The following is a 49693-nucleotide window of genomic DNA, read 5'->3' as shown; positions in this document are numbered from 1 at the left end:
GCTCGTCCCGGTGCTCCAACACCAGCCGCACCGCGCGCTCCCGTACCTCTGGTGAAAACGTGCTCGGTCGTCCCATGTCTCCATCCTCTCAACAAATGGAGCCTCCAGGAAAGCCGGGGCGGTTCAACCTCTCGCAAGGAACGGCAGGCGGGCACCCGAGGTACACCGTTCGGGCAGGCGAGAGGCCGGCTGTGGGTAGAAGGGCCTACTCCACGATCAGCCACCGTTGGTGATTGCCAGTGTCGCAGGACCAGATGTCGATATTGGCGCCGTTGGCAGTACTGGCGCCGTTGACCTCGACGCACTTGTCGTGCAGCGGGACGTGCAGCGGCCGTAGTTCGTATGAGGATCCACCACCCACCGGAGTGAGTGAGAACCGCTGATTCTCATAGCTGTCGTAGCAGGTGTACTGGTCGACGTTCGTCCCATTCGACGTCCCCGAACCGGCGACATCGAGGCACTTGCTGCTATTCTTGTTCCGCACGCGATACTTGAACTCACCGGTCCCAACCACCTCGAACCGCCATTTCTGGTTGTCCCCCCCGTGACAGCTCCACTGCTGGACGTTCGCGCCGTTGTACGTGGCACTGCCCCATACCTCCATGCACTTGTTGCTGTGCACCGCCTTGAGCTGGACCCAGTTTGTCGTGAGAGCCTCTTCCACGCTGCGGATGTCTCCTTCGCCGCCGCAGGCTGCTCCGAACACCGCCACGACGGCCATGCCAATCCCCTCGACGATTCGACGACGCATGTACTTCCTCCTCGCTTGCTGTTGTTGTGGATATCGCTCGGTGCCCCCTTGTGGTCTTCGGGGACGCCCCTGGCCGAGCGATGATGGCAGTGTAGAGAGGACGCACATTCCCGCACGTCCACTATTTTCGGACGTGCCACCGTGGGCCTCGGACCGCGGCTCTCCGCATTCGCATGCCTTCCCGACGAGAACGCCCATGGCCTGTGGGTTGACGACGTGCCGCGCAGTCTGGTACCTAGCCGCGTCGACAGGGAGGCGCTCGTGGCATTCCATCTCGGCCCGACGGTGGCGCTCGTTTGCGCGGCCATTCTCGTTGCAGCGGGACAGATCCTGTTGAAGCAGGCGGTGCTTGGAAGGACCGTCGTGGGAGCCGGAGACCTGCTCGCCCTGCTCATCAATCCGTGGGCGCTGGCGGGCCTGGCGGTCTACGGGCTCGGCACCGTCGGTTGGCTCTATGGCCTAAGCCACCTCCCGTTCTACGTCGTTACGTTCTTCATGGCACTCCCGCTGGTCTTGGTCCTGCTAGCGGCGATTCTGCTCTTCGGTGAGCGTCCCGATCCAATCCATTGGGTGGGGATCGCCGCGGTAACGGCAGGAGTCATCCTCGTGACCTGGAAGAGGTAGCGAGGAGCCTTCAACGTGCGTGACATCGTACTTCGCTGCCCCGACTGCCACTATCTCCTGCATCCCGTCACCGACGCGGCATCGACATCCCGATCCGCCCGCTGCTCCGGTTGCACTCGGACGTTCACCAGCTCTGCCGGCGTGTGGGACCTCTGGCCCACACGGGTCCGCCTCACGCCCGAGGACTCGCAATGGGCGGCCCACTTCGATGCAACCGTGGGCGCGCTGGGCACCTCGGACCCTCTCGCGCTCGACTACGGCAGCCGACGCACCTTCGCCCTGCGGCAGCGCGCGATGGAGGAGCTCGTGGGGGACGTGTCCGGGCAGCTCCTCCTCGACGTGGGCTGCGGCAACGGCCTGATGGCCCGCCCGCTGCTCCTCAGTAACCAGGTGGCGGGCGTCGACGCCTCACTTCAGATGGCCCACGCCGCGGCACGGAACGGACTTCAGGCAGTGCACGCGCCGGCCTTCGAGCTCCCCTTCGTGGACGGCAGCTTCGACGGCGCGTTTCTCATCGAGGTGCTCCAGATCGTCTCCGATCCATACCGGGTGCTCTCCGAGCTCACCCGGGTCGTGCGGCCCGGCGGGTTCGTCGTGCTCCTGACGCACAACGCCGAGAGCCTCGTCCGACGCGTCCTCTACCGCTGGTTCCCCGACGAGGGTCCGGCCCATCGGATGTTCACGCTCCCGCAGCTCTCGGGCTGGCTGACCTCGCTCGGCTGCGGGCAGATCAAGGGGCGGCACCTCTTTCTGCCGGTCCCGTACAGCCGGCCGGCGAGCGGTCTACCCGCCTCGCTCCTCGCCACCACCCTCGCGCTTCGGGCCGAGAAGCTCGCTTGAGCGCTGCACGACCGGCGGCAGGGAGGCCGTCGGCTCGTTCAGCTCGGCGAGGGGAGCGGGCCGCGCCGTCAGGAGCGCGAGCTGCCGCACGAGCAGGGTAAAACGGTCCTCCATCGTCTTCTGCCGGAGGTAGAGGTTGAAGCAGATGAAGAGGAGCGCGAGCGTCGACAGGTAGAGGGCCAGGTCCACACCACGCCCCACGCCGAAGGCCGCCGCCACGCGGTCCGCGAGCTGCGGGCTCAGCGCGAACCCGATGATGAGCAGGAAGACCAGGCTCATGGCCAGCTTCTGCACCGGCCGGTTGCGCGCCGCGACCAGGAAGTAGAAGAGCAGCACGACGCCGCCGCCCACGAGGAGGATCTTGATCAGCATGCCGGGCCTCCGCCCGACCTCTACCACGCCCCGCCGGCTCGAGCGAGTCCCCGCCGCGGCGGCGGGTGGGGTTCTGCGACCGGGACGGTGCTCCGAGTAGACAGGCGCGCGCTCTTGGTGCAAAACCCGGGACGTGGCGACGGTGGACCCCCGCGAGCTCTATGTGATCGTGCCGGCCTACAACGAAGGCCCGGTGCTCGGGGAGGTGCTGCGCGAGCTCCTGTCCGTCTACCCGAACGTGGTGGTCGTGGACGACGGCTCCTCGGACACCTCGCACGCCATCGCGCTCCGCAGCGGCGCCCACGTGCTGCATCACACGACCAACCTGGGCCAGGGCGCGGCGCTCCAGACCGGGCTCACGTACGCGCTCGACCGCGGCGCGCGCTACCTCTGCACCTTCGACGCCGACGGGCAGCACCGCGTGGAGGACATCGCCACCCTGGCCGAGGCGCTCGTGCGCGAGAAGGCCGACGTGGCTCTCGGTTCACGCTTCCTCGGCACCGCGGAGCGCATGCCGACCGCGAAGCGCCTGACGCTCAAGGCGGCCGTGGTCTTCACGCGCGTGGTGGGCGGGATTCGCATCACCGACACGCACAACGGGCTGCGCGTCCTGACGGCCGAGGCCGCCCGGAGGCTGACCATCACCCAGACCAGCATGGCTCACGCCTCGGAGATCCTGCACAAGATCGTCAAGTACGGGCTCAAGCACGTCGAGGTGCCGATCACCGTGCGCTACACGGACTGGTCCCTCAAGAAGGGGCAGTCCCTCCTCAACGCGGTGAACATCGTCTTTGATCTGATGGTGCGGCGCCTGCTCGACTGAGGCGAGCGCGCTCGGCGCGCGTCTCAGAGCGCTTTCTTCGTGGGGGGAGTCGTCGGGGCCTCCGGCTTCTTCTCGCGCCGCCGCTTCTCGAGGCGGGCCTTCACCTCGTCGCGTTGCCGCTTCACCGCCGGCGTCGGGTCTCCCGCCGGACGCACGCGCCGGAGCTCGCTCCCCGGTACGGTGGTGAGCCCCCGGGAAACCCGTCGCCCGTCGGCCTTCACGCCGGGCGCTGCCGGAGGGGGAGGCGGCGCGGGGGGCGGCGGGGTGACCGTCTTCAGCTTGAAGTCCTTCCGGTAGTAGAAGTTGAAGGCCTGGGTCGGCACCCCCGGCACGGCCGCGTAGTCGCTCCAGACGAACTTCAAGAACAGGTCGTAGCCAAAGAGGCTCTCGTTGTTCGAGACGACGATGAAGGGCGGTCGCTTCGCCTTGAGCTGCTGCGCGATCTCGAGCCACGGCCCCATCTTCACGAAGCGGGTCATCTCCGTGGGCCGCTTCCAGGTGTTCGTGAGGTTCGTGGTGATCACACCGAGCACCTTGTAGTAGCGGATCGCCGAGAGCCGCTCGGCGTGGTAGTAGACCGGCCACGCCCACCGTCCCCAGACCCAGATCTCGTCGGTGGGGGCGCTGTTGTCCTTGATGAACTTGGCTATCCGCTGCGCCTCGATCTGGTAGTCGTTGTAGGTCGGGCGGTGACGCCGCACGGACTTCAGATCGGTCAGGTCCGCCATGAGCGGCGGGAGGCAGGCCAGGACCAGGCAGAAGATGAGCGCGAGGCGGCTCAGCTTCGGCCAGAGCCCGTCGGGCCAGGTCGCCCGCGGGGCGAAGCGCAGGAGCGGGCCGTTCGGGTGCGCGGCCAGCCAGGCGGCCGCGGGGAGAGCCTGGAGGTAGTAGCCCATGTAGAAGCGGAACCCGATCGCCACCGCCAGAAAGCTCATCAGCAGGTGCGCCCCGAGAAGGGTGCCGAGGAGCGACCACCCACGGCGACGCGCGATCGGGGCGCTCGCGAGGGTCATGCACGCGAGGAGCGTGGGGAGCGCCATGTACTCCCAGAAGCCGAGGAAGCCGTCCTCCATCCGTTCGAACTTGGCCTTCAGCTCCAGCTCGCCCCCGACGTAGCGCCAGCCCGCCTCGGAGAAGAAGAAGGTGCGCACGAACTCGCTGAGCCCGCCGTTCACCAGGTAGTAGAGGCCGATGGGCACGAAGCCGAGCGCGATGCCGCCGAAAAACGCCACGAGCGAACGAAGGCGCGGCAAGCGCGCCCAGCCGACGGGAGCCTCGAGGGCAGGCCCGAGAAAGAGCACGCCCGCGAAGAGCGGCACCAGCGCTGCCCCCTGGTGCTTGAAGAGCGCCGACCAGCTGAGCAGCGCCCCCGCGCCGGCGAGCCACCCGAGCGAACCACGCTTCAGCCCGAGGACGAACAGACCCGTAGCCCAGACATAGGGCGCGATCATCCAGCTGTTGTAGTTCACCGTCAGGCTGTCGGTGATCGGGGACCAGATGGTGTAGATGAGCCCCGCGACGAAGGCCGACCCCAGGCCGAACATCACGCGCGCGGTGAAGAAGACCCCGAGCCCGGCCAGGATGGCGAGCGCGATGCCGAAGCACTCGAGCACCACCATCGACCGACCCCAGATGGCCCAGACCGCCCAGGTGACGAAGAACGAGCCGGGAGCCTTTATCTCGAGGCTGTCCTTGAGCGGCACCTTGCCGTGGCGCAGGAGATCGGCGTTGTAGGTGATCCCGGCGACGTCCTCGTTCCGGAAACCGTCGGCGGTCTTGGTGACCGGCCAGCGCAGCCAGAGGGCCAGCCCGACCAGCAGGGCCACGCACGCGAGGTGCAGCCCCAACTGCAGGAGCGCCTCGCGGGTCAGCAGTCGGTGCAGCCCGGTGGCCGGCGCACCCGCACGGAGCCCTACCGCGTCCTTGTCCGTGGATTCAGCCATCGCGTCTTCGCTCGTGTGGTGATCGTGTGGTTCGGGGATGGGCTGCGGCGAGTCGTTTTTTCGGGCGGACGGTAGTTCAGGGCGTGCGGGAGCGCAATGCCTAGCGGCCGGGCCTGGCGCCCGCGCGAGTCCCACCTGGTGGAGCCCGTCTTCGTCGCCCCTCTTTGCGGAAAGGCGGCCTCTGGTTTATGAGAGGGGGCCCCCGCGCTCCGCCCGCTCGGCGCCGCCGGTGGCCCAAGGAGCCTCGCGTCGTGGAGCATAAGCCCGCATCCGAGCCGGCCGGAGAGTACGCCGAGAAGGGGGACTACCATCGCGCCCTGGACCCGAGCTGGCGCTACTACCCGGTCTACGTGGAGAAGATGGCGCTCGTACGCCGCCTGCTCGGCGAGCTGCCCCCGGGGACGCGCATCGCCGACCTGGGCTGCGGCGAGGGGCTGCTCGTCGAGGAATATCGCGCCAAGGGCTACGACATCGTCGGCGTGGACGCGGCGTACCGCTCGGAGCACGTGGTGCGAGCCGAGATCACGGACCTCCCCTTCCCCTCCGCGAGCTACGACCGCGCACTTTGCCTGGACGTGCTCGAGCACCTGGACCTCGCCGCGCAGCCTCGAGCCATCGCCGAGATGGCGCGCATCCTCCGCCCCGATGGCCGGGCTCTCGTGTCGCTCCCCAACCTGGCCCATCTCGCCTCGCGGCTGGCCTTCCTGCTGACCGGCAAGCTGGTACGCACCTCGACGGTCGATCGCCACCCCGGGGACCGTCCCATCGGCGAGTTCGTGGGGCTGCTCGACGAGGCCGGCTTCCGGGTCCTCCGCCGCTGGGGGCTCTTCCCGACCTATCCCGTCGTCTCGGCCCTCACCTTCGTCGCCCCGGCTGCGGCGCTCCCGCTGCACCGGCTGCACAACCGGCTGCACCCGCCGGCGAGCTGGTGCTTCCTGAACGTCCTCGAGCTCGAGAAGCGGCGCTGAGGCCCACGGCGGCTACCGAGGCGAACGCGGCGCGGGTCCGATCCGGCGCGTAATCTTCGCGAGCGACATGCCGGCGTGTCGCGGCTCGTAGATCTGTTCCATCCAGCCCAGGAACCGCTCCGGCACCGGCTGTCTCCGGTAGGCCAGCATCCCCCAGTACGCGCCCAGGACGACCACCACGACGGCGAGCGCCCCCGCCGTCAGAGCCAGGCGACGCGCGCGAGGTCCCGGCTCGGAGCGCCAGAGCAGGAGAAGAACCAGGCCGACGGCGCTCCCGAGGTAGGGGATCGCGGACCCGAGCCCCTCCAGGCCAAGGAGCCACCCGAGGCTGTAGGGCCAGTACCCGGCGCCTCCGAAGCGCCACGCCACGTCGAAGACCGGGTTCGAGAAGTTGTCGGGGAAGTGGGGAAAGACCGCCGAGACCGGCACGTAGATCGCGATCCCGAGCGCCATCAGCCCGTAGGGGATCGCGCGCAAGTACCAGGCGCGCCCCTCGAGAGCCGCGACGACCACGGCGACGGGAACGAGGTAGTAGGGGAGCGCGCAGGTGATGTAGCGCGGACCCACGTCCCAGCCGCTCACGAACATGACCGAGGAGATGAACAGCACGAAGATCAGGATCGCCACCGCGCAGAAGACGGCCTCGGCGCGCAGCTCTCGCCTGCGGAACATGAGCGCGAGCCCCGGAAAGGCGAGCAAGAGGAAGGGCGAGTAGTAGAAGAGGCCGTCGTCGGCCGAGAAGTAGCGGTTCACGAGCTCGGTCAGCCGAAAAGCCTTCAGGCCCAGAAAGCCCTGGCTGTGCCACTCCGCGAAGACCGGGTTGGTCGGGTAGTGGTAGCCCGTGCGCAGCGGATGCTCGAAGCAGCCCCAGTGATAGAGGAGCAGGCCCGCGAGCGGCACGGCGGCGCCCAGCGCGAAGCCCATCCCCTCGCGCAGCCACCGCGGGCGCGCCCGCCAGACGAGGTACAGGAAGAGCGGCGGCCCGAGAAAGGCCGTCTGATAGTCCACGAGGACGGCACTGCCCGCCGCAAGGCCCGCCCAGAGTGAGGTGAGGGACCGCCCCTTCCCCCGCCCGATCCAGAACGCCAGCACGAAGCCCGTCGCCATGAGCAGGCTCGAGAGCTGGTGCGCGATGAGCAGCGTTCCGTAGGTCATGGCCATCGTGCCGAGCGCGTACGCCGCCAGCACGAGGCGTCGCGGCCAAAGGGACGGCACGAGGTCCCGCAAGAACCGCGACAGGAGCCAGAGAAAGAGCAGCGACGGGACGGTGGCTCCGAAGAGCCGGAACCAGAAGAACATGCGCCGGAGCTCGGGCGTCTTCCCTCCGCTCGCCGCCTTCTGGGCCGCGTAGACCGGGATGGTGAGGAAGCTCATCCCGGGAGCCTTGTTCGAATAGAGCTTCCCCTTGTAGGTCGACGTGTCCGGCGTCGGCTGCAGCCGTGACATCTCCGGATCGATGTTGAAGGCCTGGCGATCCACCATGGCCATCGTGAGGTAGATCCGCGGCAGCTCGTTCGCGCTGTGGATCGCGTCGAAGTAGGGAAAGTTGTAGGCGTAGAGCAGCGCCAGGATCCCGCCGAACCAGGATCCTTGGATCCGCCGACGGAGACGCGAGCGTCCGGACGCGACGGCGGCTTGGTCGGGGCTCTGGGGATCCGTCGTCACGCGGCGAAGCGCTCTGGCCGGGGGCTCGGCTCGGCACCTCGTCTAGCGCAGCAGCGCCCGGCGGGTCAACCCGCGGCCCCGAGGAGGAGCCGGGAACATGTGGCGTGCGGACGCCGTTATCAGGTCGGCGTGCATGGCTCCGGCGGGCAGGGCGGCGCTGGCCAAGGGGGGGATCCACAGCTGCCAAGCGTGCGAGGTCAGGAAGTTTGCGCCGTAAAGCGCGGCCAGGGTATAGATCCGGCCCAGAGGGAGATGCGCATGCACACGAGACGATGGACGAGCCTGGCCGTCGCGGCGGCGGCGATGGCGGTGATCCTCCCCGCGACCTCTGCGCCGGCCGCCCCCGAGTCGCCCCCCGAGGAACAGGTCGCGACGACGGGCCCGGCGGAGGAGGCTCCGCGACCGGACCCGGCGGAGATCTCTCCGTCGATCAGCGGCCTCAGCGGCCTCTTCCGCGTCGTGAGCACCCAGATCGGGCGACCGCATACCTTCCGCGTCGGGCTCCACACGGAGATCTTCAGCGGCAAGAGCTTCCTCGTCTCGGGCGACTCCAACTCCCGCTTCATCGGGAGTCTCGCGCTCAACTACACCCCGTGGCGTCTGCTCGAGTTCTACATGGGCGTGCGGAGCACCGCGAACAGCAACGACCGCAGGGATCCGGCGCGACAGGATCAGCGGGTGATCCTTGCCCTCGGGGACTTCGGCTTCGGCGGCAAGTTCCAGTATCCCGTCTTCCCCGCCTGGGGGATCGGCCTCAACCTGGGCGTACAGCTCATGAACTCGGTGGGAGGCGTCTCCGTCGAGGGGGCGGCCACCGGCGTCACGATCGGCCTCATCTCCACCGTGGATCTCGGAGCCGTGACCCGCGTCCCCTGGCGCTTCCACGTCAACGTGGGCTACCAGCTCGACAACTCCGGCAGGCTCTCCGCGTTTCCCGGACATTCTCTGCAGAGCCTGCAAGTCGAGAAATTCGCGCTCGGCATCAACCCGAGCCGCATGCAGCTCCGCTTCGGCACCGACGTGTCGCTGCGCAAGTGGACCAAGATCGGCCTGACGCCCCTGGCCGAGCTTGGCGTGGACATCGCCACGACCACCGCCGACGCCGATTTCAACCAGACCCGTTTCATCAAGCCGAACGGTCCGCTCTCCACGACGGACATCGATGGACGCGCCTCCGCCTGGCTGACCCTCGGCCTGCGCGCGAGCCCTCTACGCGGCCTCGGGATCTCTCTGGCCACGGACCTCGGGCTGCTCAGCCCGGGCTACGGGTACGGTCCGCCCGTCGTCCCCTGGAATCTGATCCTCGGCCTCTCGTACAGCTACGAGCCCGGTGCGGCGACGCGGGTTGTGACGCGCGAGCGGGTGGTCGTGAAGTCCCAGCCGGCAGCCGACGGCAAGGTCCGGGGCCGCGTGGTGAATGCCAAGAGCCTCGAGCCCATCGAGGGCGCGGTCGTGACCTTCCCCGGCCGAGACCTCACGGGGCAGTCCACCGACCCGGACGGCACCTTCCTCTCCTACGGCTTCACGGCCGGCAAGGTGAACGTGATGGTGCGTCACCCGGACTACCAGCCGGCGAAGCTCGCGGCCACCGTGACCGGGGCGAACTCCGTAGCCAAGGTGGAGATCAAGCTCGAGCCGGCAGCACCGAAGCTCGGGAAGCTGTCCGGGAAGGTCACGGACCTGAAGGGCGCGGGCGTCGCCTCGAGCATCGTACTCACGGGGCCCGAGTCGCGTACCGTGACCAGCGACGCGAGCGGGGCCTTCGCCGTCGAGCTCAAGCCCGGGGCCTACACGGCGCAGGTCACCGCCGAGGGCTTCATTCGCAAGGACGCGGTGGCGAACGTCGCGCCCGCCGGCCCCGCCACGATGGACGTCACGCTGAGCGCCCGGCCGAAGCGTTCCCAGGTCAAGCTCACGAAGAGCGCGATCGTGATCACGAAGAACGTGCACTTCGCCACGGGGACCGCCAACCTGATGCCCGATTCGCAACAACTCCTCGATGAGGTCGCGGAGGTGATGCAGGGGAACCCAAAGATCCGGAAGGTCGAGGTCGGCGGGCACACCGACAACCGGGGAGCGCCCAAGGGCAACGAGCAGCTCAGCCAGGCCCGGGCCGACGCGGTTCGCGACTACCTTCTGAAGGCCGGAGTCGCAGCGGATCGTCTGACCGCGAAGGGCTATGGTCCGCACCAGCCGAAGGCGCCAAATATCACGCCGCGGAATCGCGCGACCAACCGCCGCGTTGAGTTCAAGATCCTCGAGCAGTAGCCGGCCCATCGCCGCCCGCGGCTCCTTCTTTTTTCCTTGCGCGGGGCGAGGAGCGCGGCGTAAGAAGGTCGGGATTTGTAGCGTGATGTATTCAAGCGGAGGACTAATCCAATGAACAAGAAGCTTTCCCTCACCTTGGGCCTGCTCGGCGCTCTCGCGCTCGCAACGGGCTGCGGCAAGAGCACCACCACCACCGACGGCGGCACCAAGAAGGGCGACGGCGGCGTCACGCTCTTCGACGGCACGAGCGGCACCGCCGACACGGGCGGCGGCGGGCACGACATGGGAGCCCCCATGGCCGACCAGGGCACCGGCCCGCAGAAGGGCTTCGGCGACACCTGCACCGCGGACAACACCAAGAAGTGCGAGACAGGCTTCTCCTGCGTCTTCATGGAGCAGGGCGCGGCGAAGGGCTTCTGCACGAAGACCTGCACGAACAGCGGACAGCAGTGCCCCGGCTCGCCGGCCAACACCTTCGCGGGCTGCGTGCTCCAGGTGCAGACGCAGGGCGGCGGCACGCAGAACGCGTGCGCCTTCATCTGCGAGCATCCGCAGGCCGGCAAGTACACCTGCCCCGGCGAGATGGTCTGCGCGGCCGAGGACAACCCGAAGGGCAGCGGCCAGAAGGCCTGTCTGCCGCCGAAGTAGCTGAACCCGCGCTACCGCCCGCCCAGAGCCGATGCACCGACGAGGACTCTTCGCGCTGATCGTCGCGCTGACTGTCGCCGCCTGCGGCGACAGCGGCGGTACCGCGTCCGACGCGCGGCTGGACGGCGGCAGCGTGGACCTCGCCCCCGACGAGCACTTCGGCCGCTCCTGCACCAACATCGGCAAGCCCTGCACCGAGAAGGACAAGGACGGCTACAAGCTCCACTGCGTCGCGCTGAAGGGCGGCACCGCCGGCAAAGGCTATTGCACGCGGATCTGCAACCCGACGAACATCGAGTGCCTCGGGGTCCCGAACGGGCTGTGGTCGAGCTGCCTCGTGAAGGGCGAAGCCACGGACGCGGGACCCGGCCTCTCCTACTGCGCCTTCATGTGCAGCACCGCCAAGAACTCGTGGGGTTGCCCACGAACCCTCTCCTGCGGACCGAAGGACAAGGAAGCCAACGCCCTCTGCTTACCCTGAGGCGCGCCGCGCAGGGCACCAGCACGTGCGGCGAGCCCCCCTCCCCGTAGCGAAGCGAATTTTGTCCCCCCAAGATCGTGCGTGATACCGTGGCTACCGTGCACGGTCTGAACGCCCTTCCCCGCGCCTCTGCTCCAGGGCGCCCTCCCGCTCGGGTCGGCCGCCTGTGGGTCGTGCTCGCCACGTGCGCCCTGCTCCTCTGCTTCGCCGGCGCTCTCTGGGCATACACGAGCTCCCTCGGTGTTCCGCGACTCATCCCCGGGCTGCGCCTGGGGTCCTTCCGGGTTGGCTCGGTGGCCCACGAGGATCTGGACCGCCTCATCCACGGGGTGTCGGAATCCTGGGCCCGCGAGCCGGTGCTGCTCACCATCGGGGCGCACGAGCTGCGGGTCACTCGTCGCGAGCTGGGCGTTCGCGTGGACGCGGCCGCGACCCGCGCGCAGCTCGAGCTGGCCGGCAAGTCGGGCAACTTCCTCCAGGACCTCTTCGACCGGCTCAAGGCGCGGCGGGGCGAGCTGGCCATGGCGCCGATCCCGGAGCTCGACCCGGAGGTCGCTCGCGCCTTCTTTCGTCGTCTCAAGGCGGCAGTGGATCGGCCTCCCGTGGATCCTCGGCTGGATCTGGAGCGCGGCCTCGTCCAGGAAGGGCAAGGAGGCTATCGCCTCAAGCTCTACGACGCACTCGCCACGACCGAGAACGCCCTCCGGCACGGCAGGTCCCGAATCCCGCTCCCCGTCGATGCGGTCGCCCCGAAAAGCGCCGCAGCGCTGCAAGGGATCGACATTCGGCACGTCCTGGCCGAGTTCGTCACGGTCTACAGCCTGGCCGACAAGGACGCCGATCGCGCCCACAACTTGAAGGTCGGAGCCAGCAAGCTGGACGGGCGGATCATTCCCGCGGGCGCGAGGTTCTCGTTCAACGAAGTCGTCGGCCCTCGCACCCACGCCGAGGGCTATCGCACGGCCAACGTGATCAGCGACGGAGAACTGGTAGACGGCATCGCCGGCGGTTCGTGCCAGCTCTCGAGCACGCTCTTCGCCGCGGCGTTCTTTGCCGGACTGGATCTCCTGAACTCGAGGCCGCACACCATTCCGAGCTCCTACATCAAGATGGGGCTCGACGCGGCCGTGGCGTATCCGGATACCGACCTCGTCCTGCGCAACCCGTATCCGTTCCCCGTGGTCATCCACTTCGTCGTGAACCAGGGAAAGGTCCGCGTGCAGCTTCGGGGCAAAGGCAGACCGTGGCGCAAGATCGCCTTTCGCCGAGAGGTGAAGGAATCGACCCCGCATCAGGAGATCCAGCGCCACGACCCAGAGGTGCCTCGGGGCGTACGCATCATCGACCAGGTCGGAGTGCCGGGCTTCGTGCTCGAACGTCAGCGGCTCTTTTTCGGAGCGTCGGAGGAGCCCGAAAAGATCGAGCGCCGCGCGCTGCGCTACCCGCCGACGAGCCTGGTGGTCCGCATCGGCACCGGCCCGGCCAACCCCCGTTTCGTGCCCCCTCCGCCGAAACGACCCTTCGGCGACGCCAAGCCCGAGCTCGAGATCATTCAGTAGCGGCCCTATGGGCACGCGAAGGGCCGAATCCCCCGCTCCTTGACAGCCTCGCCCGTCGCGCGAAGAATCAACGCACGACACCGGTGAACAGCGACGCATTTCTCATTCGGGAAGGTCTGGCCACTCCCGTCGAGCTCGAGCGAGCTCGCGCCGGGGGTGGAGCCGGTTCCGAGTGGAGTCTGACGGAGCAGCTCGTGCGCCGTGGCGTGGTCGAGGAGCGGGCCCTGGCGACCGCCTATGCGAGGTGCTTCTCCGTGCCGCTGGTGGAGCCGGAGCGCCTGCGGGACCTTTCCCCCGAACTGGTCGCACTGCTCTCTCCCGACCTGGCGCTCGAGCATCGGGCCATCCCGCTCCGCGTCGAGGACCAGGAGCTCACGGTGGCCATGGCCCATCCCGCCGACGAGCGGGCGCTCCAGGAGCTCGCCTTCTTCACCGGCCTGAATGTGACGCCCGCCGTGGCGCCCTGGTCCACCATCGAATGGGCGCTCGGGGTCTACTACGGCGCAGACGCGCCGACGCGGTGCGTGTCCCTCGACGAGCCGGAGGCGGCGGGGCGAGCCGAGGCCAGCCGCGGCGACGCGGGCGCGCCTCACGCGAGCTTCGCCCCGGCTCCCGCGTCCGGCGAGCTCGAGGAGCTCTTCCTTCCCGTCCGGCCGGACGCGAGGGTTCCGGCCGAACACGATGCCCTCGGCGGGGAACCGTTGCTCCTCCTCACGCGTCCGAAGGCCCCGCGCGCCGCGTTGGCCCCTGGATCCGGGACGCCGGCGACGCCTGGTTCGCGGACGCCCACCGGCGGTCGCTCGGCCAGCGTGGCAGCCGGCGGGTACCCGGACGGCCTCCCGACGCTGCCCCACGGCCTCATCGGAGGCGACCTTCTCCTCGGGGACGAGCCGCGCAGCGCCTCCGCAGGTGAGGCCCCACAAGCCGAAGCGCCGGGCGCTCGAACTCCGGAGGTGCTCCCCACGGAGTTCGACGGGTCCTCGCGTACGCCGCTCGGAGGGCTCTCCGCCGAGTGCATCCTCCGTCCGACGCCGATGCCTGGACGTCGCCGGCGCCGCACCTTGCGCGGCGTGCCCACTGCGTCCATCGCAGTTGCCCCCGCGGGCTCCGACGCGCCCGAGGACGCTCCGGAGGCGGACGAGCCGTCGAGCGGAAGCCCCGTCCCCGCCCGCCCCACGGACGCCGAGCGCTCCCCACGCCGTATGTGACAGGACTGCACACTCCACGGCATCCCTGTCCACCAGAAGCCGAGGGCGCCCCAGCGTGCGCCGCGCCGTGCGAAGTCTTTGGGTTTAAGCAATAATTCGACGCTCTGGATCACCGTCCGGCGTCGGCGCGCAAACGACTCGCGCCTCCGGTCCCGCAAGGCTGCCGTTAGAAAACTAACGGTCCGCCCCCCGGTCGGTCGCGGAGTGCCCCACGCTGAAGGAGAGACCGACCGCATTCTAGCCGGTTACCGCCGCACAGCGGATCCCGCCCGCGTGGCCAGTCTCTTGCAGTGTCCCATTCCCATGGATCGCCACGCCGCAGCGCCGTCCGTTCCACTCGCTTCTCCGACGTGCGTCGGCCGAGAGCAGGAGCTCGGCCAGGTGCACGCCGCGCTCGAAGAGGCCGCCTCCGGCATGGGTGCCCTCCTGTGGGTGACCGGCCCGACGGGGGTCGGGAAATCGACCTTCCTCCGCGAGGCCGAGCGTCGCCTTCGCGACCAGGGCGCGATCGTGCTCGTCGGGCACTGCCACCCCCTCGCCGCCGCGTTTGCCCCCGTCCTCGAGGCCCTTCGGGGGCTCGTCGCCCACCTCTGCGAAACCCGATCGGCGCCCGAGCTCGCAACCGCCGCGGATGAGCTCCTCACGAACGCAGCCGGGCAGGTCCCGCCACCCACGGCGGGACCCGAGGCCGTGGCCGATCGCTGGGCGCACTTCGACCGCATCGCCGAGCTGTTGCGCGCCGCCAGCCAGCTACGTCCCATCGCCCTCGTCCTGCACGACACCGAATCGGCCGATCCGTCCACGCGCCAGCTCTGCCGGTACCTCGCCCGGGTATTGACGAGCGGGATCCCCTCCTCCTCCGACGCGCCACGGGTCCTGCTCCTCCTCGGTTCCGCGTCGGAAGCCGACCTGCTCGACGCCACGGACCAGCTAGCCACCCCAAGACTCCGTCGCGTCACCCTGAGCGGCCTCGACGAGGGCGGGCTGCGCGAGCTCCTCGGTGCCGAACCCATCGCTCGGCGCCTGCACCAGGTCACCGCGGGGGTGCCGCAGCGACTCCTCGCGCTGCTCGACCGCGCGCTGACGGCTGACCCTTCCGCCCTGGCTCCGCCGGATCCCCCCGAAGAGCGCGCGATCCTGGCGGCCCTCGCCGTCATCGGCGGTCCCACGAGCGCCGAGCTGCTTCGCCAGCTCGCCGACCTGCCTGCTCCCGCGCTCGCCGCCGGTCTGGCAACGCCGATCGCCACCGGGCGCGTCGAGAAGACGGTGGTCGACGGCGAGCTCCGCCTCGCCTTCGCCCGGGCGGGCGACCGCGATCAGACCTACCAGTCCCTGCTGGAGTCCGAGCGGGAGGCCCTGCATCGAGCGGTCGGGCGTCTCGCGCTCACCCGAGGAGCCGCCCACCTCGAGGTAGCGGCGGAACATCTTCTGCGCGGTCGGTCAGTGGACGCCGTGGCCGCCGTGCTCGCCGTCGGCCCGCAGCTGATTCTGACCGGCGCCCCGGAGCGCGCCGCCGAGCTCTACGAGCGCGCCCTTCCCCTCGCCCACCCCGACGAGCAGCGGGACGAGCTCGCCACGCGCCTGCTCGCGCTGTTCGAGTCCATGGGGCTGCTCGACCAGGCGATCCGTCTGGCCGCGGCGTGCCGGTCCGAGCGTCCGAACGACCTCGAGTGCTCGCTGCGCCTGGCGCATCTTCAGGTCGCCAAGGGGGACTTCGCTCCTGCACGCGGCGCCCTCGAGTCGCTGCTCGCGCGCGAGGCACGGGAGCTCTCCCCGTCGCAGCGGGCTCGCGCCCTGGGCGACCTCGCGAACCTGTACGGCCTCGCGGGGGATCAGAGCGCCGCCCGAGCCGCCGCGACGAAGGCGCTCGCGCTTTGCAGCGCGGACGCCGCCGGCCTGCTCGACCCGACGCTGACGCTGCGCGTGCGCGATACGCTGGCGCGGATCGATCTCGACGAGGGAGATTTCTCGCGCGCAAGCGAGCTCCTGCACGAAAACCTCGCCTCGGCGCGAGCTGCCGGGCTCGTCGCGGAGGAGATGCGGGCCCTCATCGAGCTCGGGCAGCTGTCCCTTCGCAGCGGGGATCACGCGGGGGCCGAGCGGCTCTACGAGACCGCGCGCAGGCTGGGAGAGACGTCGGGCGCGTACCGTCTGCTCGGGCCGTGTCTGCAACACCTCGGCGTCCTGGCCGAGCGCAGGAGGGACTACGGCCGAGCGCTCTCGCACTACCAGGCCGCCGTCTCCGTCTGGAAGAAGGTGGGGCACCGGGCCTACCTCGCGTGGGTCGGTCTCGACCTATGCACGCTCTACCTCGACCTCGGTCAGCTCGAGCGGGGCGAGGCCATGCTGCAGCTCGTCCAGCGGCTCATGGACGACGCGCCGCCGCTGGTCACGCGCATCAACCTCGCCATCGCGCGGGGCCGTTTCGCGCAACTGACCTGCCGCTTCGCCGAGGCTCTCGACCGGTTTCGCGAGGCGGAAGAGCTCGCGTCCGCGCCCGGGCAGGAGGAGCGACTCCTTCGCGTCCGGCTACTCGTCGCTGAGCACCACGCGCAGCTGGGTGAGTGGGGGCTCGTGGAGCCCGCCCTCCAGCGACTGGGCACCCCGACCGCGTCGCAGCTCCAGATTCGCACCGTCCTCGTTCGTGCAGGGCTGCACGAGCAGCGCGCGGAGGGCGAGGCGGCCCGCAGGGCCTACGCCTCGGCGCTGGAGCTGGCCGAAGGTCGCGGGGATCCCGAGCTGAGCTGGCACGCGCACTACGGGCTCGCGCGCATCGCTCGCCGCGCCGGACGTCCGGGCGAGGCGGACCGCTGGCTCTCCTCCGCCGCCGCCCTCGCCGAGAAGGTGCGCGACGGCGTGCCGGACGAGCTGCGTCCGTCCTTCGACGAGCTGCCGCTGCGGCTCGCCCTGGCGTCAGAACGCACGGCTCCCAGCCGCCCCTCTCCGGCAGCGCTGGCCCTCCGGCCGGAGCTCGTGCGTCGCCCCCGCCGTGAAGCGCGGCACGCCGAGATCGTCGGCGAGCATCCACGACTGCTGCAGGTTCTGGATCAGATCGAGAAGGCGGGGCCCACCGACGCCATGGTGCTCATCCGCGGAGAGAGCGGCACGGGAAAGGAACTCGTCGCGGACGCGCTGCATAGAAGCAGCAGCCGCGCGGACCGGCCGCTCGTGAAGGTCAACTGCGGGGCGCTCGTCGAGGGGCTTCTCCTGAGCGAGCTCTTCGGGCACGAGCGAGGCGCCTTCACGGGGGCCACGCAGCGAAAGGTGGGGCGCTTCGAGCTGGCCCACAGCGGGACCATCTTCCTCGACGAGATCGGAGACATCTCTCCCAACACTCAGGTGGCGCTGCTCCGCGTGCTGCAGGAACGTTCCTTCGAACGCGTCGGCGGAACCTCCGCCATCCGGGTGGACGTCCGCATCATCTGCGCCACGAATCGCGATCTGGAGCAGATGGTCGCCGCCGGAGCGTTCCGGGAGGACCTCTACTACCGCCTCCGCGGGGTCCAGCTCGAGCTGCCTGCGCTGAGGGAGCGCCGCGAGGACGTCCCGCTCCTTGCGACGCATTTCCTCTCCCGAATCGCCGAGGAGCGCGGAACGCGTCCGAAGCGGTTGGCGGCCTCTGCGGCCGCGCTGCTGATGGAGCACCGCTGGCCCGGCAACATCCGCGAGCTCGACAACGTGCTCCGATCGGTGTCGCTCTTCTCGGAGCACGAGGAGCTCGCGGAGGACGACTTCGCGGACTACCCAGACCTCGTCCGCCGTCCCCCGCCCGTGCCGCCCCCGAGCGCCACGACTTCAGCGCCCGCGGGCGGAGACCTAGGCCTGGACGCGTACACCCAGATCCGTTCGAAGGGCGTCAGCCTGAAGGAGATGAAACGCCTCATCGAGGCGGCCTGCATCCAGCAGGCGCTCGCGGATGCCGAGGGAAACATCACGCGTGCGGCGGAGCTCCTGGGGATGAAACGCCCTCGCCTCTCCCAGCTCGTTCGCGAACACGGTATCCCGCTCGAGAAGACCGCTGCCGGAGGACTTGACGATGTGGCCTAGAGCTCTCACCGCTGCCCTATCGCTTTTGGCGTTCCCGTTCGGGGGATGCGGAGGCGCTACGCAGGATCCTGCAGCTCACCGTCCGGCTGCGCTGGCCGAAGCCGCGCCACCGACGGTGCGGCTCGAGATGGCCTCGCTGGCCGTTCTCTCTCTCGACCTCCCCGGTTGCGACGCGGTGCGGGGGCCCCTCGCGCGGGAAGACGTCACGATGCTCCGCCACCCCGCCAGCGACGAGCTCGTCGTCGTGCACAGCCTGCGCGCGCACCAGCCGCTCTGCGTGGACACGCACGAAGGGGCTCTGGCGCACCTCGGTCCGCGCTGGGGCTCGCCCCGGGGCCTGGGGCCCAAAGGGGGTCCGCGCGTGAACCCCGAGCGCTTCGTCGGTCTTCAGGGGCAAGCAGCCAACCGACCGGGGGGACCCGAGGACGAGCCCGTCCCGCCGATTCACGGCGACCGTGCGGACGACCCGGTTCCGCCGATTCACGGACACGGCACGGAGGACCCCGGCGACGGCCTCCGGCCTGGCAGCGGAGGTCACCCCTCCGACGGCGACCGCGCCGTCGCGGTGCGCGTCACGTCGCTCGCCCTCTGAGGGCCCCCGCAGCTCGTACGCCGCGCCGGCCCGCGGCCGCGCCCTCCCCCCCCAACTCGCGCTCAGGTGCCGTCGGCCAGGCAGGCCTCCAGCAGCCGCTGCGCGCGTTCCGCTTCGCGCCTGAGGCGTCTACCGAACTCCGGCGCCGCAACGCCGAGGTCCAGGATCCGGTCCGCCGGGAACCAGAGCAGCTGACAGAAGGTCAGAGAGCGCACCGTGATCTGCGCGGCCTCCCCACGCTCGAGCGCGAGCGCATCGAAGCAGTCCCCATCCGTCAACTGGGCAAGCACACGGCGGCGCGGCTCAGGGCCCGGCACGCTGATCGCAGCCTCGGCCTGACCGAGGAGGACGAAGTGCAGTCCGTCCACGGGGTCACCTGCCGCGATGAGTACCGTGTCGGCCGCCACGGCGCGGGGCCGACCGTCGCGCACGAGCCTCTCGGCCACCTCCGGGTCCAGAGCAGCCAGCAGCGGAGAGCAGGCCATCAGCAGCCGCTCGAGTCGATCCCGATAGGCCAGGCGAAGTGTGCGATTGACCTCCGCGTCGGCGCGAGCTAGCCGCAGCACCTCTCCCTTGCTCAGAGAGAGCACCGTGCCCGCTCCCCTGGCCCGAACGTTCGCGTGCTGTCTTCCGTCGCCGAAGAGCCCCAGCTCCCCGACGAAGGCGCCCGCTCCCACGCGCTCGAGGAGTTGCTCGGAGCCGACCAGCTTCTGGCGAGAGACCTCGAGTTCCCCGTCCAGCACTACGAGCAGGTCCGTTCCCTCGGTCCCCTGGGCCAGCACCATCTCGCCTGGCTGCAGCGCGACACGCCGACCAGAGAGCTGCAGCAACGCCTCCGGAGCGAGCGGCCCGCGCGCGGCCGGCGACGACGCGCCCCCACCGGAGGTCGCCGGCTCCTCCGCAGCGAGAAGCCCCCGACGCCGCATGCCGTCGAGCAGGCTACGAGCGGCGGTGTCCTGAGGCGCAAGGCGCAGGACCTCGCCGCAAACTCCCGCGGCATCGGCATACTCGCCCAGGTTGACGTGAATTCGCGCCGCCGTCCGGTAGTGCCCAAGAGCCTCGTCGATGCGTCCAGCGCGCGCGAGGGTCTCGGCGACCACGACGTGAAAGAAGGGACTCTCGGGCTCCTTCTCGAGAGCCGCGAGGTGCCGACCGAGCAAGACCTTCAGATCGTCGTCGCTGGCCATTTCCGTCGAACCTTCGGTCGCGGAAGATTGCCTCGACGGTGGAGCGCCGACGGGGAACGTGGGGCGGCGCACGGGTCGCCCGACGGCGACCGACGGGGCACCGCGCGTACTACTTGTCCTTCGGCGTGAACGTAACGGGGCTCTCCACGCCCACCGGCTGACCCGTGAAGGTCGGGAACTTCCAGCGCCGGATCGCCTTCTTCATGCACTCCACCATCTCCGAGTTGTGATTCGGCGTGATGGTGATGTTGGCCGGCGCACCCGTCGACTGCACCTGAAAGCCCACGTTCACCACGAGCTTGCGATGGTGCAAGGAGGAGTCTCGCTTCAGCGCGCGCTGATAGCACGGCTGCAGGCCGCCCTTGTTCTGCTTCAGGGTCGCGATCACCTGGTCCTGCGTCAGAGCCCCCTCCGGCGTCCCCTTCTCCACCTTGATCGGCTTGCCATCGATCGTCAGGACGGAGGGATCGACCTTGATCGAACCCGGGTTCTGAAGTGCCTGGGCGAGCTGCAGCTTGATCTTGTTGACGTCGTTCTGCAGTTGCTCGAGCTTCGCCTGACACGAATCCAGGGCCGGCTTCGACTTGTCCACGCACTCGGTTGGCTTCTCGCCGCAGCCCATCCCCACCGCGAGCGCCGCAGTCACGAACAGCGCTCCGCACCACCGCCCACCGGCGCACAGGAAACCTAGGCGGCTTCTCCACTCACGGCTTCCGGCATTTCGTTCGCTCATCAGCATGTCTCCCGGAGGGGGTCAGACTCCCTATGGCCTTGTCGGCCGGCCGCTCATTATCTCCCCGGCGGCCTCGGGACGCAAACACTAGCCCGCGCTCGCGGAACACCGCGCACCGTCGCCGCGGAGCACCAAGGAAGGCCGCTACGGCGCGCGCTCCTTGCCTTCTGCCCCGGCTTTGCCTCGGGCTTCGCCGCCCTTGCCAGCACGCACACCCCTCCGCGCCGCAGCCGCTATGTACGCTCGCAGAGGCTTGAGGGTATGCGAATCGTTCTCGACGAAACTGAGAAGCTGTCGCTCGTCCTCGCCGCCGAGCCGCAGGAGAGCCTCCGCCACCAGATTCAGCGCCGTGGTGTCTTTGAGAAACGCGGCATCGCAGCGGTACGTCAAGAGGAAGTCGCGGAAGGGCTCGAGGACCGCCGCGTCGCCCAGCGCCGTGAGCGCCTTCACGACCTCGACCAGGGCGGGCTGCGGCGTCTCGTGGTCTCCGAGGTGGGCGAGCAGCGGCCGAACGGCCTCCGGAGCCTTCAGGTCCCCGAGGGCGCGCGCGATCACGTCCACCGCCACCGCCTGCGTCCCCTCCACGAAGTCGGTCCGCTGCTTGAGCACGTTGAGGTAGAGGGGGATAGCGGCGCGGTCGCGACGCGCTACGAGCACGTCCCCGGCGCGTCGGTACACCGCCGCGTCCAGATCCGGCCGGCTGACGATCTTCACGAGATCTTCGGTGACCTGTCCGCCGGGAAGGCGGGCGAGTTGCTCCACGCCGAAGATCTTCACCGCCTGGAAGCGGCGATCCGGATCCCAGATCATTTCCTTCAGCGCCGCGCGGAGGTCAGAGGCCCCTTTCCCTTCGCCAGCGGGAGCGAAGCCATCCGCGTCGAAGGTGACACCGCGCACGGCCATCTTGACCGGCTGCTGCGTGATGGGGAGACCGGACCGCGGGTCCAGCGTGACGACAGCGCCATGGCTCGTGACCAAAGCGAGCGTGCGCCCCGTGAAGGTGGACCCCACGGCGTCGTGCCTGGGATAGGCGTAGGCCCAACGGAGCCGGCCCGCCGTGGCCCCCGCCGCGTCGAAGGCGAAGAAGAAGCGGTAGTTGTGGACGAAGACGGCGCCGTCGGTGAGACCCATTCCCTCCCCGTCGGCTACTTGCCAGAGCAAGCGATTGCGGTCGTACGCCGTGTATCCGGCGAGCGCAGCGTTGTAGCCGTCCCACCAGTACGGCGGCTGCACCATCTTCGGCAAGGCGGCGGCGACGAAGGTCGAGCCCGCGCGCGTCCCGGCGACGGCGCGCGCATCCAGACGGTAGATGCCGCTACGACCACCGAAGAAGACGCCCGCCGCCGTCGTCCGGACCCAGAGCAGCGCCTCGTCCTTGGACCGCACGCGAGCGATCTCCCGCCCATCCTGAGCGGAGAGCAGGGCGACGGCCTGCGACCGGAGAGGCACGAACACCAGCCCGTCGCGCGCGGCGGGCGCGCCGAGCCGCCCCGCGGAGTCCACCACCCAGCGGGTCTTGCCGGTGGCCCCGTCCACCGCGACGAGGTGGGCGGCCGCCCCGCCGAACAGGCGCCGCTCGGTCCGCTCCACGACGTAGTAGAGGTCGTTGCCATCGGCCGCCGTGCCGAGCAAGCGACCTCCCTGCTCCATCGCGCCGGACCACTGGACCTGTCCATCGGCCACGCGCCGCCCGACGAGCTGGCTGTCGCCGGTCCGGTGAAAGACGTAGTCCCGGCCCACCGTCACGCGAGAGGTCGGCTGCGCCTCCACCGACCACAACACGCCCTGGGCCTGGAGGTCGTAAGCCACCAAGCGTCCGTCTCCGACGAGAAACGCGAGGGGCTTGCCCAGGCCGTTCGCCGGCGTCCCGGGGCGGCCGCGCTGAAGGCGCGCCATCGCGTTCTGCAGGTCACGCGCCTGGTTGTCGGGGAAATGGAGACTGAACGCGGTCTCGGCACAACCCGCGAGGAGCGCCCCCGCACACACCAGCACGGGCAGCGAGAGGACGCGGGCGACGCGCACGGTGAACATGGGGACGCTCATTTCTTGCGCTGTTCGAGCAGCTTCTCCGCCTGCTGCTTGGAGAGCCGCGTCTCTTTCTCGGGCACGCTCGCGACGTACTCCGAAAGAGCCGTCGCTGCATCGGGGCCGGGGATCCGCCCCAGAGCCTTGACCACCTCGGTTCGAAGCGGGTCCGGGCCGAAGTCCTTGCGCTTCAGCATCTCGCCGAGAGCGACGGCAAGGGGCCGGTCGGGCACGTCGCCGATGAGCTCCGCCAGCTGCTTGGCCGTCTCGACCCCTCCCACCTGGCCAAGCGGACCCGCCGCGGCCCCATCGCCCCGTCGGAGCATCTTCAGCAGCGGTCGCTCGGCCCGGCGCTCCTTGCGCTCCCCAAGGATGCGCGCCGCCCGGGCGCGCGGCATGGGATGGCTGTCCCCGAGCGCCTCTATCAACGTCAGGGGCACCCGCGGATCCTCGATGGCACCCAGCGCACGGATCGCGGTCTCGCGGATCTCGGGGCTGCGATAGCGGACGTAGTGCCGAAGCAGGTCCACGGCCTTCGGGCTCTTGTGCAGGCCGAGCGCCTCGAGAAGGGCCCCGAGGAGCTTCGGCGGGGCACCGAGCTGGAGACCCCCCATGAGGGCATCCCGGGCCAGAGCGTCGTCCTTCAGCGACCCGAGCGCGCTCGCCGCGGCGACCGCCGCGTCGAGGTTCTCGCCATGGAGGTCGGCCTTCAGACGCTCCACGTTCCCCGTCATCTGGGCACTCGCCACGCCCGACCCAGACAACCACAAGACCGCTGCGGCCAGCGGCACGAGCCGACGCTGCATGGATGGTCACCCTCCGCGGGGGTCTAATAGCCCAGCTCAGGAGGCGAAGTCAAGAGAAGGACTAGGGCTTCGGGGAGGTGCGGGACGGGGTGGCCAGCGGGCGCGGTCGGGCCCGGTGCACGTCCCTAGTCCTCGTCTTTGGCCTTGGTGTCCTCGTCGGTGAACGTGACCTTGCCCGAGTACACCTCCCCCTTGCCTCGCAACCAGAAGACCGTGGAGGCCAACACCACGTTGCGCGAATTGAGCAGGAAGATCGTGTACTGGCGGTTGACCTTGAAGGGCGGCTTCTTGAGCACCAGGCTCGACGACAGGATGCGCTGCCCGCGCTCGGCGAGGTAGACGCTATCCCCCTCGACGAAGCGCCGCCCCTCGGTGCTGTCGAAGATCTTCATCTTGACCTCCACGTCCCGCGGCGCCTCGCGGAAGAAGGCCATGTACTCGATGGTCCACTGGTTCTGGTCGCTCTTGTCGGGCCAGAGGTGTTTCTTCCTCTTTCCCTTCAGGAACTTGACGAAGGCTGCATCGTTCGGGAAGCGCGTCGGGGGGCGCTTCTCCAGGATCACGACCTGGCCCTTGAACGCGTTGGCCACGCGGTCGAGCCGTCCCTCCGTGGGCCAGGCGAGAAGAAGGGAGAGGACGGTGAGCAGACCCGCGCGAGCTCGCATGCTACCTCCAGGGGTGCGGCAAGGGCGAAGCTCGATGCTACGCGAAAAGGCGCGCTGGAAACAACCCCTCGGCCGCTCCGCTGCAAGCCGAGTCGGCCAGGTCGAGCCCCCCCGCCCCCGCCGCTCAGGAACCGCCCAGACGTCCCTTCATCTCGAGGAAATCCAGGAAGTCGACCAGCTTTCCGATCTCGCTGACTACGACGCCGCCGCCGTCCGTACGCGTCACGAGCCGCGCCCGTTCGAGCCGGTTCAAGACCGTGCCCACCTCTTCACCCGAAAGGCCCAGATGCTCGGCGAGCTCCGGCTCGCTGAGGGCCACGAGAATCCCCGCGGGATGCTCCTGCCCGGCGTTCTCCGCCTCCTGCCGCAACGCCTGCACGACGCGGCTCACGGGATCGCGCACGAGCAGCAGGTCGATCTGACGGCGCGACCCCTCCAATCGGCCGGCTAGCTTCTTGATGAGGCGCACGGCGATCTCCGCGCTCCCGCGAATCATCGCCTCGAACGTCCCGCCGTCGATGACCAGGAGACGCGCGTCCTCGATCACGCGCGCGGTCGCGGTGCGCGGGCTACCGTTGATGATCGACATCTCGCCGAAGAACTCGCCCGCCGAGAGAACTGCGAGGACGGCATCCTGTCCCGCCGCGCGTCGGCTGATTTCCACCCGGCCGGACTGGACCACGTACATGAGTTCACCGTCGTCGCCCTGCTGAAAGAGGACGGTCCCGGCCGGGAAATCACGCGCGTGTTTGCGGGAGAGACTCGTGGCGCCACCCTCCGTCGGAGAAGGTGAAACGCTAGCGCCCGACCCCGGGGCTGTCAAATGGCGAGCAGAGGGCGAGGACGCGCTGGATCGCCTCCTCCACCGAGAGACGCGTCGTGTCCAGCACGACCGCGTCGGGGGCCTGCCTGAGGGGAGCGACCGCCCGTTCGGCATCCGACCGGTCGCGCGCCTCCTCCGCCGCCAGAACCTCTTCGAGCTCGACCACGTGTCCAGCCGCGGCTAGCTGCCGCTGGCGCCGCTCGGCGCGTACCCGCGCATCAGCGAGGAGGAACACCTTAACCTGCGCCTCGGGGAAGACCACGGTGGTCGTGTCGCGCCCCTCCGTCACCAGGGACCCGGCGGCAGCCAGTTCGCGCTGCAGGGCGAGTAGCGCCTCGCGAACCTCGGGATGCCGACTCACCTCCGAGGACCCGCGCGAGATCTCGGGGGTTCGGATGGCGTCCGACAGGTCCTCGCCCTCCACGAAGACGCGATTTACGTCTCCCTCGAGGGAGAAGCTCACCCGGAGCGAACTCGCGAGCCTCGCCAGCGCCGGTCCGTCGCCCCAGTCCGCACCGCTGCGCCGGGCCAGCAGGGCGAGCGCGCGGTAGATGGCTCCCGTGTCGAGCAACGTGCACCCGAGCCGCTGCGCCAGCCGCAAGGCCAGCGTCGACTTGCCCGATCCGGCAGGGCCGTCGATGGCGATGATCAGCGGACTACTCGGTGTCGTGCGATCTGTCACGGGAGCTCCTCGGAGGCGCAGCGGCGGGGCCGGCCGCGTCACCAGCTCGCGCTTGCCGCCCCGCGCCCCCTCCCACTACCATGGAGCTGGGAGGCCATGGCAACCGAGAAGCGCTCGTCTCCGTGGGTGATCGGCATCGCCGCCCTCGGGCTGAACCTCTGGCTGACGCTCCTGGTCATCCCGGCGGCGCACCACGGTCGCGGCCCTGCGGCCCCGGTGGCCGTCGGGGGCGCTCTCGTCACGGCGCTCGTGTTCGGCGGCGCGCTCCTCCGGCGCAGCCCCGTCGGTCTGCTCGGGCTCTTCCCCGCCAGTCTCGCCCTCCCCCTGGGGATCCATCCGCAGCTTCTCGGCACCAACATCTCCGCCCCGTGGACCTTCGGGCTCGTGGTGCTGGCTCTCCTCGGCTACTCCCTGGGCGGCGCCGCCATCCTGCGCGCGAGCCGTCGCGCCCCCGAGGACCCCTCGGTTCGAACGCGGAAGCTCGACGCAGGTCCGGAGGGATCGGGGGTCACGGGCCCGCGCGCGCGACTCCCTCGCCTCCTGGCCGCCTTCGCCGTCCTCTTCCCGGCGGGAGCGATCTACACCCTCTACCTGAACCCCGGCGTGCAGCGCGACTTCCGCGCGGCCTACCCGGAACGCTCGACCTCTGCTGCCCTTTTCTTGGGAGGGCTCGCGCTCCTCCTTTGGGTCGCCCTCTACGAATGGTATCTCGCCCGACCGCTCCGCCTCGGCCTCGGGCCCGACCGCGAGCTCGAAGGACAGCTCTTGCACCTCCGACGCGTCGCCCGCCGCGGGTGGCCGCGGCCGATCTTCTACGTCTGGGTCGCCATCGCGCTCCTCCTCATGGGGTTGGCCGTGTGGATCGTGTGACCCCCCAAGTCCGCGGCCTCGCGCGACTCGACTGCGCTATACTGCAGCCACTCCTCGCCGCTCGGGAGGGCAAGCGCGTGCGCCGACACTTCTTCGAGGCCCTCACGGTCCTGCTCTTCGGGGGCAGCCTGGTCTTCTTCTACGAGTGTCTGCGCTTCCTCGCGCGCCGCGACTACCTCGCCGCAGGCATGTTGACGCTCATCGGCGTGGCCGTCATCCGGGTGGGCGCCGAGCTCGCCCGTCTGGCGATGATCGAGCGCGAATGACGAGCCGGACCCGCGCGACTCGGCTCGCCGGTGTCGTCCTCGGCGCGACTCTCCTCGGGTGCGCGCCGCCGGCTGGGCCCCAGGACGACACCCTCCCCGACTCCCCCTCCAAAGCAGACCCGCGCGTCGTCGTCGCCCGCGTGAACGGCCGGCCCATCCTGCTCGAGGACCTCGCGTCGCAACGCCGGAACGGTCAATCTGCGCGCGAGGCGCTGCGGGCGCTCATCCGCGAGGAGCTCCTCGCTCAGGAGGCGCGGCGCAGAGGACTGGACACCCATGCCGGCGTCCGCGACGCCCAGCGGCGGGCTCTCGCGCAGCATCTGATTCGCCGGGAGCTGGCGAATTTCTCGACGAAGACCGTTCCGCGAGCGCTCGTGGAGCGGGCCTACGAGCTGAACCGGTCGCGCTACCAGCGTCCCGAGCTCGCGGAGGTCGTGCACATCGTGGCGGAAGCGCGCCGCAAGGACCCCCCCGAGGCGCACCGAAGGGCGCGCGAGCTGGCGGAGAAGGCGCGCACCGTCGCCACGAGCGGACGCCTCTCGCCCGAGGAATTCTCGCAGATCGCCCCTCTGCTGCAGAAGAACGCCGGCGGCATCAAGGTTCACGCGGAGGCGCTCGCGACCGCTCGTCGGGGCCAGACCGTCGAGTCGTTTGCCGAGGCCGCGTTCGCACTCGAGGGGCAGGGGTCGATCAGCCCCGTCGTCGCCACGCGCTACGGCTACCACGTCATCTATCTGAAGGGCCGCGTCCCTGCCGTGGACATCCCACTCTCGCAGGCCGAATCCGAGATCCGGGCGCGCGTCTTCGAGGAGGCCCGTCGGATGGCCTTCGCCCAGTTCACCGAGCAGCTCGAGAAGCGCACAACGCCGCGCATCGACGAGGCGGTCCTCGCCCGGGCTCTGAGCCCGGCTCAGGCCCGGTAGCGCATGGATCGAACTCCCTTCTCGGCGGTGCTCGAAGAGATGGTCGCCGCGCTCCCCGGCACACGCGGTGCGGCCTTCATCGACTGGGAGGGCGAGGCCGTGGATGTCTCTGCCGAGGCGCGGGCCACGCAGGCCCGCATCGTGGGAGCCCATTGGGGCATCATCTACCAGCAGCTTCGTGCGGCGTGCGAGCGACTGGACCTCGGGCAGGTACTGGAGCTGCACCTGCGCTGCCAGCAAGAACAGGTCTTCCTGCGGCGCATCTCGAGCGACTACTACCTCGTGCTGTGGGGGACGCCGGCGCTGGTCCCGGCCCGCGTCCGGCAGCTACTTCACGCCGCCGAGGGGCGCCTGCGCGAGGAGATGTGACGGCAGCCCGGCGCTTCCGGCGGGGACGAGGGAGCTTCACGTGGCACCTCGTCGCCGTGGGGCTAGCCTCCCTCGCGCTGGGGGCGGAACCGGTGCGTGCCGAGGAGCGGGACTACCTGCCCGATCACCAGGGGTGGAACGGCATGAGCCGGCTGGCCGACCTGGCGACGCGCCGCGGCCGCTCCGTCACGACCGCCGATCGGCTCGACCTGGGGTCCGTTCGCCCCGACCGCACGGCGCTCCTGTTGCTCTCGCCGCGACACGTGCCGCCGACGGAAGCGCTGCTCGCCTTCGTCCGCCAGGGGGGGCGCATCCTGGTGGCGGACGACTTCGGCCAGGCGGGCCCCCTGCTCTCCAGGTTGGGGATCTCCCGCCCGGTGGGCGCCCCGACCGAGGCGCGCCGGTGGCACGAAGGTAACCGCCACCTGCCGCTCGCCCTCCCGGGTCCCGTCAGCCATTCCCTCACCCGGGGAGTGGAGAGCGTCGTGGCCAACCACCCAGCGTACTTCGTCTCCCGCCTCCCCACCCTCCTCGGCTTCGGCGCCGCGCAGCAGCTTCTCGTGGCCGGCGAGGTCGGGCGCGGGCGCATCGTAGCCCTCTCCGACCCGAGCGTCCTCATCAACGCCATGCTCGAGTTTCCCGGGAATCTCCGGCTGGCGGAGAACCTCGTGGACCACCTATTGGAGGGTCGGGTAGAGCGCCTGGTGGTGCTGGTGGGGCGCGCGCAGCTCGAGGGGCGCGTGGCCGACGCGCCGACCGGAGAGGCACCCGCGAGCGCGGAGGCGGGTCAGCGTCTGAACGACTTTCTTTCGCGGGTGAACGACTTCGCGCTCACCCCCGCGGGCCTCCGGTCGGTGGTCGCACTCCTCGCGCTGGTGCTCGTCGCGGCGCTCGCCCTGCTCCTTCCGCTGCCGCGACGACCGCTCGAAGGCCACTGGGTTCGCCCGGGAGCCCCTCGGCCGCACCGATTCGCCCTCACGGGTGCCGCCCGGGGCGCCGCCTCGGCGTCGGCGCGCGCGGCCGCGATGCTCCGCGACGAAGTGGAGGATCGTCTGACCGAGTTCCTTCAGCTTCCGGCGCCCGTCTCGACGGTCCACGCGCGCTGGGTCGCCGGACGCCTCGAGCGCCGCGCGGGTCCGGAAGCGGCGCGCCTGGCCAGTCGTCTATTGAGCGACCTCCGAAAAGTCCCTTACACTGCGCATGGCCCCGAGCCGGGCGCCACGCGCGCCGTTTCGTCGCGCGAGCTCGCGCGGCTCTACGAGCAGAGCCGCCGCCTCTTCGCGCTCTGTGGAGACGAATCGTTGCCCGACCTCCGATCGCCGCGTGACCATGTCCACCCTGCCTGACGACTCCCTGCGCCAGGCGCACGAGGACACCGCCGCCCTCCGGCGGGAGGTGGAACGTTCGGTCCTCGGTCCACCGGAGATCGTCGACCTGCTCCTGACGGCGCTCGTGGCGCGCGGCCACGCGCTGCTGGAAGGGGTCCCCGGGGTGGCAAAGACCACCCTGGTGAAGACCTTCTCGCGGACCCTGGGGTGCACGTTCCGCCGCATCCAGTTCACGCCCGACCTCCTCCCGTCGGACATCACGGGAACGTACATCCTCGACGTGCGCACGAGCACCTTCCAGCTGCGCGAGGGGCCGATCTTCGCCAACGTGGTCCTCGGCGACGAGATCAACCGGGCCCCCGCCAAGACGCAGAGCGCGCTGCTGGAGGCGATGCAAGAGACCCAGGTGACGATCGAGGGGCACACCCGGCCTCTCCCGCCGCCTTTCATGGTCCTCGCCACCCAGAATCCCATCGAGCACGAAGGGACCTACCCGCTCCCCGAGGCGCAGGTGGACCGCTTCCTCGTGAAGCTGGTGATGCGCTACCCGACCCTCGAGGACGAGCGGCGCGTCCTGACGACCTACAACCGGCCGGCCCCCGCGGCGAACGCTGTCCTCTCTCCCGAGCGCATCCTGGAACTCCAGCGGCTCGCCGAGGATGTCCACGTCGACGACGAGCTGCTCGACTACATCCTCGGGCTCGCCCGTTTCACCCGCGAGCACCGCCGCGTCTACCTCGGCGCCTCGCCCCGGGCGTCGCTGATGCTGATGCACGCCGCGAAAGCGCGCGCGCTCCTCTCGGGGCGGGCGTTCGTCCTGCCCGACGACGTGAAGCAGCTCGCGAGCCCGGTCCTCGCCCATCGGCTGATCCTGGCGGCCGAAGCCGAGCTCGAGGGCCTGCACCCCGAGGCCATCGTGACCGAGGCGCTCGAGAAGGTGCGCTACCAGACGCGGCGCTAGAGACGCGGGCCCGCCATGCGACCTTCCCTCACGGCCACCGGCGCCACCCTCCTCGCCGTGGGGGGCTTCTTCGTCTTCTGCGGGCTGCTCGCTCAATCGTGGCCGCTCTTTGCGCTCGGAACGCTCCAGGTCTCGTCCTTGCTCGTGCTGCACCTGCTGCTCCTGCCGCAGGTCGGGGCCTTGCGACGGCGGGAGCTGGAGCTCGCGTGGTGGGTCGCCGCGCCGGAACACCCCGGAGGGATCCTCGTCGCAGGACGGCCCGTGGACCTCCACGTGCTGCTGCGCAACCGCTCTCCCGTAGCGTTCACGCCCGCCGGCCTGCGCGTCATCGCGTCATCTACGCTCGAGGCCCCTGTCGACGGTCAGGGCTGCTCCGTCGTCCCCTCCCGCTCCGAGGTCACCTTCCGCCTCGAGGTGGTCCCGCGCGCAGCCGGCCACTGGTTCTTGCATGGCGTCCTCCTGCGGACCACGGACCGCCTCGGGCTCTTCTCCCTCGAGCTCTATTTCCCCCACCCCCTCGAGCTGAAGGTCTTCCCCCCAGCGGGGGCCAGCAAGCTACCGCTGCATTTCCGCCCACGAACGGGCGCGACCCACGAACGTGCCGGCCTGCGCGTCATCCGGCAGCGGGGCATGAGCTCCGACCTCCGAGAGCTGCGAGAGCACTCCCCCGGCGACCCCTTCAAGAACATCGCGTGGAAGGCCACGGCGCGCACCGGGCGACTCATGGTCCGCGAGTTCGAGAGCGAGATCATGACCACGCACTGGCTGCTGCTGGACATCTCGCCCACCATGCGCGAGCCGGCTGCGCCGGGACAGAGCAAGCTGGACCACGCGCTTGGCCTTGCGGCCGGTCTCGCGCGGGCCGCCCTCGACCGCGGCGACCGCGTCGGCCTGCTGACCTTCGACACGCGCGTCTGCGGCCACGTTCCCCCGCGAGACGGCCGTCCGCAGGTCTTCCGCCTCCTCGACCGCCTGCTCGAGGCTCAGAATGTGGTCGATGAGGACCTCACCGACCTCACCGACCAGGAGCTCTACGGCGCCGTCGCCGACTTCCTCCGCCTGCAGGACGGCCTCGACACGCGGCTCGTGCGCCCACCGCCCAGGGGCTCCCCCGTCTGGGCCGACCTCGTCGAGGGCCCCCACGGGGAATGGATCGACCGCGACGCCACGCACCGGGCGGTACGGGAATCCCTCGCGCGCCGCCGGGATGGCGGAACCCCCTCCTGGTGGACGCGCATCGTGGCCGCGAGTCCGGAGACCGCCGAGCTGCGCCTCTTCTGTCGCCTGCGCGGCATCGAGGTTCCCTACCGCCGTCCGTCGCCCCTCGCGCGAAAGCACCAGGGGCTGGCCGCCGCGCTCGGCGAGGCGGCGTTCTCCCGTGCGTCCCAGATGCTGCTCGTGCTCACCGATTTGGAAGACGTCGGGGAGCCGCGCGAGGTGCTCGACGTCCTCGCCCTCGCCCAGCGCCGACGTCACCACGTGGTGGTGCTCGCCCCCTACGGGCCCGCCTTCGCGCAACGCAGCGCCGGCGTTCACGAGGCCCGCATGGCCGTGGTCCTCGGCCTCCGGCACCGCCGGCAGCGCGAAGAGATCCGGGGCTCGATCGAGCGGCTGGGGATCCCGGTGCTCTCGCTCTCCCCCGAGGACACCGCGGAGAGGGTGCTCGCGCGTCTCGCCCGCGGCACGCCGCGACGCGCCGGCAGTTTGCGTCTCTGACCCCTCGGTCGGTCTGGGCTTCTCGCGAGGCGGGATGAAGCTCGCGGCTGCGGATCGTCAGGCCGCGACCTGGGCCTGCGCCTCGCTCAGGTTCACGGAGACGAGCTTCGACGCGCCGGGCTCCTCCATCGTCACCCCGTAGAGCCGATCGGCGATCTCCATCGTCCGCCGGTTGTGGGTGATGATGATGAACTGCGACGTCTCGGACATCTCCCGCACGAGGTCCTTGAAGCGAATCACGTTGGCCTCGTCGAGCGGGGCGTCCACCTCGTCGAGCAGACAGAAGGGCGTGGGCTTCACCAGGAACATGGCGAAGATCATGCTGACCGCCGTCAGCGCCTTCTCGCCACCCGACATCATGTCGATCGACCCCAGCTTCTTGCCCGGAGGCTGGGCGATGATCTCGACGCCCGCCTGGAGGGGGTCCTGCTCGTCGGTGAGCACGAGCTTGGCGCGCCCCCCGTTGAAGAGCCGCGGGAAAACGACCTGGAATCGCTCGTTGACTGCGTCGAACGTCTCCTTGAAACGCACGCGGCACGTTCGATTGATCTTCTGGATCGCTCGCTGGAGCTGGTTGAGCGCTCCGTCCAGGTCCTTCTGATGCGTGGAGAGAAACTCGTACCGCCCGTTGAGCTCCTCGTATTCCTCGATCGCCGTGAGGTTGATCTCCCCCATGCGGTCGATGACCTGGCGCAGCTCGTCGATACGCTGGAGCTCCGCCTCGGTGACGAGCGGCCGCAGGTGGTAGTCTCCCGCCACCGCGCGGAGCGGCACGCGATACCGCTCCCAGACCTGCTCCGTGAGGTGCCCCATGAGCATCCCCACCTCGCTCGCCCGAAGCTGCTGCTTCGCGAGCTCTGCGGAGAGCTCGGAGGCCTGGTGGCGCAGCTGCTTGAGCTCGAGCTCCACCTCGCCCACGCGCGCCAGGCACGCTTCGTGGCGCTGGCGCCCCTCGGCGAGGCTCTCCTGGCACACCGCGCGCCGCTCGGACAGCTCCTTCAGCTCCACCTCGATGCGCGCCGCGCTCTCTCGCAGCTCGGCCGCTCGCGCCACGCCTTGCGCCGCGCCCTCCTCGAGCCGGACGATCCGCTCGCGCCGGTCCTGGCACTGCTCGTCGAGCGCGTGCGCGGCCCGCGAGCTGGACTGGCACAGGGACTCGGCGTGCGCCAGCGACACCTTCGCATCCGTGACGGCGTGCGTCGCGTGATCCACGAGCGCCAAGAGCCGCGTCCGCTCGCCCCGAAGCAGGTGGAGCATGTCGGAGGCCAGCCGCCCCTGCGCGTGCGCGCGATCCACCTCGTCGCGCAGCGAGAGCTCCTCGTCCTCCGTCGACTCCAGGTCGCGACCCAGCTGCCCCAGCTCTTCGTCGAGGTCCTGCCGCCGCGTGAGGAGCGTCCGCACCTCCGAGGCGAGGCGCCCGACGTCCTTCTCGCGGGTCAGGATGTCCTTGTCGCCCTGGTGGCCGTCCTTCGTGGCCTGCGTGAGCAGGTGTTCCAGCGCAGCCATCTCCGACTTCACGGCCACATGCTGGTCCAGGGCGCGCCCGTACTCCTGCTCGAGGTCGCGGATGATGTCCGACAGCTCCTTGATCTCGCGCTTCTGGCGCAACACGCCGGACAGCTCGGCGTCGGCGGAGCCCCCCGTCACGGTACCGTCGGGGCTGAGGATCTCCCCCTCCAGGGTGACGAGGGTCTGACGGTCGATGCGATCCCAGACCGCGAGCGCCTGGGGCAGGTCCTCGACCACCACCACGTCGCCGAGCAGTCTCTCGGCTACCCCGCGGTAGTCGCCCCGGCACTGGATGAGGCTCATCATCGCGCCGTGCACGCCGGGCGCCGCCGCCGTGGACACCGCGCCCCCCGCCCCGGCCTCGGCCCACGCCTCGCGTCCCTCGTTCGGATCCCAGACGAAGCCGACCGGGGCGGCGTCAAGGAGCCCGAGGCCCTTGCGCCCGAAGCGCGCGATGAAGCTGGAACGCCCCTCGGCGCTGCTCTTCAGGTACTCGATCGCCTCGAGTCCGACGTGTTCGTCGTCCACGATGATCGTGCCGAGCCTCTGGCCCAGCACCGCCTCGAGCGCCGTCTCGTAGGCCGAAGGCGCCTCCATGACGTCCGCCACGAGGCCGAGCACCCCGCGCTTGTGCGCGGAGCCGTTCAGCCGCTGCATGATGGCCCGCGTGCCGCGACCGAAGCCCTCGTAGCGCGCCGCGATCTCCTCGAGTGAATTCAGCCGCGAGCGGCGTCGATGGAGCTCGGTGCGAAGCACCTCGAGCGCCGTCTCGCCGTGCTCCGCCTGTCCCGAGAGCTCGCTGAGCCGCGCCTTGAGCTGTCCGCGCCGCTCCTCCAGCTCCTGCATGGCCACCCGCAGTTCGACGAGCTGGCCCTCCAGCTCCTCGGCGGCCGCCTTGAGCGAGGTGACCCGTTCCACGAGCCGCTCGCCCTCCTCGCGCCGGCGCTCGCTTCGCTCGGCGAGGTCCCGCCGTCTCTGCCCCAAAGCCCTCAGGTTGGCCTCCGAACGGGCGGCGGCCCGCTCCGCCCCGCCGAGGGACTGGCGCTCGGCCTCCACCACCTGCTCCACCTCCTGCAGCTCCGCCCGCAGCTCCGACTGCACCGCTTGGCGCCCGCGAAGCTCGTGCTCGATCTCCGCCCGGCGTCCTTCGGCCTCCGCGGTCTGCCCGCGAGCCACCTGCAACTGCGATTCCGCCTCGGCGAGCTGTCGCCCGAGCTGCTCCACCTCGTCCCGCGCTTCCGTGGCGCGGCGCTCCAGCTCCGTGGCCTCGTGGCTCTGGAACTGCAACGCGTTCTGGTTGAGCGTCATCCGGTGGTCGACCTGGTACAGCTCCTCCTGTACCGCAGAGACCTTCCGCTCCTCGTCGGCCGACGTGGCGCGCGCCCCCTCGAGCTCGAGCTCGTGGCGGTCGAGTCCCGTCTGCACCTCCTCGCGCTGCCCGGATAACTCCGCGGTCGCCGCCTCGACGACCTTGCCCGCCGCAACGAGCTCGAGCAGGCGGTGCGAGGCGTTCCAGAGCTCGATGTCCCGCATCTCGGCCTTGTACTGCTTGTAGCGCTCGGCCTTCTTGGCCTGACGCCGCAGGGTCCCGAGGCGCTTACCGATCTCCTCGAGCACATCGGTAACGCGCAGGAGGTTCTGGCGGGTCGCGTCCATCTTCCGCTCGGCAGCCTCCTTGCGGCGGCGGTACTTCGTGATCCCTGCCGCCTCCTCCAGGTAGTAGCGACGGTCTTCGGGCTTCGCGCTGACGATGAGGCCGATGCGGCCCTGCTCGATGATGGAGTAGGCCTTGGTCCCCACGCCGGTCCCGAGGAACAGGTTCGTGATGTCCCGCAGGCGCACCGGAAGCTTGTTGATCTCGTACTCGCTCGTTCCGTCCCGGTAGAGGCGGCGCGTGATCGTGATCTCGCTATAGCTCAGGTATTCCGCCGGCACTCGGCCGTCGTTCTCGAAAGTGATGGAGATCTCTGCCATCCCCGACGGCCCGCGCGAATCGGAGCCGTTGAAGATGACGTCCTCCATGGACTTGCCACGAAGGTGGCGGGCGCTCTGCTCGCCCATGGCCCAGCGCAAGGCGTCCACGATGTTCGACTTGCCGCACCCGTTGGGGCCGACCACCCCGCTCACGGGCTGGCGCAAGTCCAGGACGGCCTTGTCGCAAAACGATTTGAAGCCGCACAGATCGAGTCGTTTGATCCGCATGTCCGCCCTTGAGGATGGTCTGCTTTCCCCCGGCGTGGGAGACGTCCTGCAATTAGCAGATCTCCCCCCCCGGTGTAAAGGCCAACCCACTACATCTTGGGTGACGATCTCTCTGGCAACGCGATAGCTGGTGCCAAGGTGCGTCGAACGGGCCGCGCGACGCCACTTCATATATGGTAGCGGGATGCGGCTCTCCCCGATAGCCCTGGCGGTGCTCTCCGCCGCGCTGGCCGGGCTCGCGCCCAAGGCCGTTGCGCTGGCGGCTCCCACCCTGACGGTCCAGGGTCGCGCCACGCTCCGCATCACCCAGGCCCGCCACGCCGCCGGGGTCGTCGAGCTCACCGGAGAGCTCCGCGACGCCGACCTGCACCACGGCCTCGCCGCCCGGCCGGTCCGTGTCGAGCTCGCGGGGGGGACACGCCGGGTCGCGCAGGTGGCCGTGACCGACCCCTACGGCCTCTTTCGCGTGCGGTTCGGCGCCCCGAGCGGTGTGTATCAGGTTTCCGCCCGCGCCGGAGCCGACGCCCACTTCAGCGCCGCGGAGCTCAGCCCCTCCCCGCTCGACGTCACCCGCAGCGCTCTCGATCTGGAGCTCCGCGTGGCCCACGAGCTCGACGCCTCGCAGGCGAGCCAGCTCGTGGAGGTGCGGGCCCGCGTTGCCGCGCGTCCTGCGGCCGTCCCCATCCGGCTCCTCGTGGGTGGAAAGCCGGCCGCGGACCTGCGCACCGACGCCACTGGACTGGCGCGCGCCCGCCTCGCGACCGCGCAGCTCGGCGCCCCGGGGCCCCTCACGCTCTCGGCGCGCTTCTCCGGCGATGGGTCCACCAACGCGGCTGAGGCCAAGGTCGAGGTCGTCCTCGTCTCGCCCGTCACCGTCACCCTGCGGGCCGACCGGCACGAGCTCCAGGCCGACGAGGAGCTCGAGCTCGTCGGCGAGGTGCGTGACCTGCTCGGCCCCGTCGCCACGACCGCCGTCGGCCTGGAGGCCATGGGACGTCACGTGACCAGCGCGCTCACGGAAGCGGACGGACGCTTCGCGCTGCGCCTCTCCGCCTCCGCCTTCGCGCCGGGGCCGCTCGACCTGGTCGCCACCGCGACACCGGCGGTCGTGTGGCGACGCGCGGGAAGCTCGCGCCCCCTGACGATCCACATCGCCGCTCCACGTCCGATCCCGGTGACGCTCTACGCGGGCCCGGCACTCGTCACCGCGCTGGTGCTGCTGGGCGTCGCCTACCGACGCAGGGGCGCGCTCTGGCGCCGCAGCCCGCGCCGACGCCCCAGCGCCGGCGTTACACCGCAGACCCTGTCCACCGACGCCGCGCCCTTGCCGTCGGGGCTGCGCGTCGCACCTCCGGGCCGTCGCACCTCCGCCGCCCTCGACCACGGCCTCGCCGGCGTGGTCTGGGATCCCGTCGACCGCCGGCCGATCATCGCGGCCGAGGTGCGCGTGACGCTGCAGGACGGCTCCGAGATCCACGCCCTCACCGACGGAGAGGGCGCCTTCGCTCTCGAGGAGCTCGCCCCCGGCCGTCATCGGGTCTGCGTCTCGCGAAGGGGCTACGTCAGCGAGCGATTCGAGGCCGCGCTTCCCCACGGGGGACCTCTGCGTGGGGTGCGGGTGGACCTCGTCCCAGTGCGCGTACGACTCCTCGAGCTCTACCGGGACGTGACCCTCGAGCGCCTGCCACACGACGGAGTGTGGGGCCGCTGGACGCCGCGAGAGATCCTGCGTCACAGCCTCGGGGGAGCGGCGAGAGATGCGCATCCCCTCGAGGAGCTCACCGCGCTGCTCGAGCAGGCGTATTGGTCCGCGTACCCGGCGGCCGAGAGCGAGCTCGCCCGCGCCCGCCGTCTCGCGGCGCGCCTCGCCGGCTGAGCGCGCCCGGGAAACCGCGCGGCAGCCCCGACTCCGCGCGGTCGACTATCCCGATCGACTTGTCTATAGTCGCGCGCCATGAATGCAGGAGCCCTGATCTTCGGCGCCTTCGGCGTCGTGCTGGTAGTCCTTCTGATCCTCGCGGCGCGTCGCCTCGGACGTAAAGGCGCGGAACGTTCCTTCGACTCGGATCAGGCCGGCTCCGAGGACGACCGCGAGCTCGCTGCCGAGGCGGAGGAGGCCGCGCGCACAGGAGGGGACAGCGACGAGGAGTCCGACGAGGAGGCTGCGCCCGAGGAGGAAGAGGCGCGCCCGCCCCGCCCGACGCGCGACCGCGCCGCCGAGGCGAAGCGTCTCGGACAGGGGCTCGCGAAGACGCGCGGGGGCTTCGTGGCCCGCCTCGGACAGCTCTTCCGCGGTCGCCCGGCGCTCGACGAGCAGCTCCTCGAGCAGGTGGAGGAGGTGCTCTTCACCGCCGACATCGGGGTGCAGACCTCGCAGTCGCTGATGGAGGGCCTCCGCCGCGAGGCGAGCAAGAAGGGCCTCTCCACGCCAGACCAGATCTGGGACTTCCTCCGGGCGCGCGCCGAGGAGATGCTGACGCTCCGGCAGGTGGCTCCGCTCGACGTAGGCCGTGGGCACCCCTTCGTGTTGCTCGTGGTGGGCGTGAACGGGACGGGCAAGACCACCACCATCGGCAAGCTCGCCTCGCGGCTGCGCGCGGAGGGCCGCTCCGTTCTGCTGGCCGCGGGCGATACCTTCCGCGCCGCGGCGGCCGACCAGCTCGAGGTGTGGGGGAAGCGTACAGAGACGCCTGTCGTCCGAGGTAAGGAAGGGGCGGACCCGGCCTCGGTGATCGTGGAGGCACTGAAGCGAGCCCAGGCCGAGCAGGTGGACGTGCTCATCGCCGACACCGCCGGGCGCCTCCATACCAAGGTGGACCTGATGGAGGAGCTGCAGAAGGTGCGGCGGGCCATCGCGAAGCATGAGGAGGGGGCCCCGCACGAGACCTTCCTGGTGCTGGATTCCACCACCGGCCAGAACGCGATCGCCCAGGCCAAGATCTTCAAGGACGCGCTAGATATCACCGGGATTGTGCTCACGAAGCTGGACGGCACGGCCAAGGGCGGCGTGGTGCTCGGCATCAGCCACGAGCTGGGCCTTCCCGTGCGCTTCGTGGGCATCGGCGAGAAGGTGGAGGACCTGCGCGAATTCGACGCCGAGGCCTTCGCGGATGCTCTCTTCGAGCGCAGCGAAGAGGCCTCCGAGACCTGACCCTGGGGGAATGCACGAGGGCCGCTCGACGGCAACTCAACCGATTGCCGAAGAGCTTCCAACACCTAGATGCACAAATTATCGAACCTCATAGTTGATCCGCCGGAAACCCGTGTGCTATATTGGCCGCGCTCTGGCGGAAACGACCTAACTTGCTGTAACTCCAGAGGTATTCGGCACCAGGCGACCGCGAGGTTGGAATGAAACGGTTTCGCAGCTCTACCGGATGTTGCTTGTTGGTGCTCAGTCTGGCGCTTTCCGGCCAGGCCTACGCCCAGAACGAAGGGGGCGAAGGAAAGCAAGAGCAGAAGGGCGACCAGGAGAAACCCGAAGGGGGTGCCGAAGACGGCGCGAAGGAAGGCGAGGAGGGCGTTCCGCCCGAACAGCCCGAAGCGCCGCCCCCGTCGGACGACGCCCTCAAGACCAAGCAGGCCGACCTGCAACCCACAGCGACTCCAAGCATCAGCTCCGGCCCCCGGGACCTGCGGGAGCAGTGGAAGGACATCGTGGTGATCCCGCGAAAGACCTTCCTCAAGCGGCGCCGCGTGGAGCTGTCCCCGTTCGTGGGGACCTCGGTGAACGACAACCTGATTCAGCACACCGCGATCGGCGGTGAGCTCAATTACCACATCACCGACATCCTCAGCATCGGCGCCATGGGCATGTACTACTTCCCCCAGGTGCTCGATCAGGAATTCTTCACCCGGTACCACTTCCGCAAGGTGCCGAGCCTCAACAAGTACAAGGGCACGGTGGTCGGGAACATGTCGTACGTGCCCATCTACGGCAAGTTCTCCGTCTTCAACAAGTGGATCTGGCACTACGAGATCTTCGTCACCGGCGGGGTGGGCGTCAGCTTCACCGAGATCATTCCGCGCGACTACGACTACGAGCCGTTCAGCAACCTCGCCCTGACCTTCCCGATCGGCATGGGCGGACGCCTTTTCATCACGAGATGGCTCGCCGCCCAGGTCTCCTTCCGCGATTTCATGATGCTCGACAAGTTCGAGCCTCCCGGGCGGCAAGACGTAGACGGCGCCAAGGCCAAGGAAAAGGCGGAGACGCGCTTCATCAACAACGTGATGTTCACGGCCGGCTTCAGCTTCTACCTGCCGCTGGACTTCAGCTACACCACGTTCCGCTAGAGGGAGCTCGGACGCATGCGCAAGACGCACCTCATCGCCACCGCCCTGGCCGCGCTGATCGTGAGCTCTTCCGTAGCCCACGCCGAGCCGCGCAAGAGCCCGCTCGAGGGACAGCCCGCCGTTCGACACCGGTACGAGCTGCGGGACAAGCGCTTCGAAGTTGGCCCCGCAGTGTGGTTCTCCCTGAACCGCGCCCTCAGGCACTCCATCGCGGTGGGCGCCAAGTTGCAGTTCCACCTCACGGACTACCTGGCTCTCGGGGCCGAGATCGGCTACGGGTTCGGGCTCGACACGGGCCTCGCCGGGGAGATCGAAGGGACCTTCGCCCCCGCCAACACGAAGGCCTGGGAGACCCACAAGAGCAAGTTCTCCGACATCAACCTGATCGGGGACGTGCGGGTCGCCTTCACCCCCTTCGCCGGCAAGATGGGCATTTTCGGCAAGCTCTTCCTCGCCTACGACTTCTATGCCTTCGGCGGATTCGGCTTCGCGATGACGAAGAACAACACGGACGATGCCGGCGCGAACGAGACCAACGAAGGGTTCCGCCCGGGTGCTGTCTGGGGCTTCGGCATGCACCTGTTCTTCACCAAGTGGATGGCGATGACGGTCGAGGTCAAGGACCTCATGTTCCAGGACAACGAGTCGGGCCAGGACATCACGCGAGGGACGTCGGAGGCGGAGCTGACGCAGAAGAAGGTGCTGGTGGACTCGTCGGACCGTCAGTTCAAGAACCACTTCTTCGTGGGCATCGGCTTCACCTTCCTCCTGCCCGGCAACCCGAAGACCTCGAACTAGAGCAGTCCCTCCCCTGCCCTACGGGCACCGCCGCAGCGGGCCGTCGTAGGCCAGAAGGACGCACAGCGGGCCGCTCGGCTCACCTCCCAGGGTATAGTCCACCACGAGCGAATCCCCTTCGCGCGCCTCGAAGGACCGCGTGGCGAAACTGCCGTCGGCCTGGGCCGGAGCGATGACGCCGTGGCCGGTACGACGGTTGAGCACCTGCACGGTCGCCCCCCCCATATCCGGAGTGCTCCGGCCCTGCAGGGACACGAGCCCCGCCGTCCGGTCCACGACCTGGCTCGAGAGGCACTCGAAGCAGGGCGGAGGCAGGGGGATCTGGGGCGTGTTGCACCCGACCCCGCAGAGGACCGCACCCGCTAGCAACGCACGCACGACGGTTCGGAGCAGCACGGATCCACCTCTCGGGCTCGAGCCATGCAAGGCACGTGCGCGCCATTTGCGACGTGTTCGCGAAGGAGCTCGGGGGACAGCCGACAACTTCGTTGCCATGGCGCGTGTACGATCTAGACATCTCGCCCGCGGGCGGCGGTCCCGTCCCCCTTCTCCAGGTTGTAGCGCCGGAGCTTCTTGAGCAACCCGAACCGACTCAGGCCGAGCGCCCGGGCCGCCTGGGTGTGGTTGCCGCTCGTGCGCACGAGCGCCTCCTGGATGAGCTCCCGCTCCATCTGCTCCACCCGGGGTCTCATCGACAGGTCCCGGGGGTCTCGCACAACCCGGGAGAGGGCGTCGCCCACGTGCGGCGACAGGTCTGCGACCTCGACGTCGGGCCCCCCGAGCGCCACGGCCCGCATGATCTCGTTCTCCAGCTCGCGCACGTTGCCGGGCCAGCCGTAGCCCTGCAGCTTGGTCATCGCCACGCGGCTCACGCGCCTCCCGGTGCCGCCGTGCTTCGCGAGGAAGTGCTCCACGAGGGTCGGGATGTCTTCGCGCCGTTCGCGGAGCGGCGGGATCTCGATGCGGACCACGCTCAGGCGGTAGAAGAGGTCCTCGCGGAAACGGCCCTGCGCGACGAGCTGCCCGAGGTCGCGATTCGCCGCCGCGATCACCCGCACGTCGGTCCGCTGGCTCCGCTCGCCGCCGACGCGGCGAACCTCCCCGTCCTGCAGCACCCGCAGGAGCTTGGTCTGCATCCCGGGGCTCATCTCCGAAACCTCGTCGAGAAAGAGCGTGCCGCCGCTCGCCACCTCGAAGAGCCCCCGCCGATCGCGGTCCGCGCCGGTGAACGCGCCGCGCACGTGACCGAAGAGCACGCTCTCGAGGAGCGTCTCTGGAATCGCGCCGCAGTTCTCGCCGACGAAGGGCCTCGCCGACCGCCGGCCGTTGTAGTGGATCGCGCGCGCCACGAGCTCCTTTCCGGTCCCGCTCTCGCCGAAGATCACCACCGGCAGATCGGTGTCGGTCACGCGGTCGAGCAGCCGAAACAGGTCGAGCATGCGCGGCGTGCGACCCACGATGTCCCCGTAGTCGTGCCGCAGCGCGAGGGCCTGCCGGTTGCTCCGCAGCTCCTCGCGGGCCTGCTCCAGCTCCGCAGACTGGTGCTCGACGGTGGACGACAGCTGCTGGTTCAGCGTCTCGATCTCGGCCCGTCGCCGCTCGTTCTCTTCGACGAGGCGTGCGTTCTCGATCGCGATCGCCGCCTGGTCGGCGAAGTCTTGAACGAGCTCCACCTCCGCCTCGCCGAAGACGCCCCGCCGAAGCCGATGATCGACGTAGAGCGCACCGACGGTCCTCCCCTTCACTGGCAGGGGCACCGCCATGACGGAGCGCAGCCGCAGGTCGCTCACGCTCAGCGCGGCCTGGAAGCGTCCGTCACCCGCCGCGTCCACGGTCACCACGGGGTCCCCGCGCCGCACCGCCTGCTCGGCGATGGAGCGACTGAGCGCGAGCTCCTCCCCCTCGAGGCTCCGCCGGTCGATGTTGCGCGCCACGCGCACGGCGAAGCTCCCATCGGCCTCGACGAGGACCAGAAAACCGCGCTCTGCATCGGTGAGCTCGATGACCGTGTCGACGATCATCTCGAGCAGGTTGGGGAGTCGCAGCTCGCTGTTGAGGCGCTTGTTGATTGCGAGCAGCCTCCTCAGTCGCTGCGGCGAGTCGGCCGCTTCACCCACGGCCGCGCGCGTCTCCATCGTTCGCGCGCCGTCGGTCGCACCGCCGACCAGCGCCCGCCAGTCGGCCTCGAGCGCGAGGGCATCCGGGTCCCGCAACATGCGCTCGCGGTAGATTTCGGGGGCGTGGCTCACGAGTTCCTCCAGGGTGCGCCGGGCGCGCTCGAGCACCGCGCGCGCAGCAGCGGGCTTATCGCTAGAAAACAGCAGACCGCCCAGGCGAGCGGCCGTCCGCCAGAGAGCTGGCGCGGCCCCTCGGGCGGTCAGGGCGGCGCACTGATCGGCCAGGGTCTCTAGCAGCGCTTCGAGCGCTTCGGTCGGGATCCGTCGATGACGGGCGAGCCGCGCTGCCGCCAGAGTTCGCACGTGCGCCACGTCCGAGGTCTCGCCCGCGGTGGGGAGAGCGTCGAGGGCCTGCGTGGCTTCGTCCAAGCGCCCCAGACCGAGGAGGGCCTCTACCCGCGCCGTCTGCGCGAGACCGCTCTCGCGCTCGACGCCGGCCGCCGAAAACGCAGCGAACGCCCGGTCGGCCTCACCCAGCGCCGCCGGCCAGTCCTGGCTCGCGCGGTGCACCTCCGCGCGCAAGAGCGCGAGGTAGCCCGCGGTGTGAGAGCTCGCGGCGTCGAGCTCCTCCACGCGCGCCGCGATGCGTCCCGCCTCGCCGAAGTCGCCGAGCGCGGCGAAGAGCCCCGCCAGGTTGCACAGCGCCTGACCGAGTTCTGCGCCATGTCCGAGTCGGCCGAGCTCGCGGACCGTCACCGTCAGTCGGTCGAGGGCCTCGGCGTAGCTCCCGAGCTCCACCAGCACCGAACCCAGGTTTCCGCTGCAGCTCGCCACGAGGTGCAGCGCCCCGTCCTCCTCGGCCAGCTGCAGCGCCTGCCGGTAGCGCTCGGCCGCCACCCGCAGCTCCCCACGCGCGAAGGCCACCATCCCCAGAAGGTGCGAGAAGCGAGCACGCTGGCCTCGATGAGCCCCCGCGTCCGCAACCTCCGATCCTCGCCGGAGAACCCCTTCCGCCTGGTCGAGCTTCCCGAGATAGAAGTGCGCGAGCCCCGCGGCCTCGAGCAGGGCCGCGTCCTCGTCCCTACGCGCGTCCTCGCTGGTCGCGGTCCGCGTATCGCGCACGAGCTCGAGCACCTCCCGCCAGCGTCCTCGGCGACCGAGCACCTGCCCAAGCAGGGCGACCTCCTGCCGCCGACGCTCCGGGTCCTCTTCGGTAGCCAGCTCGGCGCGCAACAGTTCCTCCGCCTCGGCGTAGTCACCGCGTCGCTGCAGCGCCAGCGCACGCACCAGGGCGGCCTCGCCGCGCGCGTCCTGCGGCAACACCTCGAGCGCCTGCGCGTACTGTCCTAGCTCGACGTGAAGCCGGCCGAGAAGCAGCCGTGCCGCCGGCCGAAGCGCCTCGTCGGCGCTCGCGAGCACCTGGCGCAAGAGCGGAAGCGCGCGCGCGGGGAGCGGCCCGTCCACGAGCCGCCGCGCGACCTCCAGGGCCCCGGAAGCGGCGCCGGCGCGCGAGGCTCCGAGAAGGTGTCGAGCCCGGCGCAGGTCTACCTCGAGGTCCGCACCGCTCGGGTGCGCTGTCAGCAGCTCCGCGGCCCGGGCGTGGAGGCGCCGTCGCAGCGACGCCGGAACCCCGCTTTGCCAGGCGCTGGCGTGGGCCGCACTCGGCCAGGCCACGCGCCCCTGCTCTTCCGTCAGCGTCCCATCCGCCACGAGCGACGAGAGAGCCGACCACGTCCCCTCGGGCGGAAGATCGGCCAGGCTGGCGAGCTCCCGCACGGACGCCGGTCCGTTCCACACCGCGAGCGCGTCCGTCACGGCGCGCGCCGAGGCCTCGAGCAGCCCTCGTCGCCGCGCGAGCAAGGAGGCGAGCGACCCGGGGCTCTCGTCGGCGCCGGCAACGGGCCACCGCGCTCCCACTGCCTGGCGAAGTCGCTCGGCGGCCAGCCCCGGAAGGCCCGCTGACGCCCGGTGGAGTGAGCGAACGGCCTCCGGCTCGAGCGGCGCCCCCAACATCGAGCTCGCCAGCTCTCCGATCTCGTCCACCGAGAGAGGCGGCACCACCAGACGCAAGAGCCCAGCGCGCGCCTCGCGGACGGGATCCGCCGCGGAGGTGCAGCTCTCGACGAGCAGCAACACGCGCCCGCGGTCCGTCGGAGACGTACTTGCTCGCAGTCGCACCTGCACGAGCGCGAGACCCAGCGGATCCTGGTCGAGCTCCGGCAGGTGGATCACCACCGGCTGAAGCGCGCTCTCCCGCACGAGGTGCGCGTCGAGCAGTACGGCCCGCTCCGCGATGCGTAGGCCTCGCGCGAACGGGGACCCGCCCGCCTCGAGCAAGATCGCCTCCGCCGAGCCCCGAAGCACCCGCACCGGCAGGGCCGTTCCGCCCACGACGGCCATCCGGTGGCGCCTGACGGCCTCCGCAACGAGTCGCGACTTGCCGACCCCCGGAGTCCCGTCGAGGAGGACCACGCCCAGGTCTCCCTCTCCGCGCGCGTGCTCGGCGAGACACGCGGCGAGCGCCTGAACCGCCTCACCGCGGCCCACGAAGGCGGGGGACACCACCTGCCGCAGGGATGAGAGCTCGGTCGCGGTCCGGTGATCGCCGGCGATCCGGGCCAGCTCCGCGCGCACGACCAAGGCCGACGACGGCCTGCGGGACGGGTCCTTGCGCAGCAGTCGCTCGAGCAGGCTCGCGGTCTCCTCGTCGAGCCATGGGACGACGAACAGAGGCTTGCGCGTCAGAACGGCCGCCACGAGCTCCGCACCCTCACCGGAAAACGGCGGCGCTCCGGACGCCAGCGCGGCCAGCGTCGCCCCGAGGCTGTACAGATCGGCGCGGTGGTCGCCGCCCAGACCGGCGAGCAGCTCCGGCGCCATGAAGGGGATCGTGCCTCGCCCGGCCCGCACTGACGAAGGCGGAGCGACCAGCCCGAGGTCGGCCAGCACCGCGCGCCCGTTCGCCGCGACGAGGACGTTGTCGGGCTTCACGTCGTAGTGGCAGAGGCCCTGGCGGTGGATGAGGTGCAGCGCGTCGGCGAGCTCGTCCGCCATGCGCCGCAGGCGCGCGGCCCGCAGGTTCTCCGGCGTGCTCGCGATGACCGAGGCGGCAGAGGCTCCCTGAAGGAGCTCCATCGCCGCGTACACGGTCCCGCGCGGGAAGGTCTGACCGGCGAGCTCGACCGGCTCCGTCAGTCTTCCGAGGTCATGCACCGCGACGAGGCTCGGGTGGGCGAGGCTGGAGAGCCAGGTGAGCTCGTCGAAGGCGCCGGCATCCGCATCGCCACGCTGACGGTAGAGCTTGAGCGCCCGGCGAAGACCCGTCGTGAGATCCTCCGCCTCCGCGACCACGCCGCCGGTTCCCTCCCCGAGGATCCTTCCGAGACCATAGCGACCGGCCACGGCTGGCGCCGCCCGAGGTATCGTCAACTTAGTTTTCGGTCGCTCGGCCATCTGCCCGCGGTCCGCCAACCTTGGCCTATGCAATCAATATCTTCCATCCTGTCTGGCCCTACCCCCTGGATCCTCCAGCAAAGTGCATACCTAGTTTACAGGATGCGCCGGACAACGGCCAGCGCAGGCCGGGCCGAGCGCGGCAAAGGGGGAAGAGATCTGGCGGGGGGACGAAGGCGAAGCCGAGCGGCTGGAACTAGAAGTGGAAGGTCGCGAAGAGGTCGAGGCCCACGCCGTTCACGAAGTTCTTCGACAGCTTGTTGATCCCCGCGACGTTCGGGTTCCCGAAGTAGAACCCGCGGTAGAGCAGGCGCCCACCGAGGGAGAACCACGGGCCGAGCCAGACCTCCACGCCACCACCGGCGTCGAAGGTGGGGCCCGACGCGAAGACCGTGCCGCTACCGCCATAGTAGGAAGAGTAATTGGGCCCGAGGTACGCGAAGCCAACGCCGGCCTGGAAGAAGGGCTCCACCGGACCTCGCGTCGGAATGAACACCTTCACGTCCGCGGTAATGGACATCAGGTACAGGCTGTCGAGATACGTCACCGTCCAGCCGGGCTCGTGAAAGGTCTCGTTGTGGAAGGTCATGCCCCAGTTCAGTTCGAGGGCCACGAAGGGTCCGAGCCGGATGCCGCCGTGCAGACCAGCGCCACCGCCGTGACCCATGTACCCGTCGGAGTAGTCGCTGAGCTGTTTGGCCACGACGAGGCCGCTCAGGTGACCGCCCACGTAGCCGTGCACGCGATGACGGAAAGAGAAGTACGGGTTCGTGGGCGGGGGGGGCGGCGGCGCGTACCCGTAGCCGTAGTACTGCGCGCTCGCGTCCCGTGTCGCGAGGAGCAGTGACGCTCCAAGAAGCAGAGCCGGTAAGAAGACGGTAAGTCGACGTCTATTCATGATGAGCCTCCGTGGCAACGTGAGCCCAGATCCATCGGCGGCCGCCACCCGACAGGCGTCCGCCGCTGCGCGAGGGATAGGGGAGCAACGGGTGCGCCAAGTCTACGCTCCCCGATCATGGAAGGCAATTTGTCGAGATCATGACGAAGTACCCTTCTCCGGGGGACGCGCCGCCCAGCCCACCGTGCCGTGCGCACACGGCGCGAGTGTGAAGACGCGTTCTCAGTCGGAGCACGGGAGCGAACGAAGCGACGCGGTCTGCCGCGGGTCACCTCGAGGGTACGAGCAGCCTGGCGCGGAGCTTCACCGTCTGTGCGAGGGAGCACGTCCGGAGCCCGCCTCCCGGCGCTTGAGCCGGTCCAGCGCCTCGGTGGCGAGACCGCGGATCTCTTCGTCGCCGTGCCCCACCGCGACGAACTCCAGGTACTCGCGCGCCTCGTCGCCGCCGAGGGTCGCGATGCCGTCGAGGAGCTTGGTGAGCTTCGCAGTGTCCGAAAACTTCGCGAGACGGGTGAGGTGCGGCACGGCCCGGCGATCCCCGATGGCGATCAACGCTCCAATGGCTCGGTCGGCCAGCCTCTCGTCGGGGTGCTTCAGCAGCGCCACGAGCGCAGGAACCGCCGGAGCGATGCGACGGTGGGCCGCGATCTCCGCCGCCGCGCCCGCTCGCAGGTGATCCCGGTCCCGGAGCGCCGCCACCACCTCGGTATCTCGGGCCGTGGCGAGCCGCGCCTGGTAGAGCAGGTCGTCGAGGACCGTCTCGACGAGCCCACGCAACACGCGGCGCCGCTCCCGCACCACGTCCCCGGAGCTGGCGAGAGGTCGAGCCGCGCTCGCCTGCAGCTCGAGGGCTTCGGGCCTGCCGAGCACCGTCCCCCGTCCCGAGACGAGCGCTACGAAGCGCGCCGCTTCTGCGTCGTCCGACGAGTCCGCTTCACCGTCCGGTCGACCAATGCCGACCTGCAACGTGAGGTGGTAGGCGCCGGGGGACGACGGCTCCACGCGCCGCACGACCGAGCTCGCCCGCAGCCGGGCCTCAACGAGCGTCTCCACCTCTCGGGCACCGAGGCCCGGCACGCGGTCCTCCGGTGCCGAGAGCTCACGCACCGCGAGGCGACCGATGGCGAGCGGAGCCGCGTCCGCCGAGACACCCGCGCGACGCGAACACCCGCCGCCCACCATCGCGACGGCCCCGGCCAGAGGGACGACGAGCAGTCGCACGTCCACTCCCGCTCTACGACCCGTCGCCGAGCGCGCTCGGCGTCAGCTCGACGAGGTCCGAGTGATACTGCTCTCCGAGCAAGGCGGCCATCTCGCGAGCGGCGCGCTCCAGCTCCGGCGCGCTCCCCGCGAGCGCGGCCACGGAGGTCACGGGCTGGGTCAATCCGCAGGGCACGATCATCTGGAAGTGCGACAGCTCGGGAGCGAGGTTCAGCGCGAAGCCGTGCGTTGCCACTCCACCGCGCGCGTCGACTCCCACCGCCGCGATCTTTCCTCCGGCGGTCCACACCCCGGGGGCGTCGTCCCGAAACCAGGCCTCTATGCCGTAGCGGCGGAGCCACGTGACGAGCGACTGCATCATCCCATCGACGTGCGGACGGATCGCCCGGCCGATGCGTCGAATGGGGTAGCCCACGAGTTGACCCGGGCCGTGATAGGTCACGTCCCCCCCCCGCCCCACCTCGAAGAGTTCGACCCCGACGGAAGCCCTACGGGCCTCGGAGATCAGCACGTGAGCGGATTGCGCGGAGCGGCCGAGCGTGATGACCGGCGGGTGCTCCACGAGGAGCAGCGTGTCGGCCGCACTCCCGCAGCGAACCTCGTCCTTCAGCCGCGTCTGCAGGGCGAGGGCGCGCCCGTACGGCACGCGGCCGAGGAAGGTCCATCGCAGAACGGAGCGCGTCAAAAGCCCTCGTCAAGGGACAAAAAGTTGAAGTCCAAAGATCGATATAGTATGCGTCAAAAGTGCCACGGCGTGTGTGTCAGAATCCGCGGACGCAGTCCTATCCCAATGGGATTGCAGAGGGATGAGTCTGGCTCGGCGGTTGCTAACTCATGGCGGTATCAGGAGACCGACGATGCTCAAAACCAAGAAGATCGGCGTACTCATGGGTGGCCTCTCGGGAGAGCGCGACATCTCGCTGCAGAGCGGACGCGCCGTACTGGCGGCGCTCGAGAAGCGCGGCTACACCGCGGTCGGCATCGAGGTGGGGAGGGACCTCGATCAGGCCCTGCGCGCCGAAAAGATCGACGTAGTGTTCAACGCGCTCCACGGCC

The 49693-nt window shown here is 69.9% G+C and carries 40 protein-coding genes (1 of these 40 cut by a window edge); 23 read left to right on the top strand and 17 right to left on the bottom strand.

All coding sequences use genetic code 11. From position 1 onward, the window contains the following. Positions 1-205 precede the first annotated feature (205 nt). Positions 206-751 (bottom strand): RICIN domain-containing protein, encoded by a 546-nt coding sequence (locus IT371_03050; GenBank protein MCC6746607.1) that lies wholly within the window; start codon positions 749-751, stop codon positions 206-208. 261 nt (positions 752-1012) lie between these two features. On the opposite strand from IT371_03050, the gene IT371_03045 reads away from it, so the two are divergent. After that, positions 1013-1375: an EamA family transporter gene (locus IT371_03045; GenBank protein ID MCC6746606.1), complete on the top strand. Its 363-nt coding sequence runs from the start codon at positions 1013-1015 to the stop codon at positions 1373-1375. A gap of 15 nt (positions 1376-1390) precedes the next feature. After that, entirely contained in the window at positions 1391-2215 is an 825-nt protein-coding gene (locus tag IT371_03040; protein ID MCC6746605.1) for a class I SAM-dependent methyltransferase, read from the top strand. Here IT371_03040 and IT371_03035 read toward each other — a convergent pair. Next, the gene (locus IT371_03035) at positions 2159-2587 is read right to left on the bottom strand and encodes a DUF2304 domain-containing protein (GenBank protein ID MCC6746604.1); all 429 of its coding nucleotides are present in this window, start codon (positions 2585-2587) and stop codon (positions 2159-2161) included. The genes IT371_03040 and IT371_03035 overlap by 57 nt on opposite strands. A 142-nt stretch (positions 2588-2729) precedes the next feature. Between IT371_03035 and IT371_03030 the strand changes: the two genes are divergently transcribed. Further along, positions 2730-3410 (top strand): glycosyltransferase family 2 protein, encoded by a 681-nt coding sequence (locus IT371_03030; GenBank protein ID MCC6746603.1) that lies wholly within the window; start codon positions 2730-2732, stop codon positions 3408-3410. A gap of 23 nt (positions 3411-3433) precedes the next feature. On the opposite strand, the gene IT371_03025 is transcribed toward IT371_03030, so the two are convergent. After that, a complete protein-coding gene (locus IT371_03025) occupies positions 3434-5353 on the bottom strand; it encodes a glycosyltransferase family 39 protein (GenBank protein MCC6746602.1) in 1920 nt (639 codons plus the stop codon). Between the two features lie 251 nt (positions 5354-5604). On the opposite strand from IT371_03025, the gene IT371_03020 reads away from it, so the two are divergent. Further along, the gene (locus IT371_03020; GenBank protein MCC6746601.1) at positions 5605-6321 is read left to right on the top strand and encodes a methyltransferase domain-containing protein; all 717 of its coding nucleotides are present in this window, start codon (positions 5605-5607) and stop codon (positions 6319-6321) included. Positions 6322-6333: 12 nt separating this feature from the next. Here the strand turns inward: IT371_03020 and IT371_03015 are convergent, their stop codons facing one another. Continuing rightward, positions 6334-7986 (bottom strand): hypothetical protein, encoded by a 1653-nt coding sequence (locus tag IT371_03015; protein ID MCC6746600.1) that lies wholly within the window; start codon positions 7984-7986, stop codon positions 6334-6336. Between the two features lie 258 nt (positions 7987-8244). On the opposite strand from IT371_03015, the gene IT371_03010 reads away from it, so the two are divergent. From IT371_03010 to IT371_02980, 7 genes are all read left to right on the top strand, one after another. Continuing rightward, on the top strand, positions 8245-10254 hold the full coding sequence (locus IT371_03010) for an OmpA family protein (GenBank protein ID MCC6746599.1): 2010 nt from the start codon (positions 8245-8247) through the stop codon (positions 10252-10254). A 111-nt stretch (positions 10255-10365) separates the two neighbouring features. Then, positions 10366-10902, top strand: a complete 537-nt coding sequence (locus tag IT371_03005) for a hypothetical protein (protein MCC6746598.1) — start codon at positions 10366-10368, stop codon at positions 10900-10902. Positions 10903-10933: 31 nt separating this feature from the next. Beyond that, positions 10934-11383 carry a hypothetical protein gene (locus IT371_03000; GenBank protein MCC6746597.1) on the top strand — a complete coding sequence of 150 codons (450 nt, stop codon included), beginning with the start codon at positions 10934-10936 and terminating at the stop codon, positions 11381-11383. 173 nt (positions 11384-11556) lie between these two features. Further along, positions 11557-12942 (top strand): VanW family protein, encoded by a 1386-nt coding sequence (locus IT371_02995; protein ID MCC6746596.1) that lies wholly within the window; start codon positions 11557-11559, stop codon positions 12940-12942. Between the two features lie 83 nt (positions 12943-13025). After that, positions 13026-14150: a hypothetical protein gene (locus tag IT371_02990; protein MCC6746595.1), complete on the top strand. Its 1125-nt coding sequence runs from the start codon at positions 13026-13028 to the stop codon at positions 14148-14150. A gap of 273 nt (positions 14151-14423) precedes the next feature. Beyond that, positions 14424-18197, top strand: coding sequence for a sigma 54-interacting transcriptional regulator (locus IT371_02985; GenBank protein ID MCC6746594.1), 3774 nt, complete (start codon positions 14424-14426; stop codon positions 18195-18197). A gap of 127 nt (positions 18198-18324) precedes the next feature. Beyond that, positions 18325-18789: a hypothetical protein gene (locus IT371_02980; GenBank protein ID MCC6746593.1), complete on the top strand. Its 465-nt coding sequence runs from the start codon at positions 18325-18327 to the stop codon at positions 18787-18789. A 62-nt stretch (positions 18790-18851) separates the two neighbouring features. Here the strand turns inward: IT371_02980 and IT371_02975 are convergent, their stop codons facing one another. The 7 genes from IT371_02975 to IT371_02945 all read right to left on the bottom strand — a co-directional run bounded on the left by IT371_02975 (position 18852) and on the right by IT371_02945 (position 25680). After that, a complete protein-coding gene (locus IT371_02975) occupies positions 18852-19976 on the bottom strand; it encodes a cyclic nucleotide-binding domain-containing protein (GenBank protein MCC6746592.1) in 1125 nt (374 codons plus the stop codon). 109 nt (positions 19977-20085) lie between these two features. After that, the gene (locus IT371_02970) at positions 20086-20622 is read right to left on the bottom strand and encodes an AgmX/PglI C-terminal domain-containing protein (protein ID MCC6746591.1); all 537 of its coding nucleotides are present in this window, start codon (positions 20620-20622) and stop codon (positions 20086-20088) included. A gap of 231 nt (positions 20623-20853) precedes the next feature. Then, positions 20854-22740 (bottom strand): PQQ-binding-like beta-propeller repeat protein, encoded by a 1887-nt coding sequence (locus tag IT371_02965; GenBank protein MCC6746590.1) that lies wholly within the window; start codon positions 22738-22740, stop codon positions 20854-20856. A gap of 8 nt (positions 22741-22748) precedes the next feature. Beyond that, the gene (locus IT371_02960) at positions 22749-23540 is read right to left on the bottom strand and encodes a HEAT repeat domain-containing protein (GenBank protein ID MCC6746589.1); all 792 of its coding nucleotides are present in this window, start codon (positions 23538-23540) and stop codon (positions 22749-22751) included. Positions 23541-23665: 125 nt separating this feature from the next. After that, positions 23666-24205: a hypothetical protein gene (locus tag IT371_02955; protein MCC6746588.1), complete on the bottom strand. Its 540-nt coding sequence runs from the start codon at positions 24203-24205 to the stop codon at positions 23666-23668. 124 nt (positions 24206-24329) lie between these two features. Then, positions 24330-25028 carry a Crp/Fnr family transcriptional regulator gene (locus IT371_02950; GenBank protein MCC6746587.1) on the bottom strand — a complete coding sequence of 233 codons (699 nt, stop codon included), beginning with the start codon at positions 25026-25028 and terminating at the stop codon, positions 24330-24332. After that, a complete protein-coding gene (locus IT371_02945) occupies positions 25003-25680 on the bottom strand; it encodes a (d)CMP kinase (GenBank protein MCC6746586.1) in 678 nt (225 codons plus the stop codon). Before IT371_02945 ends, IT371_02950 begins: the two co-directional genes overlap by 26 nt. A gap of 126 nt (positions 25681-25806) precedes the next feature. Here IT371_02945 and IT371_02940 point away from each other — a divergent pair, with 126 nt between their 5' ends. The 7 genes from IT371_02940 to IT371_02910 are packed head-to-tail and all read left to right on the top strand — an operon-like array spanning position 25807 to position 32143. Beyond that, positions 25807-26580 carry a hypothetical protein gene (locus IT371_02940; protein ID MCC6746585.1) on the top strand — a complete coding sequence of 258 codons (774 nt, stop codon included), beginning with the start codon at positions 25807-25809 and terminating at the stop codon, positions 26578-26580. Beyond that, positions 26577-26846, top strand: coding sequence for a hypothetical protein (locus tag IT371_02935; protein MCC6746584.1), 270 nt, complete (start codon positions 26577-26579; stop codon positions 26844-26846). The genes IT371_02940 and IT371_02935 overlap by 4 nt, the downstream gene beginning before the upstream one ends. After that, positions 26843-27769, top strand: coding sequence for a peptidyl-prolyl cis-trans isomerase (locus tag IT371_02930; GenBank protein ID MCC6746583.1), 927 nt, complete (start codon positions 26843-26845; stop codon positions 27767-27769). Before IT371_02935 ends, IT371_02930 begins: the two co-directional genes overlap by 4 nt. 3 nt (positions 27770-27772) lie before the next feature. Next, complete coding sequence (locus tag IT371_02925) at positions 27773-28138, top strand: hypothetical protein (GenBank protein MCC6746582.1); 366 nt, start codon at positions 27773-27775, stop codon at positions 28136-28138. Then, on the top strand, positions 28135-29484 hold the full coding sequence (locus tag IT371_02920; GenBank protein ID MCC6746581.1) for a DUF4350 domain-containing protein: 1350 nt from the start codon (positions 28135-28137) through the stop codon (positions 29482-29484). Before IT371_02925 ends, IT371_02920 begins: the two co-directional genes overlap by 4 nt. Continuing rightward, entirely contained in the window at positions 29468-30427 is a 960-nt protein-coding gene (locus IT371_02915) for a MoxR family ATPase (GenBank protein MCC6746580.1), read from the top strand. Before IT371_02920 ends, IT371_02915 begins: the two co-directional genes overlap by 17 nt. A 15-nt stretch (positions 30428-30442) precedes the next feature. Next, complete coding sequence (locus IT371_02910) at positions 30443-32143, top strand: DUF58 domain-containing protein (protein MCC6746579.1); 1701 nt, start codon at positions 30443-30445, stop codon at positions 32141-32143. Positions 32144-32200: 57 nt separating this feature from the next. Here IT371_02910 and IT371_02905 read toward each other — a convergent pair whose 3' ends face one another. Beyond that, a complete protein-coding gene (locus IT371_02905) occupies positions 32201-35854 on the bottom strand; it encodes a chromosome segregation protein SMC (protein ID MCC6746578.1) in 3654 nt (1217 codons plus the stop codon). A 184-nt stretch (positions 35855-36038) separates the two neighbouring features. Between IT371_02905 and IT371_02900 the strand changes: the two genes are divergently transcribed. The 4 genes from IT371_02900 to IT371_02885 all read left to right on the top strand — a co-directional run bounded on the left by IT371_02900 (position 36039) and on the right by IT371_02885 (position 40948). Next, positions 36039-37730, top strand: a complete 1692-nt coding sequence (locus IT371_02900; protein ID MCC6746577.1) for a carboxypeptidase regulatory-like domain-containing protein — start codon at positions 36039-36041, stop codon at positions 37728-37730. A gap of 78 nt (positions 37731-37808) precedes the next feature. After that, positions 37809-39005, top strand: coding sequence for a signal recognition particle-docking protein FtsY (gene ftsY, locus IT371_02895; protein MCC6746576.1), 1197 nt, complete (start codon positions 37809-37811; stop codon positions 39003-39005). A gap of 200 nt (positions 39006-39205) precedes the next feature. After that, positions 39206-40150 (top strand): outer membrane beta-barrel domain-containing protein, encoded by a 945-nt coding sequence (locus tag IT371_02890; protein MCC6746575.1) that lies wholly within the window; start codon positions 39206-39208, stop codon positions 40148-40150. Between the two features lie 15 nt (positions 40151-40165). After that, positions 40166-40948, top strand: coding sequence for an outer membrane beta-barrel domain-containing protein (locus IT371_02885; protein MCC6746574.1), 783 nt, complete (start codon positions 40166-40168; stop codon positions 40946-40948). A gap of 18 nt (positions 40949-40966) precedes the next feature. Here the strand turns inward: IT371_02885 and IT371_02880 are convergent, their stop codons facing one another. From IT371_02880 to lipB, 5 genes are all read right to left on the bottom strand, one after another. Next, the gene (locus IT371_02880; GenBank protein MCC6746573.1) at positions 40967-41344 is read right to left on the bottom strand and encodes a hypothetical protein; all 378 of its coding nucleotides are present in this window, start codon (positions 41342-41344) and stop codon (positions 40967-40969) included. Between the two features lie 113 nt (positions 41345-41457). After that, on the bottom strand, positions 41458-46467 hold the full coding sequence (locus IT371_02875; GenBank protein ID MCC6746572.1) for a sigma 54-interacting transcriptional regulator: 5010 nt from the start codon (positions 46465-46467) through the stop codon (positions 41458-41460). Between the two features lie 247 nt (positions 46468-46714). Then, positions 46715-47416: a hypothetical protein gene (locus IT371_02870; GenBank protein MCC6746571.1), complete on the bottom strand. Its 702-nt coding sequence runs from the start codon at positions 47414-47416 to the stop codon at positions 46715-46717. Between the two features lie 303 nt (positions 47417-47719). Continuing rightward, on the bottom strand, positions 47720-48637 hold the full coding sequence (locus IT371_02865) for a HEAT repeat domain-containing protein (GenBank protein MCC6746570.1): 918 nt from the start codon (positions 48635-48637) through the stop codon (positions 47720-47722). 13 nt (positions 48638-48650) lie between these two features. Beyond that, the gene (gene lipB, locus IT371_02860) at positions 48651-49322 is read right to left on the bottom strand and encodes a lipoyl(octanoyl) transferase LipB (GenBank protein ID MCC6746569.1); all 672 of its coding nucleotides are present in this window, start codon (positions 49320-49322) and stop codon (positions 48651-48653) included. A gap of 172 nt (positions 49323-49494) precedes the next feature. On the opposite strand from lipB, the gene IT371_02855 reads away from it, so the two are divergent. Then, positions 49495-49693, top strand: partial view of a D-alanine--D-alanine ligase gene (locus IT371_02855; GenBank protein ID MCC6746568.1) — the beginning only. Its footprint extends 809 nt past the window's final position; 199 of the gene's 1008 nt are visible here — the first part of the coding sequence; it begins with the start codon at positions 49495-49497; the stop codon falls past the right edge of the window.

It is taken from the genome of Deltaproteobacteria bacterium (genome assembly GCA_020848905.1).
Classification (GTDB): domain Bacteria; phylum Myxococcota_A; class Polyangia.
The sequence above is the reverse complement of the archived record's forward strand: the minus strand, read 5'-3'. Positions and strand labels throughout refer to the sequence as shown.

Excerpts from the sequence above, each read along its gene's own strand:
- ftsY (MCC6746576.1), top strand. The coding sequence starts at position 37,809 with ATGAATGCAGGAGCCCTGATCTTCGGCGCCTTCGGCGTCGTGCTGGTA.
- IT371_02955 (MCC6746588.1), bottom strand. The coding sequence starts at position 24,205 with ATGCGAGCTCGCGCGGGTCTGCTCACCGTCCTCTCCCTTCTTCTCGCC.
- IT371_03000 (MCC6746597.1), top strand. The coding sequence starts at position 10,934 with ATGCACCGACGAGGACTCTTCGCGCTGATCGTCGCGCTGACTGTCGCC.
- IT371_02870 (MCC6746571.1), bottom strand. The coding sequence starts at position 47,416 with ATGAATAGACGTCGACTTACCGTCTTCTTACCGGCTCTGCTTCTTGGA.
- IT371_02910 (MCC6746579.1), top strand. The coding sequence starts at position 30,443 with ATGCGACCTTCCCTCACGGCCACCGGCGCCACCCTCCTCGCCGTGGGG.
- IT371_03050 (MCC6746607.1), bottom strand. The coding sequence starts at position 751 with ATGCGTCGTCGAATCGTCGAGGGGATTGGCATGGCCGTCGTGGCGGTG.
- IT371_02940 (MCC6746585.1), top strand. The coding sequence starts at position 25,807 with ATGGCAACCGAGAAGCGCTCGTCTCCGTGGGTGATCGGCATCGCCGCC.
- IT371_02930 (MCC6746583.1), top strand. The coding sequence starts at position 26,843 with ATGACGAGCCGGACCCGCGCGACTCGGCTCGCCGGTGTCGTCCTCGGC.
- IT371_03005 (MCC6746598.1), top strand. The coding sequence starts at position 10,366 with ATGAACAAGAAGCTTTCCCTCACCTTGGGCCTGCTCGGCGCTCTCGCG.
- IT371_02925 (MCC6746582.1), top strand. The coding sequence starts at position 27,773 with ATGGATCGAACTCCCTTCTCGGCGGTGCTCGAAGAGATGGTCGCCGCG.
- IT371_03010 (MCC6746599.1), top strand. The coding sequence starts at position 8,245 with ATGCACACGAGACGATGGACGAGCCTGGCCGTCGCGGCGGCGGCGATG.
- IT371_02905 (MCC6746578.1), bottom strand. The coding sequence starts at position 35,854 with ATGCGGATCAAACGACTCGATCTGTGCGGCTTCAAATCGTTTTGCGAC.
- IT371_02960 (MCC6746589.1), bottom strand. The coding sequence starts at position 23,540 with ATGCAGCGTCGGCTCGTGCCGCTGGCCGCAGCGGTCTTGTGGTTGTCT.
- IT371_02890 (MCC6746575.1), top strand. The coding sequence starts at position 39,206 with ATGAAACGGTTTCGCAGCTCTACCGGATGTTGCTTGTTGGTGCTCAGT.
- IT371_02915 (MCC6746580.1), top strand. The coding sequence starts at position 29,468 with ATGTCCACCCTGCCTGACGACTCCCTGCGCCAGGCGCACGAGGACACC.
- IT371_03025 (MCC6746602.1), bottom strand. The coding sequence starts at position 5,353 with ATGGCTGAATCCACGGACAAGGACGCGGTAGGGCTCCGTGCGGGTGCG.
- IT371_02900 (MCC6746577.1), top strand. The coding sequence starts at position 36,039 with ATGCGGCTCTCCCCGATAGCCCTGGCGGTGCTCTCCGCCGCGCTGGCC.
- IT371_02965 (MCC6746590.1), bottom strand. The coding sequence starts at position 22,740 with ATGTTCACCGTGCGCGTCGCCCGCGTCCTCTCGCTGCCCGTGCTGGTG.
- IT371_02980 (MCC6746593.1), top strand. The coding sequence starts at position 18,325 with ATGGCCTCGCTGGCCGTTCTCTCTCTCGACCTCCCCGGTTGCGACGCG.
- IT371_02885 (MCC6746574.1), top strand. The coding sequence starts at position 40,166 with ATGCGCAAGACGCACCTCATCGCCACCGCCCTGGCCGCGCTGATCGTG.
- IT371_02975 (MCC6746592.1), bottom strand. The coding sequence starts at position 19,976 with ATGGCCAGCGACGACGATCTGAAGGTCTTGCTCGGTCGGCACCTCGCG.
- IT371_03035 (MCC6746604.1), bottom strand. The coding sequence starts at position 2,587 with ATGCTGATCAAGATCCTCCTCGTGGGCGGCGGCGTCGTGCTGCTCTTC.